The 48909-nt window shown below is 68.8% G+C and carries 41 protein-coding genes and 1 pseudogene; 16 read left to right on the forward strand and 26 right to left on the reverse strand.

Translation table 11 applies throughout. The features are described 5' to 3' along the window. From PO605_RS21360 to PO605_RS21375, 4 genes and pseudogenes are all read right to left on the reverse strand, one after another. Positions 1-224 (reverse strand): annotated as a pseudogene (locus tag PO605_RS21360) (phenylacetate--CoA ligase); the annotation flags it as partial. 12 nt (positions 225-236) lie between these two features. After that, on the reverse strand, positions 237-704 hold the full coding sequence (paaI, locus tag PO605_RS21365) for a hydroxyphenylacetyl-CoA thioesterase PaaI (RefSeq protein ID WP_047472599.1): 468 nt from the start codon (positions 702-704) through the stop codon (positions 237-239). A gap of 10 nt (positions 705-714) precedes the next feature. Further along, entirely contained in the window at positions 715-1497 is a 783-nt protein-coding gene (locus PO605_RS21370) for an enoyl-CoA hydratase-related protein (RefSeq protein ID WP_047472597.1), read from the reverse strand. A 167-nt stretch (positions 1498-1664) separates the two neighbouring features. Continuing rightward, positions 1665-2660, reverse strand: coding sequence for a tripartite tricarboxylate transporter substrate-binding protein (locus PO605_RS21375; RefSeq protein WP_047472596.1), 996 nt, complete (start codon positions 2658-2660; stop codon positions 1665-1667). A 177-nt stretch (positions 2661-2837) separates the two neighbouring features. Here PO605_RS21375 and hemE point away from each other — a divergent pair, with 177 nt between their 5' ends. From hemE to PO605_RS21390, 3 genes are all read left to right on the forward strand, one after another. Beyond that, on the forward strand, positions 2838-3950 hold the full coding sequence (gene hemE / locus PO605_RS21380; protein WP_047472595.1) for a uroporphyrinogen decarboxylase: 1113 nt from the start codon (positions 2838-2840) through the stop codon (positions 3948-3950). A 509-nt stretch (positions 3951-4459) separates the two neighbouring features. Next, positions 4460-6655: a replication restart helicase PriA gene (gene priA / locus PO605_RS21385; RefSeq protein WP_272206858.1), complete on the forward strand. Its 2196-nt coding sequence runs from the start codon at positions 4460-4462 to the stop codon at positions 6653-6655. A 223-nt stretch (positions 6656-6878) separates the two neighbouring features. Further along, on the forward strand, positions 6879-8015 hold the full coding sequence (locus tag PO605_RS21390) for an asparaginase (RefSeq protein WP_016450381.1): 1137 nt from the start codon (positions 6879-6881) through the stop codon (positions 8013-8015). A 198-nt stretch (positions 8016-8213) separates the two neighbouring features. Here PO605_RS21390 and PO605_RS21395 read toward each other — a convergent pair whose 3' ends face one another. The 9 genes from PO605_RS21395 to PO605_RS21435 form a co-directional block, all read right to left on the reverse strand. Further along, positions 8214-9077 (reverse strand): ChbG/HpnK family deacetylase, encoded by an 864-nt coding sequence (locus PO605_RS21395; protein WP_047468919.1) that lies wholly within the window; start codon positions 9075-9077, stop codon positions 8214-8216. Beyond that, positions 9074-9496, reverse strand: a complete 423-nt coding sequence (locus tag PO605_RS21400) for a GtrA family protein (RefSeq protein ID WP_017406517.1) — start codon at positions 9494-9496, stop codon at positions 9074-9076. The genes PO605_RS21395 and PO605_RS21400 overlap by 4 nt, the downstream gene beginning before the upstream one ends. Positions 9497-9498: 2 nt before the next feature. Continuing rightward, positions 9499-10503: a glycosyltransferase family 2 protein gene (locus PO605_RS21405; protein ID WP_016450378.1), complete on the reverse strand. Its 1005-nt coding sequence runs from the start codon at positions 10501-10503 to the stop codon at positions 9499-9501. Further along, on the reverse strand, positions 10500-12119 hold the full coding sequence (locus PO605_RS21410) for a glycosyltransferase family 39 protein (protein ID WP_272206859.1): 1620 nt from the start codon (positions 12117-12119) through the stop codon (positions 10500-10502). The genes PO605_RS21405 and PO605_RS21410 overlap by 4 nt, the downstream gene beginning before the upstream one ends. Positions 12120-12227: 108 nt before the next feature. Then, positions 12228-13178: an AEC family transporter gene (locus PO605_RS21415; protein WP_047468612.1), complete on the reverse strand. Its 951-nt coding sequence runs from the start codon at positions 13176-13178 to the stop codon at positions 12228-12230. A gap of 124 nt (positions 13179-13302) precedes the next feature. After that, positions 13303-13662, reverse strand: a complete 360-nt coding sequence (locus PO605_RS21420; protein ID WP_016450375.1) for a hypothetical protein — start codon at positions 13660-13662, stop codon at positions 13303-13305. 93 nt (positions 13663-13755) lie between these two features. Beyond that, the gene (locus PO605_RS21425) at positions 13756-14157 is read right to left on the reverse strand and encodes a roadblock/LC7 domain-containing protein (RefSeq protein ID WP_016450374.1); all 402 of its coding nucleotides are present in this window, start codon (positions 14155-14157) and stop codon (positions 13756-13758) included. Then, on the reverse strand, positions 14154-14717 hold the full coding sequence (locus PO605_RS21430) for a GTP-binding protein (protein ID WP_016450373.1): 564 nt from the start codon (positions 14715-14717) through the stop codon (positions 14154-14156). The genes PO605_RS21425 and PO605_RS21430 overlap by 4 nt, the downstream gene beginning before the upstream one ends. Next, positions 14714-15472 carry a hypothetical protein gene (locus PO605_RS21435; RefSeq protein ID WP_047468618.1) on the reverse strand — a complete coding sequence of 253 codons (759 nt, stop codon included), beginning with the start codon at positions 15470-15472 and terminating at the stop codon, positions 14714-14716. The genes PO605_RS21430 and PO605_RS21435 overlap by 4 nt, the downstream gene beginning before the upstream one ends. A gap of 281 nt (positions 15473-15753) precedes the next feature. Here PO605_RS21435 and PO605_RS21440 point away from each other — a divergent pair, with 281 nt between their 5' ends. The 4 genes from PO605_RS21440 to PO605_RS21455 all read left to right on the forward strand — a co-directional run bounded on the left by PO605_RS21440 (position 15754) and on the right by PO605_RS21455 (position 20285). Continuing rightward, entirely contained in the window at positions 15754-17823 is a 2070-nt protein-coding gene (locus PO605_RS21440) for an ATP-dependent helicase (protein ID WP_016450371.1), read from the forward strand. An 18-nt stretch (positions 17824-17841) separates the two neighbouring features. Then, positions 17842-18348 (forward strand): hypothetical protein, encoded by a 507-nt coding sequence (locus PO605_RS21445; RefSeq protein ID WP_047327008.1) that lies wholly within the window; start codon positions 17842-17844, stop codon positions 18346-18348. Positions 18349-18436: 88 nt separating this feature from the next. Further along, a complete protein-coding gene (locus tag PO605_RS21450; RefSeq protein WP_016450369.1) occupies positions 18437-19657 on the forward strand; it encodes a phospholipase A in 1221 nt (406 codons plus the stop codon). Between the two features lie 166 nt (positions 19658-19823). Beyond that, the gene (locus PO605_RS21455) at positions 19824-20285 is read left to right on the forward strand and encodes a hypothetical protein (RefSeq protein ID WP_026062676.1); all 462 of its coding nucleotides are present in this window, start codon (positions 19824-19826) and stop codon (positions 20283-20285) included. Between the two features lie 27 nt (positions 20286-20312). Here PO605_RS21455 and PO605_RS21460 read toward each other — a convergent pair whose 3' ends face one another. After that, positions 20313-20783 carry a universal stress protein gene (locus tag PO605_RS21460; protein WP_016450367.1) on the reverse strand — a complete coding sequence of 157 codons (471 nt, stop codon included), beginning with the start codon at positions 20781-20783 and terminating at the stop codon, positions 20313-20315. 135 nt (positions 20784-20918) lie between these two features. Between PO605_RS21460 and tgt the strand changes: the two genes are divergently transcribed. Continuing rightward, complete coding sequence (tgt, locus tag PO605_RS21465) at positions 20919-22091, forward strand: tRNA guanosine(34) transglycosylase Tgt (RefSeq protein WP_016450366.1); 1173 nt, start codon at positions 20919-20921, stop codon at positions 22089-22091. 45 nt (positions 22092-22136) lie between these two features. Here tgt and PO605_RS21470 read toward each other — a convergent pair whose 3' ends face one another. Then, a complete protein-coding gene (locus PO605_RS21470) occupies positions 22137-23087 on the reverse strand; it encodes a LysR family transcriptional regulator (RefSeq protein WP_272206860.1) in 951 nt (316 codons plus the stop codon). A 112-nt stretch (positions 23088-23199) separates the two neighbouring features. On the opposite strand from PO605_RS21470, the gene PO605_RS21475 reads away from it, so the two are divergent. Both PO605_RS21475 and PO605_RS21480 read left to right on the forward strand, forming a co-directional pair. Continuing rightward, positions 23200-24330: an aryl-sulfate sulfotransferase gene (locus tag PO605_RS21475; RefSeq protein WP_047472665.1), complete on the forward strand. Its 1131-nt coding sequence runs from the start codon at positions 23200-23202 to the stop codon at positions 24328-24330. Continuing rightward, positions 24327-25325, forward strand: a complete 999-nt coding sequence (locus PO605_RS21480) for a Bug family tripartite tricarboxylate transporter substrate binding protein (RefSeq protein ID WP_272206861.1) — start codon at positions 24327-24329, stop codon at positions 25323-25325. The genes PO605_RS21475 and PO605_RS21480 overlap by 4 nt, the downstream gene beginning before the upstream one ends. 39 nt (positions 25326-25364) lie before the next feature. On the opposite strand, the gene PO605_RS21485 is transcribed toward PO605_RS21480, so the two are convergent. The 7 genes from PO605_RS21485 to PO605_RS21515 form a co-directional block, all read right to left on the reverse strand. Further along, positions 25365-26141 (reverse strand): hypothetical protein, encoded by a 777-nt coding sequence (locus PO605_RS21485; protein ID WP_231574546.1) that lies wholly within the window; start codon positions 26139-26141, stop codon positions 25365-25367. Between the two features lie 97 nt (positions 26142-26238). After that, the gene (locus PO605_RS21490) at positions 26239-27399 is read right to left on the reverse strand and encodes a GGDEF domain-containing protein (RefSeq protein WP_223275271.1); all 1161 of its coding nucleotides are present in this window, start codon (positions 27397-27399) and stop codon (positions 26239-26241) included. 193 nt (positions 27400-27592) lie between these two features. Then, a complete protein-coding gene (locus PO605_RS21495; RefSeq protein ID WP_047474504.1) occupies positions 27593-28807 on the reverse strand; it encodes a GGDEF domain-containing protein in 1215 nt (404 codons plus the stop codon). A 107-nt stretch (positions 28808-28914) separates the two neighbouring features. Beyond that, positions 28915-30012 (reverse strand): zinc ribbon domain-containing protein, encoded by a 1098-nt coding sequence (locus tag PO605_RS21500; RefSeq protein WP_047474496.1) that lies wholly within the window; start codon positions 30010-30012, stop codon positions 28915-28917. A 67-nt stretch (positions 30013-30079) separates the two neighbouring features. Beyond that, the gene (locus tag PO605_RS21505; RefSeq protein WP_026062678.1) at positions 30080-30898 is read right to left on the reverse strand and encodes a DUF2145 domain-containing protein; all 819 of its coding nucleotides are present in this window, start codon (positions 30896-30898) and stop codon (positions 30080-30082) included. A gap of 8 nt (positions 30899-30906) precedes the next feature. Beyond that, positions 30907-31377: a hypothetical protein gene (locus PO605_RS21510; RefSeq protein ID WP_016454497.1), complete on the reverse strand. Its 471-nt coding sequence runs from the start codon at positions 31375-31377 to the stop codon at positions 30907-30909. A gap of 37 nt (positions 31378-31414) precedes the next feature. Further along, on the reverse strand, positions 31415-31888 hold the full coding sequence (locus PO605_RS21515; protein ID WP_047474500.1) for a YiaA/YiaB family inner membrane protein: 474 nt from the start codon (positions 31886-31888) through the stop codon (positions 31415-31417). 310 nt (positions 31889-32198) lie between these two features. On the opposite strand from PO605_RS21515, the gene PO605_RS21520 reads away from it, so the two are divergent. Then, positions 32199-33383 (forward strand): saccharopine dehydrogenase family protein, encoded by a 1185-nt coding sequence (locus PO605_RS21520; protein WP_017406532.1) that lies wholly within the window; start codon positions 32199-32201, stop codon positions 33381-33383. Here PO605_RS21520 and PO605_RS21525 read toward each other — a convergent pair. Continuing rightward, positions 33380-35344 carry an MFS transporter gene (locus PO605_RS21525; RefSeq protein ID WP_047474506.1) on the reverse strand — a complete coding sequence of 655 codons (1965 nt, stop codon included), beginning with the start codon at positions 35342-35344 and terminating at the stop codon, positions 33380-33382. The two genes, PO605_RS21520 and PO605_RS21525, sit on opposite strands and share 4 nt — an antisense overlap. Before the next feature lie 11 nt (positions 35345-35355). After that, positions 35356-36180 (reverse strand): hypothetical protein, encoded by an 825-nt coding sequence (locus tag PO605_RS21530; protein ID WP_272206862.1) that lies wholly within the window; start codon positions 36178-36180, stop codon positions 35356-35358. 114 nt (positions 36181-36294) lie between these two features. Between PO605_RS21530 and PO605_RS21535 the strand changes: the two genes are divergently transcribed. The 5 genes from PO605_RS21535 (at position 36295) to PO605_RS21555 (ending at position 41492) form a co-directional block, all read left to right on the forward strand. Next, on the forward strand, positions 36295-37035 hold the full coding sequence (locus PO605_RS21535) for a helix-turn-helix domain-containing protein (RefSeq protein WP_012202467.1): 741 nt from the start codon (positions 36295-36297) through the stop codon (positions 37033-37035). A gap of 182 nt (positions 37036-37217) precedes the next feature. Beyond that, positions 37218-37607 (forward strand): YXWGXW repeat-containing protein, encoded by a 390-nt coding sequence (locus PO605_RS21540; protein ID WP_016450353.1) that lies wholly within the window; start codon positions 37218-37220, stop codon positions 37605-37607. Positions 37608-37769: 162 nt separating this feature from the next. Next, the gene (locus PO605_RS21545; protein WP_047474342.1) at positions 37770-38777 is read left to right on the forward strand and encodes a Bug family tripartite tricarboxylate transporter substrate binding protein; all 1008 of its coding nucleotides are present in this window, start codon (positions 37770-37772) and stop codon (positions 38775-38777) included. Between the two features lie 65 nt (positions 38778-38842). Next, on the forward strand, positions 38843-40324 hold the full coding sequence (locus PO605_RS21550; RefSeq protein ID WP_047474341.1) for a SidA/IucD/PvdA family monooxygenase: 1482 nt from the start codon (positions 38843-38845) through the stop codon (positions 40322-40324). Between the two features lie 7 nt (positions 40325-40331). After that, complete coding sequence (locus tag PO605_RS21555; protein WP_082001640.1) at positions 40332-41492, forward strand: CMD domain-containing protein; 1161 nt, start codon at positions 40332-40334, stop codon at positions 41490-41492. A 135-nt stretch (positions 41493-41627) separates the two neighbouring features. On the opposite strand, the gene PO605_RS21560 is transcribed toward PO605_RS21555, so the two are convergent. Both PO605_RS21560 and PO605_RS21565 read right to left on the reverse strand, forming a co-directional pair. After that, complete coding sequence (locus PO605_RS21560; protein ID WP_272206863.1) at positions 41628-44246, reverse strand: sulfite reductase flavoprotein subunit alpha; 2619 nt, start codon at positions 44244-44246, stop codon at positions 41628-41630. 321 nt (positions 44247-44567) lie between these two features. Then, positions 44568-48761: a beta strand repeat-containing protein gene (locus PO605_RS21565; protein WP_272206864.1), complete on the reverse strand. Its 4194-nt coding sequence runs from the start codon at positions 48759-48761 to the stop codon at positions 44568-44570. Between the last annotated feature and the right edge of the window lie 148 nt (positions 48762-48909).

Below are 48909 nucleotides of genomic sequence, written 5' to 3' on the forward strand. Positions count from 1 at the left end.
AGGTCCTTCTTGGTGGTGAAGGGAAAGCGGGCCAGGTCGGACAGCGTGCGCAGATCGGAGGGGTGCACGCCCTTCTCGTCGAACGCGCGGCGGTAATGCGGCACATGGTCGTAGGCATGCTGCAGCGACCAGCGCAGGCGCAGCAGCTGCAGCGAGGCGATCTCGTCGCGGCTGGCGGTTTCGATGGGATCGAGTTCGCCGGGGGCGGGGCGCTGGACAGGCATGGCTGGGTCTTTTCAGACGGGCTGGTTCAGGCCGGGCACGGTAGGCCGGCCCTTGAAGCTGTGCGAGCGGCCACGGAACAGCGCGATCACTTCCTGGCGCTGGTTGGTGACCTGCACGTCATAGACGCCGGTGCGGCCTGCACGCGAGACTTCGCGGGCCTGCGCGGTGAGCACGTCGCCGGGCCGGCCGGGCGCGACGAAGTCCACGCTCAGGCCCGAGGCCACCGTCATCTCGTTGCGCGCATTGCAGGCATAGGCAAAGGCCGTGTCGGCCAGCGCCGTGATGAAGCCGCCGTGGCAGATGTCGAAGCCATTGAGCATGTCGTCGCGCACGGCCATCTCCATGCGCGCCCTGCCGGGCGCGATCTCGGTGGTGCGCAGGCCCAGTCCTTGCGCGGCGCGGTCGCGCGCCAGCATGCCGTCGCGCACCTGCTCGGCCAGTCGCTGGGCGGCCTCGCCCGGGGTGTGGTTGTCTTGCATGGCGGGCTCCTCAGCGGTCCGAGAACACGGCAGCCCGCTTGCCCAGGAAGGCGGCCACGCCCTCCTGGTAGTCGTGGGCTGCGCCCAGCTGGCCCTGCTGGCGCGCCTCGCGCGTGAGCGCATGTTCGTAGTCCAGCAGTTGGGCCGAGTCCATGGCCTCCCGCGTGCGCGCCAGGGCCCGCACCGGCATGGCGGCCAGGCGCTGCGCCAGGGCCTGGGCCTCGCTGCGCAAATCGGCATCTTCCACGCAGCGCCAGATCAGGCCGATGCGTTCGGCCTCGGCCGCAGGCAGCTTGTCGCCCAGCAGCGCAAGGCCCAGGGCGCGCGCACGGCCCACCAGGCGCGGCAGCAGCCAGGTGCCGCCGCAGTCGGGCACCAGGCCGATCTTGGCAAAGGCCTGGATGAAGCTGGCCGAGCGTGCGGCCAGCACCAGGTCGCAGGCCAGCGCGATATTGGCGCCCGCACCGGCAGCCACGCCGTTGACGGCGGCCACCACGGGCACGGGCATGGACTTGAGACGCAGGCACAGCGGCTGGTAGCGGCGCTCGATCAGGTCGCCCAGGTTCTGGTCGGGCGCGGCCTCGGGGTCGGACAGATCCTGGCCCGCGCAAAAGCCGCGCCCCGCGCCCGTGAGCACCACGCAGCGCACCGAGGCATCGCCGGCAGCCTGTTCCAGGGCCGAAAACAGCTGCTCGTGCAGCTGCGCGTTGAAGCTGTTGAGCGCGTCGGGGCGGTTCAGCACCAGGGTGCGGACGGCGTCTTGCTGCTCAACCAGAACCAGCGATGGGGGCATGGAAGTCTCCGTGGCCTGTCTGCCGTCTTTATGCGGCAGATCAAACATAATTTACCGAATGGTCGGTAAATGTTAGTCGCCAGACCCTTTCCACCACAAGCGCCCAGGCACCGAGGAAACCCTAGGCCCCATGAAAAAAGGCCCTCACGGGCCGATTTGTCGAAGGTTCAGGGCTTGAAGCCCGAGCGCTGCACCACCGGCGTCCACTGGGCGCGGTAGGCCTTGAGCATCTCGGCCGTCTGCGCGCTGCTGCTGGAGACCGGGGTCAGCCGGCTGGCCTCGAATTTCTGGCGCGTGTCGGGTTCCTTCATGATCTCCTGCACCATGCGCGACAGGCGCTCGGCAATGTCGGGCGCCATGCTCTGCGGCGCGAACAAGGTGTTCCAGCCCATGCCCGACAGGTTCAGGCCCGATTCCTTGAGCGTGGGAATGTCCGGCGCCATGGTGCTGCGGCGCTCGCCAGACACGGCCAGCACGCGGATCTTGCCGGCCTCGTGCTGGGGCAGCAGCACGTCGAAGGTGTCGATGGCCAGCGGTACCTGGCCGCCCACCAGGTCGGTCAGCAGCGGGGCCGAGCCCTTGTAGCCCACGGTTTCGGTCCGGACCTTGGCGGCCTCGCCCAGCATCAGCGAGAAGAAGTGCGGCAGGCTGCCCGTGGCCGGCACGCCCACGTTGGCCTGCTGCGGATTGGCACGCAGCCAGGCCAGCAGGTGCGACAGCTGCCTGACGGGCACGGCACTGGCCACGGCCACGCCGAATTCGTAGCGATTGACCTCGCTGACCGGGCGGAAGTCCTTGTCGGGGTCGTAGCCCGAGTCGAGGAACACCAGGGGCGCCACCAGCATCACGGCCGGATTGGCCAGCAGCAGCGCAGGCTGGGAGGCCGGCGCGTTCTTCACATACTGGGCCGACAGGCGGCCGCCCGCGCCGGGCTTGTTCTCCACCACCACGGGCGAGCCCACGCGCGCCTGCAGCTTGTCGGCCACGATGCGCGCCACGCGGTCGGTGGCGCCACCGGGCGGGTAGCCCACGACGATGCGCAGCGGCGCCTTGCCCGGAAACAGTGGCTCGGCCGCCGTGGCACTTCCAGCCAGCCCGCTGGCAGCCCAAACGGCCGAGGCCGGTGCCAGGGCCAGGATCTGGGTCAGGGTTCTTCGCTGCATCGCAAACTCTCTCCTTGCATGGACGGATTCCTGTGCGGAACGCACGCAGCACAATGTAGCGGCCTCAAAAAGCCCGTTGCCGCCGATATTGACCAGGGTTAACCCGGGGCAAGACGCCCTGCGCTGCTCGGGCATCGCGGCAACCTGGCGAAGCCGACTCGGCGACAATCGCCCACCATGAGCTTCGCCCCCCTGACCAACGACACCTTCCTGAGCGCCTGCCGGCGCCAGGCCACCGACTACACGCCGCTGTGGCTGATGCGCCAGGCGGGCCGCTATCTCCCCGAATACAAGGCCACGCGCGCCCGGGCCGGCAGCTTCATGGGCCTGGCCACCAACGTGGACTACGCCACCGAGGTCACGCTGCAGCCACTGGAGCGCTTCCCGCTGGATGCGGCCATCCTGTTCTCCGACATCCTGACCGTGCCCGACGCCATGGGCCTGGGCCTGTCCTTTGCCGAAGGCGAAGGCCCGCGCTTTGCCAAGGTGGTGCGCGACGAGGCCGCCGTGGCCGAGCTGGCCGTGCCCGACATGGACAAGCTGCGCTATGTGTTCGACGCCGTGACCAGCATCCGCCGCGCGCTCGATGGCCGCGTGCCGCTGATCGGTTTCTCGGGTAGTCCCTGGACCCTGGCCTGCTACATGGTCGAGGGCAAGGGCAGCGACGACTACCGCCTGGTCAAGAGCCTGATGTATGCGCGCCCCGACCTGATGCACCGCATCCTGGCCATCAACGCCGACAGCGTGGCCGCCTATCTCAACGCCCAGATCGATGCGGGCGCCCAGGCCGTGATGGTGTTCGACAGCTGGGGCGGCGTGCTGGCCGATGGCGCCTTCCAGGAATTCAGCCTGGCCTACACGAAGCGCGTGCTGGCCGGACTCAAGCGCACGGGCGCCGATGGGCAGGACGTGCCGCGCATCGTCTTCACCAAGGGCGGCGGCATCTGGCTGCCCGACATGAAGGACCTGGACTGCGAGGTGCTGGGCCTGGACTGGACGGCCAACCTGGCCCGCGCCCGCGCCATCGTCGGCGGCGAGGTGGGCGGACCCGGCAAGGCGCTGCAGGGCAACATCGACCCCAATGTGCTGTTCGCGCCGCCCGAGCGCGTGGCCGAGCAGGCGCGCGCCGTGCTCGACAGCTTCGGCGCCCCGCACACCGACAGGACCACCACGGGCCCCACGCACATCTTCAACCTGGGCCACGGCATCAGCCAGTTCACGCCGCCCGAGCATGTGGCTGCCCTGGTCGAGGCCGTCCACGGCCATTCGCGCGCCATGCGCCAGCGCTGAGCGCCCGCCCTGCTCCTCATCACCCGCAGGGCCGGATGCCAGCGCAGCGCCGGCCCCCTGCCGTGACAGCCACCGGCCCGGCTGGGCCGCGCTGTCCACAGTCCGCGCGCCCGGCCGGCGCTTGCTGCACAAGATGGCCACAGACCATCTTATGCACAGAAAAATCTGAGCGAGGTCTTAGGACTCACAGTTGTCACCCGCGCCTGCACGCGGGCGACATATCGATATAAGCCGTTGTTTTTGAAGATTTTTTTGATAGCACCGTTTTCAGAATGCACCACTCGGAAAGGTCCAACAAATGGGGGGATGGCCATAGATCCGAATAATCCCCACAAAGTTATCCACAGAAATTGACGATATACCCAGAAACCCGTAGCCACCGCCCGGGATGTCTGGTGTAGAACGCCGCTTCCCACGCCTCGGACGCTGCCCAAGGCTTATGCTTGGCGGCTTTGTTGCCGCTGCTCGTGCCCTGCGGCACCAGCGTTTTCAGGCCCCGCTTTCTTCCCATGCCCCTTCCCACCCATACCGTCCATGTCGCCGTCCAGACGCCGGCGCACAGCGCCGTGGGTGATCTGCTGAGCTACACCTGCGAGCAGCCGCTGGAGCCGGGCACCCTGGTGCGCGTGCCGCTGGGACGCCGGGAACTGCTGGGCGTGGTCTGGGACGCGCCGGCCCAGCCGCCCGCCGTGCCCGAAGGCGTGGAGCTGCGCGCCATCTGCGCCGTGCTGGAGGGCATCGCGCCGCTGCCGGCGGCCTGGCGGCGGCTGGTGGCCTTCGCCGCCTACTACTACCAGCGCAGCGTGGGCGAGATCGCCGTGACGGCCCTGCCGCCGCAGCTGCGCGACATGACGGCCGAGCAACTGGCGCGCCGGCTCAGGCCGACCAAGGCCGCGGCGAAGAGAGCGGCCAAGGCTGCAAAGGCGGAACAGGCGCAACAGGCGCCTGGCGCTGCGCCTGCATCAGCGCTCGCACCGGCCGCCGCAGACATTCCCCCCATCGTCCTCAGCGCCGAGCAGGCCGACGTCTTCACGCAGATCGCCGCCCACCCCGGCCCCTTCCTGCTCTACGGCAGCACGGGCAGCGGCAAGACCGAGGTCTACCTGAGGACCACCCAGGCCGCGCTGGATGCCGACCCCGGCGCCCAGGTGCTGGTGATGGTGCCCGAGATCAACCTCACGCCCCAGCTGGAGCAGCGCTTCCTGGCGCGCTTTGCGCCGCAGTACGGAGCGGCCTGCGTGGTCAGCATGCACAGCGGCATGACCAACCCGCAGCGGCTCAAGAGCTGGCTGGCGGCACACACGGGCACGGCGCGCATCGTGCTGGGCACGCGCATGTCGGTGTTCGCCAGCCTGCCGGGGCTGTCGCTGATCGTGGTGGACGAGGAGCACGACGCCAGCTACAAGCAGCAGGAAGGCGCGCGCTACTCGGCGCGCGACCTGGCCATCTGGCGCGGGCGCGATACCGGCGCCAAGGTCATCCTGGGCAGCGCCACGCCCTCGCTGGAGAGCTGGCACGCCAGCCGCCCGCCCAATGCCGACGAGCCGCAGGGCGGCCGCTACCTGCGCCTGCACATGCCCAGCCGCATCGGCGCGGCCGCCCTGCCGCGCGTGCGCCTGGTGGACATGGGCCAGCAGCCGCACAAGGCCGTGTTCTCGCCGCCGCTGATCGATGCCATCACCGAGCGTGTGCAGCGCGGCGAGCAAAGCCTGGTGCTGCTCAACCGCCGCGGCTTCGCGCCCGTGCTGTTCTGCGCCGACTGCGGCTGGAAAAGCGACTGCCCGCACTGCAGTGCCCACCAGGTCTTCCACAAGGCCGACCGCACGCTGCGCTGCCACCACTGCGGCTACACCCAGCGCGTGCCCATGGCCTGCCCCGGCTGCGGCAATCCCGACATCCTGCCGCTGGGCAAGGGCACGGAGCAGCTGGAGGAAGAACTGGCCCGCCTGCTGCGCAATGTGCAGCGCCCCGACCGCGAGCCCGCCCGCGTGGCGCGCATCGATGCCGACACCACGCGCGCCAAGGGCGCACTGGAGGAGCAACTGGCCCAGGTGCATGCCGGCGACATCGACGTGCTGGTCGGCACCCAGATGGTGGCCAAGGGCCATGACTTCCGGCGCATCACCCTGGTGGCCGCCGTCCAGCCCGACAGCGCTCTTTTCTCCAGCGACTACCGAGCGCCCGAGCGCCTGTTCAGCCTGCTGATGCAGGCCGCCGGCCGCGCAGGACGCGACGCGCACTACGTGGCCGCCCAGGGCAGCCATCCGGAGATGTGGATACAGACGCACGACCCGTCCCATCCCGTCTACACCGCGCTGCGCTCGCACGACTACCCTGCCTTTGCGGCGCGCCAGCTGCGCGAGCGGCGCGATGCGGGCATGCCGCCGTTTGCCTTCCAGGCCATCGTGCGTGCCGATGCGCGCAGCCAGGAGGCCGCCCAGGCCTTTCTGGCCGCCGCCGCCCAAGCCGCGCGCCAGGCCGGCCTGCCCCATGTGGACGATGTGTTTCTCTACCCGCCCATTCCCATGTCCGTCCAGCGCGTGGCCAATGTGGAGCGGGCGCAGATGCTGATCGAGTCGGCCCAGCGGCCCGCCCTGCTGCGCTTTCTCTGGGCCTGGCAGGCGCATCTGCACTGGATCAGGGCACAGCCCGAGCACCGCGCCCTGGTGCGCTGGCTGGTGGACGTGGACCCGCTGGCCATCTGAGCGTGGTACGGCCTTTGGAACGGCCCCAAAAAACCCCAAGCCTTTCAGGCCTTGGGCGCAATCCCGCAAAGCGTTCACCGCTCCTTTTTCGGAAGCGCTTTTAGCGCATTCGCTGCGTGGCTCCCATCGGGATTTGCGCTGATGCAGGCGGGGCATGTTTATTGCATCGTGCCGCATTCAGCCCACAAGGCTGGATCATTCAATGCCTTTCCAGGAGCGATACATGCCGTTCACCCCCTTCCGTATGACCTTGATGGCCGTCGCGCTTGCGCTGGCAGGCTGCGCGTCCCAGCCCGGCGCCAGCCAGGCCCCCGCAGCCGCAGCGCCCGCCACGGCGACCGCCCCTGCACCCGCTCCCGCCGCACAGGCCGGCAAGCCCAACGTGGTCGTCCTGGCCACGGGCGGCACCATTGCCGGCGCGGGCGCCAGCGCCGTCAACAGCGCCACCTACACGGCCGCCAAGGTCCCCGTGGACAAGCTGCTGGCCGGCCTGCCCGAGCTGAGCAACATCGCCAACGTCTCTGGCGAGCAGGTCTTCCAGATCGCCTCCGAAAGCTTCACCAACAAGGAACTGCTGACGCTGGCACGCCGCGTCAACGAGCTGGCCAAGCAGCCCGGCGTGGACGGCATCGTCGTCACCCACGGCACGGACACGCTGGAGGAGACCGGCTACTTCCTGAACCTGGTGGTGCCCACCGACAAGCCCATCGTCATGGTCGGCTCCATGCGCCCCGGCACGGCCATCTCGGCCGACGGCGCGCTGAACCTGCTGGGCGCCGTGGCCACGGCCGCCTCCAAGGACTCGGCGGGCAAGGGCGTGCTGGTCAGCATGAACGACAACATCGACTCCGCGCGCGATGTGGCCAAGCTCACCAACATCAAGACCAATGCCTTCTCCAGCCAGTGGGGTCCGCTGGGCATGGTGGTCGAGGGCAAGACCTACTGGTTCCGCGCCCCCGTCAAGCGCCACACCAGGGGCAGCGAGTTCAACATCGAGCAGATCACCGACCTGCCCGCCGTGGACATCGTCTACGGCTACGGCAACGTGCCGGCCACGGCCATCGACGCGCTGGGCAAGGCCGGCGTCAAGGCCATCGTGCACGCCGGCACGGGCAACGGCTCGGTGGCCGACCGCATCGTGCCCAAGCTCAATGAACTGCGCCAAAAGGGCGTGATCGTGGTGCGCAGCTCGCGCGTGCCGGCCGGCTTCGTGCTGCGCAACGCCGAGCAGCCCGACGACAAGTACGACTGGGTCGTCGCCCATGACCTGAACCCGCAGAAGGCCCGCCTGCTGGCCGCCGTGGCCCTGACCAAGACGCAGGACACGAAGCAGCTGCAGCGCATCTTCTGGGAGTATTGATAGGCACCCCCTGAGGCGCTGGCGCGCCTTCCCCCCGTGGCACGGCGCCTCTCTACCCGCTTCGCGGGGGAGGGGGACGACAGCCTCGCTGCGGGGCGGCCCTTGCTTGCTGTCCCTTGCTTTGGGCCTCGTCGGTTTTTTGCGCTGCGCCCACATGGCCCGGTCCATTTTTGGCCGGGCCTTTTCTATTGCTGCTTCTTAGTTCGTTGTGAACAGCGGGGTGAGGGGGCCTTGGGCGATGTGGCAGTGCGCTTGTTCCAGGGCCTGGGCGAAGGCGTCGGAGCGCAGGTAGGCGTATTCGACGGCGCGCTGGGCGCCTATGGCGTCGCCCTGGACGGGGGCAGTGGCGGGGTGGCACATCATGAGGCTGCCGGGCTGCAGCTGGGCCAGCCATTGGGCCATGTGGCGGCCATAGCCTTCGGGCGTGGGCTGGTCGAAGGCGTAGACGCCGCCGAAGCCGTGGTTGAGCGGCACGCCCTGGCGGCGCAGGCGACGGGTGGTGGTCCAGCCGCCGAGCAGGGCGATGATGGCGGCCTTGGGGTCGCGCCAGAGCTGGCCGGCCGGGGTGGTGGAGCGGACCCAGGGCAGGTCGTCGGCGTTGTCGCCATAGCGCTGGCGCAATTCCTGCACCAGCGCGGCGCGCACGCCGGGCAGCTGGTGCACGTGCTGGTGGCCGTCGATGAAGTCGGGGGCCATGCCCAGCGCGTCCTCGAAGGCGTCGAGCTGGCGGCGCCAGGCGTCGCGCATGGCGGCGCCGCCGAGTGCGCCGGCATAGGCGCGCGCGATCACGGCACCGATTCCGGCGGCAGGCTGCAGGCCGTGGCCTTCGGTCAGGTTGAAGTGCAGGCCCAGCGACAGGCGCGGGCGCAGCGCGGGCAGGCGCCTGGCCGCCTGCCTCCAGTGCGGCGAGGTGGTCATGCAGCTGGTGGCCGACAGCCGGCCCTGCAGTGTGAGCTGCTCCACGGCGTCGTCGACCAGGGGGTGCAGCGCATAGTCGTCGGCGCACAGGACGACGGTTCTGGCCGGGGACTTCTCCCCGTTTATGGCAGGCATGGTGTTCATGGGGATTCCTTGCGTCCGGGGGCCGCAAAGGCCCAGAACTTGGCCAGGACGAAGGTGCCCACCGCCACCAGCACCAGCACCAGGGCCAGGCTCCAGAAATAGTGCCAGTGCAGCCAGTGCAGGGCCGCCCAGTACAGCAGCTCATTGGCCACGAAGGAGACGCAGGCCACGGCGAAGTATTTGGCCACCACGGCCCGGCCACGCGCCTGGGTCTGCACGAAGGTGAACAGCGCATGGCCGTTGTAGCTGACCACGAAGGCCACGAGAAAGGCCAGCACATTCGCATGCAGCGGCGCCATGCCAGCCAGCTGCACCAGCAGGGCGACCACGGCCAGGTGCGTGGCGGCCGCGCAGCCGCCCACCAGCACGAACTGCAGCGCCTGCGGCAGGCGGCGCAGCTGCGCGATCACATCGTGCATGGCTACTCCCGCGGCGCCAGCGGGCTGCGGTCCTCGTCGCGCGCCAGCAGATAGGTGGGGCGGCGCTTGACCTCGTCATAGATCCGGCCGATGTACTCGCCCAGGATGCCGATGGACATCAGCTGCACGCCCGAGAACAGCATGATGCTGGCCGCCAGCGTAGGCCAGCCGTCCAGCGGGTTGCCGAAGATCAGCGTCTCCATGGTGATCCACAGCCCGTAGAGCAGGGCCGCCAGCGAGATCATCCCGCCCACGATGCTCCACACGCGCAGCGGCAAGGTGGTGAACGAGGTCAGCCCCAGCAGGGCCAGCGAGCCCAGGCGCCGGAAATTGAAGCTGGACGCCCCGGCCGTGCGGTCGGCCGGCACGAACGGCAGTGCCGCCGCCTTGAAGCCCACCCAGGCGTACAGGCCCTTCATGAACCGGTGGCTCTCGGGCAGGGCCTTGAGCGCGTCGGCCACGCAGCGGTCCAGCCAGCGGAAGTCGCCGGCATTGGGCGGGATCTTCACCAGGTTGCCGGCATTCATGAGCCGGTAGAACAGGTTGGTGCCCACCCGCTTGGCGCCGCTTTCGGCGCCCCGGTCGGCGATCACGCCATAGACCATGTCGTAGCCGGACTGCCACAGCTCGCACATCTGGGGCAGCATCTGCAGCGGATGCTGGAAGTCGGCGTCGATCAGCACCACGGCATTGCCGCGCGCATGGTCTATGCCGGCCGACAGGGCCGCCTCCTTGCCGAAGTTGCGAGACAGCGCCAGGTAGCGCACGGGCAGCTCCTGCGCCATGCGCAGCGCGATCTCGTGCGTGGCGTCGCGGCTGCCATCGTTGACGACGATCAGCTCGTAGTCGGGCGTCAGCGTGCGCACCATCGCGTCCAGGGCGCGCAGGAACGCCTCCAGGTTGCCCTCTTCATTGTGGGCCGGCACCACGCAGCTCAGCCGCAGCGGCGCGCGCGGCAGCATTCCCTTGGGAGCGGCCGGAGCAATGTCAGCATGCAATTCGGTCATAGGCCAGCATTGTCAGCGGGCTGGCTGCCCGCGCGCGGCAACACATCAAAAACCGCATACGCATAAGGTGTGGGCACAGGAAAACGCCAGCCCGAGCGTTGCAGCGTGAGCACACGCGGCTCCTGCGGCAGGCCCAGCTTCGCCAGCCAGGCCTGCGCCTGCCGCTCGCAATCGCGCGATTTCGCGGTCGGCCCGGGCTCGCCGGCCACGGGGCCGCGCGGGCACAGCAGCAGGCCGGGCTGGCGGCGCCAGTCCGGCAGCGCCAGCACACGCGCATATTCGCTGTCGGGCAGGCCGGGGATGGTGCGCAGATGCGGCTGTGCATAGAAGGAGAGCATGGCGTTTTCCGCCCAGTCGCCGCCCACCCACTGCAGCGGCTGCTCCGGGTGGCGCTGGTTCCAGGACAGCACGATGGCCTGGGCCGCATCGGCCGCGGGCCGGTAGTAGTCGGAGCTGCTCTTGCGCGCATTGCCCCAACCCGCGGCCACGCCAATCACCAGCACCACGGCCAGGCTGGGCCACCAGGCGCGGCGCAGCGCGGCCAGGGCGGCCTGCGTCGCGGCAGGCGCCTCGGCGTCCAGGTTGCGCAGCCACAGCAGCACGAAGGCATAGCCGATGGGAATGGCCCAGGGCGTGGACAGCTCCACCACGCCGGTGGCACCAAAGCCCAGCGTCGTCAGCCAGGGCATGAGGGCCAGCCAGAACAAGGTGTCGCCCCGCCCCTGCCAGGCCCAGCTGCGGCGCAGAAAGCGCGCGCTCCAGCGCAGCCAGCCACCGCCTTGCTGGCGGGCCTGCATGAAGCCATACACCAGGCACACGGCCAGCCAGGCCGGCAGCCAGTAGAAGATGGGCGCCAGCGCAAAGCGCAGCACATAGCCCCACACCACCTGCCCGCCGCCCTGGTCCATGGCATAGCCCAGCGTCACCCACTGGTGGTGGGCAATCCAGGCCACATGCGGTGCCAGCGCCAGGCCAAAGGCTGCCAGCGCCACATAGGGCCTGGGAGTGAGCAGCCACTGGCGACCTTCGCGAACCAGGAGGATGGGCAGCAGAAAGCCGGCCAGGAACACGCCGCTGTAGTACTTGCTGAGCATGCAGGCGGCCGAGACCACGCCCAGGGCCACGCTGAAGGCCAGGCCCCGCACACCCTTTTCCTGCCAGCTGGCCAGCAGCAGGGCCGCCGCCCAGGGCCACAGGGACAGCAGCTGGCTGTTGGCGTTGAACTTGCCGGCCAGCGTCGTATACGGGAAGCACCACAGCAGCAGCAGCGCCCCCAGCGGCGCCAGGCGCGCCAGCCCCAGGCGCCGGCCCAGCACATAGACACCCCACAGGCCCACGCCCACATTGGCATAGGACAGCAGGCGGTAGAAGGCGTCGTTCTGCGGAAACACCATGAACCACAGGCCGACCACCCAGGCGAAGAACGGCGGGTGCTTGTGCGTGCCCAGCTGCAGCGGCTGGGACCAGGCATAGTTCTCCAGCATGTCGTGGTAGCCGTCCAGGTTGCCATTGGCCAGCCAGGACACCAGGGCCCAGAGCAGGCAGGCCAGCGTCACCATCCAGAGCAGGCCCGCGCCCGTGGGGGCGCCGGCCGGGGCAGAGGGGGAGGGTTTCATGCAATCCCGTCGAGGTGGTGAAAAAACATGGGCGCGATTGTAGAGAGCGCCAGCCTGCCGACAGGCCTGGACTGACCGGGCCTGCCCAGTCCTGCCGCTCGGACCTGCTCAGGTCATCAACGCCACGGCACCCGAGAAGCTCAGGAAGGCCAGCACCGTGGACACCAGGATGATGCGGGCCACCCGCCCGCCATGCGCACCGAAGCGCTCGGTCAGCAGCGAGACATTGCTGGCGCTGGGCAGTGCGGCCAGCAGCACCAGGGCCACGAAGGCCTCCTCACCCAGCGGCAGGCCCAGCGCCATGGCCGCGCGGGCCACGGCCCAGACCAGCAGCGGATGGACCAGCAGCTTGGCCAGCGCGATGGGCACGTAGTCGCGCGCGGCCACGCGCTCATGGCTGTTCATCTGCGAGCGCGCCAGCACAGCGCCTATGGTGAACAGCGCCACGGGCGAGGCCGCGCCCGCCAGCATGGCCACGGTGCGGTCGATGGGGCCGGGCAGCGTCCAGCCCGCCGCCGACGCCACTGCGCCCAGCACGATGGACCAGGGCATGGGGTTGGAGGCCATGCCCGCCAGCGCGCGGCGCAATGCCACCGTCACACCGTGCCCGCCCGGCATTCCAAGGCGCGACAGCGCAATGCACAGCGAGGTGGTCACCACCATGTCGATGGCCATGGTGACGATGACCGGGCCCGCCGCACGCTCACCCAGCAGCGCCACCAGCATGGGCACGCCCATGAAGCCGGTATTGGGGAAGGCGGCCACCAGTGCGCCGAAGGCCGCATCGTTCCAGCCCACGCCCCGCAGCGTGAGCGCCACGGTGGCGCCCACCATCAGCAGCGCGCACAGCAGGTAGACCACGGAGACGCCCACATCCAGCAGTTGCGCGATCGGCGTCTGCGCGCCAAAGCGAAACAGCATGCAGGGCAGCGCGAAATACAGCACGAAGGCGTTGAGCCCCGGTATCGCCGCCTGCGGCAGCACGCCACGCCAGGTGGCTGCGAAGCCGCAGGCCACGAGAGCGAAGAAGGGGAAGGTGATCAGCAGGACGGACAGCACGCGGCGATTCTGGCAGCAAGCCGGCGCGTACGCTGCGCGCCCGTGGCGCACCGGTGACGGCGGGCGAAAAAAAACCTGCCGGAATCCGTCTCCGGCAGGTCTGGCGGCAAGAGCGCGGGCGCTCTCAGAGTGCCAGGTCCTTTTCGATCTCCTGCACCTTGCGGCGGGCCAGCGCCAGGTTGGAGCGGCTCTTGTCCAGCACCAGGTAGAAGAACACGCCTTCATGGGCGGCCACGGGCCGGATGACGTGGTACTGGTGGGTCAGGGTGATCAGGATGTCGTCGATGGCATCGTCCAGCTTGAGCATGCGCATGGTCTTGAGCTTGGCGCGCACCACCTCCGTGTTGCCGGCGGCGGCCAGCTCCATGTCGAGGCCGGAGCCCGCGCTGCCCATCAGCATGCCGCTGGTGCTGTCCACCAGGGCTGCGCACAGGGCGCCATCGATGCCCAGCAGGCCGTTCAGAGAATCATGTATCGAAGCCATATGCCACCTCTTTCAAATAGCAAGGGCAGGCGATGCGATGGACTCATCGCGCCCGCTCCTCGGGGGAGAAAACTCTTGAATCGGATACGGGGGTCAGAGACGGGACAGATCGCCGGCCACTTCGCCCGCGGCCCACAGCGCACGTCCCAGCAAGGCGCTTTGATCGACCACCATGCACAGGATGGCCGGGTGGCTGCCGCCGACGGCCTGGAAAAGGACGGTACCCAGTTCGGTCTCGAAGGTCAGGCGGTGGCAGGACTTGTGGCCTATCTCGGCGGCCACGGCCTTTGCCATGGCCATCAGCGAGCCCGCCATGGCAGACAGGCGCTCCGTCGGCAGCTCGCTCTTGACCCGCAGGGCCGTGATCTCGAAACCATCGGGCGTGCACAGCAAGGCGATATGCACGCCCTCAAGAGGCGCCACCACGCGATTGAGTGCAACTTGGCCAGCTTCGATCACGGTGGAGGAAATCTGGGGATGCGTTGGTGTCTTCATGCCTGACTTTGCAAGGAAAGCAAGGAAACGAGCACCCCCAGCGCATCCAGCAACTGCTGCCGGTCACGGGGGTCCGCCTGGATGACAGGCACTATACCGCGACCTCGATCGGCCAAGGCGGTGCTGAACGCCTCCTGCTGTTGTTCGCTGGCGTCACGGCAACTGAGCAGAAGCACCTGGGGTTCGACCTCCAGGGTGGCGATCTCGGACAGGAGCTGCGCGGCATAGTCCGGCGCCGAGGCATCGCCCACATCCACCATCAGCAGCACGCCCACCGAAGCATTGAGCACCCAGCGGCGCACGAAGTCGAAGCGGTCCTGGCCCGGGCTGCCCACCAGCTGCAGCCGCATTCCCTCGCCCAGATCGATCTCGCCGAACTCCGCGCCCACGGTGGTGAACTCCTTGGAATGGGCGGCCCGGTCGAGATTGGGCACATCCGTTGCGGCCATCAGCGCTCCGCACAGGCTGCGCAGCGCCGTGGTCTTGCCGATGCCCATGGGGCCGATCAGGCTCACCCGCACCAGTCCCGCACCGGGCTGGTCGCTCATCCACATGCTCATGCCTGCCCTCCGCGGCGTATCCAGCCGGTCAGCCGCTGCACCCACTGGCGCGACAGGCCTGGCGCCACGGCAGTGGCAGCCCCGTGCGCCTGCGCGCGGTGGCCGCCCAGCGGCGTTGGACCGTCCGCACGGGCCGGCCTCAGGCTGCAATCGAGAGTGCCGCGCAGCCGGGGGTGGCGCAGCAGCTCGGCCACGGCGGCAGGCGCCATGCCGCTGTGCTCGCACAGTGTGGCCACATCCATCGGGCCACGGCACAGCATGGCCAGGGCCCGCAGGGATTCGGCACTGTTCCAGGGCGCGGGCAGCGCCACCCATGCCTTGAGCCGGAATTGGTAGCGGCAGCCCTCAGCCTGCTGCCGAAGGTCATCCAGGGCGCGCACCAGGGTCTGCGAGGACGCCACCTGCTGGCGCACCGTCCAGTCCATGAGAAAGACGGCGGCCCGGTCCAGCATGTCGATCAGGTCGGAGAGCGTGAAATCCAGATCCAGATAGGTGGCCAGGCGCTGGGGCGTGCGTTCCAGGTGCTGCCCCTGGGGCACACCGCCCACATAGACCACGCAAGGCAGCCATCCGGCCGCCTCGGGCACGGGCAGGCTGCCGTCCACCACCAGCACCTGGGCGCTGACCAGGGGCACCTGCCGCCAGCCGCGCAGCGACTTGCGGGACGCCACGGCAAACAATGTCTCAAAACGCTGCTTGAGCAGCGGCGACCACAGCTCGGCAGCCAGGCCAATCTCATCGGTAGTGCGAGCCAACTTCAACGCCTCCCCGGATAGCAGCGGGAAATGAACAGATCGAGGTCGCCTGGAGCAAATATAGGCGAGCACTGATATTTTCGATAGTTTTCGCTCAACGATCACACCCATCAATGTGAACTTTTCTATCGGTGGCTGTACAGCCACAGACAGCTCCCCGCGGGTCGCGAGATTTGTCGCCGAATTCCAAGGGTGCTTACACCTGCCCGGACGGCCCCGACCCCCGAAGCGGTATGCTCCCGCTTCCCTCACTTTCACGCCTTTCCCCGCGCAACGCACCCATGTCCGCAGGACTCAATCTGGCCCAGCTCCAGGCCGTCCACTACACCGAAGGCCCCTGCCTGGTCCTGGCCGGCGCGGGCTCGGGCAAGACACGCGTGATCACGCACAAGATCGGACGCCTGATCGAGACGGGCATGGCGCCACGGCGCATCGCTGCCATCACCTTCACCAACAAGGCAGCGGCCGAAATGCGCGAGCGCGCGGCCGGCCTCATCGGCCGACAGGCCAAGGATGTGCTGGTCTGCACCTTCCACGCCCTGGGCGTGCGCATGGTGCGCGAGGACGGCCATGTGCTGGGCCTCAAGCCCCAGTTCAGCATCCTGGATGCCGACGACGTGACGGGCATCCTCAAGGACTGCTCGGGCGGCACCACCGACCTGGCCACGGCGCGCCAGTGGCAATGGACCATCAGCAACTGGAAGAACGCCGGCTGGGACAGCCGCAAGGCCCTGGCCATGGCCCAGGACGACAACGAACGCAGCACGGCGCTGATCATGCAGCGCTACGAAGAGCGCCTGACCGCCTACCAGAGCGTGGACTTCGACGACCTGATCGGCATGCCCATGCGCCTGCTCAAGAACCACGCCGAGGTGCGCGAGAAATGGCAGCGCCTGCTGGGCCATGTGCTGGTAGACGAATACCAGGACACCAACGCCACGCAGTACGAGCTGCTCAAGCTGCTGGTGGGCAGCCGGGCCCACTTCACGGCCGTGGGCGACGACGACCAGAGCATCTACGGCTGGCGCGGCGCCACGCTGGACAACCTCAAGAAGCTGCCGGTGGAGTTCCCGCAGCTCAAGGTGATCAAGCTGGAGCAGAACTACCGCTCCACCTCGGCCATCCTGCGTGCGGCCAACAACGTGATCCAGCCCAACCCCAAGCTCTATCCGAAGACGCTGTTCTCGGAGCTGGGCGAAGGCGAGCCCGTGCGCATCGTGGACTGCGACACCGAGGAGCACGAGGCCGAGCGCGCCGTGGCCCGCATCCAGAGCCTGCGCGCGGCCAGCAACCCGCCGCCGGACTGGAAGGATTTCGCCATCCTCTACCGCGCCAACCACCAGGCCAAGCCCTTCGAGAAGGCCTTGCGCAAGGCCAACATTCCCTACAAGGTCTCGGGCGGCACCAGCTTCTTCGACCGCGCCGAGATCAAGGACCTGTGCGCCTGGTTCCGGCTGTGGATCAACAACGACGACGACCCCGCCTTCCTGCGCGCCATCGGCACACCCAAGCGCGGCATAGGCCACACCACGCTGGGCAAGCTGGGCGAGTTTTCCTCGCAGCACAAGCTCAGCATGTTCGGCGCCCTGTTCGCGCACATGCTGGAAGCGGCCCTGCCCAAGAAGGCGCATGACAGCCTGCTGGAGTTCGGCCGCTACATCAACGACCTCGAATACCGCGCCCGCCACACGCTGGGCGCCGAGCAGTCGCGCGGCTTCATGCTCGACTGGCTCAAGGAGATCGGCTACGAGCAGTACCTCTACGACAGCGAGGACAGCGAATCGGTGGCCGCCGCGCGATGGAGCAACGTGCTGGAGTTCTGCGACTGGATGGCCCAGCGCGCCGGCGGCCAGATCGAGGATGCGGCGGGAACGACCACGCACACCGAGGTCAAGAGCCTGCTGGAGGTGGCGCGCAACATCGCCCTGCTGTCCACCATCAGCGAGCGCGAGAAGGAGCAGGACATGGTCATCCTGTCCACGCTGCACGCCTCCAAGGGCCTGGAGTGGCCGCATGTGATGCTGGTCGGCGTGACCGAGGGCATGCTGCCCTTCAAGCTCGACGACGACGATGGCCGCCAGCAAAAGGTCAGCGACGAGACCGCCCAGCGCCTGCAGGAAGAGCGCCGCCTCATGTACGTGGGCATCACGCGCGCCCGGCGATCGCTGGCCGTGAGCTGGACCAAGCGCCGCAAGAAGGGCCGCGAGATGGTCTCCACCCTGCCCAGCCGCTTCATCAAGGAAATGGGCCTGGACGCCGCCACCTCGCGCGAGGACCCGCGCGAGAAGCTGCGCCAGCTGCGCGCCGAGTTCGCGCTCAAGGCGCAGCAGTCCACGCCCGCCGACTCCTGATTCCCCGAAAGACACCGCATGCGTTTTTACCGCCCCGTTCTCAGCCTGGCGCTGGTGGCCGTGACCGCCGCCTGCTCCAGCACCGCCTTGCAGCCCACTGCCCAGGCCACCCCACAGTCCACCGCCCAGGCCAAGGCCGCACCCAAGGCCGCCCGCACAACCTCCGCACAGTCCCCTCTCTCATGCCCCGAGGGCGAGGAAATGAAGGACAGCCAGCTGCAGGGCGAGTGGACCGGCACGGTCGAAGGCCAGGCCCGGCCCGTGCGCCTGCAGCTGGGGCCGCACCCCCAGTGGAAGGGCAACGTCAAGGGCACGATCGCGCGCGGCGCAGACACCCGGCCCATGGTCGGCGACGTGGCCGATGACCACATCACGCTGGAAGAAAGCGCCGACGGCAAGCGCATCACCGCCACCTGGCTGGGCGATGTCGTCGAAGGCAGCTGCGCCCGCGAGATCCGCGGCAACTACCTCGAAGGCGAGGATGCCGCGCCCCGGCCCTTCGTGCTGCGCAAGCTCGCGCCCTGACCGGCCCCCGAGCCTGCACACGAGCCCCCTGCTGCCTCTTCACTCATTACCCCTTACTCTTCGCTCCTTCCATCACCGGACCCCTGCCATGACGAATCCTCCACACCTGGATCGCCGCAAGCGCCCAAGCCGCACGCCGACACCCCTGCAGTGGGCCCTGGCCATGGGCCTGGGCGCCACGCCCTGGCTCGGCGCCCAGGCGCAGACCGCGCCCCGCCCCCTGTCCGAGGACGCCTGGCGCCAGTGCGCCGCCACCACGGACAACCAGTCTCGCCTGGCCTGCTTCGACACCTGGGCACAGCAGCAGCAACCGCTGACCGCGCCGCCAGCCACCGGCTGGAGTGCTCCGGCCGCCAGCGCCGCAGCCGATCCTGGCGCCCTGCCCACGCCCGCCCCCGTGGTGACGGCCGACAGCGGCCAGGGCCTGGCGCTGCCCACCACCCCCACCAATGGCGGCTGCCGCGACCCGCGCTACAGCGAGCTGTCGCGCTACTACGAGCTGGAACCGGGCAGCGACTGCGGCACCTTCAGCTTCCGCGGCTACCGGCCCATGTCCGTGTCCGTGGTGACGGCCGACCATGTCAACCGGCAGCCCACCACGCCCGGCAAGGACCCTGCACAGTCGCAGCCCTACAAGACCGAGGAAATGCGCGTGCAGCTGTCCGTGCGCACCAAGGTCGCCCAGGGCCTGCTGACCGGCAGCACCTCGGCGGGCAAGGACTCGCTGTGGGTCGGCTACACCCAGCAGTCGTACTGGCAGCTGTTCAGCCCCGCCATCTCGCGGCCCTTCCGCAACACGGACCACGAGCCCGAGATCTTCTACGTCTACCCCACCGATGCCCGGCTGCCCTTCGGCTGGCGCTGGCGCTACAGCGGCGTGGGACTGGTGCACCAGTCCAACGGCCAGAGCGATCCGCTGTCGCGCAGCTGGAACCGCTGGTATCTGATGACCGGCTTCGAGCTGGACAACCGCTGGCAGCTGCACGCCAAAGCCTGGCAGCGCATCCGCGAAAGCGCCGAGCACGACGACAACCCGCGCATCCAGGACTACATAGGCCGGGGCGAGGTGAAACTGGGCTGGAACGTCAATGCGCAGAACTATCTGGGCTTCACTGCGCGCGGCTCGCTGGGCCAGGGCCGCGGCTCCGGCCGCGTCGAATGGCTGCGCACCCTAGGCGAAGGATGGAACGGTGGCAAGAGCAATTTGCGCCTGCATGTCCAGCTTTTCAGCGGATACGGTGACAGCCTGATCGATTACAACTACAAGCGCACCGTGCTCAGCGTGGGCTTCAGCCTTCTGGACTTCTAGAAGGCCGGCCCTCGCGGGCACGCTTTGCCGCTTGCCCTTCGCGGGGAAGCCCCGCCCCGCTGGCTGCATTGCCAGCGGCCGGGGCCATGCGTCAGAATGCGCCGATGCCCCGGGCCTTTGCAGGCAGGCCCGGAACCCGCCCCAGAACGAACCGCGGAGGTCCGCCATGGATTTGCAATACCAGCTCAAGGCCGGCAGTTACTGCCTGTACGACATGCGCGAGACGCCCAGTGCCATCACGGGCGAGCGCCGCTGCCGGCTCAGGACCGAGCTGGTGGCCATTGCCTTCGACCTGGTCACGGGCCAGGTCCATGAGCATGGCTCGCCCACGCGCATCCATGCCTGGGCGCTGTGCACGCGCCGGCGGCTGCGCGCGGCCGGCGACTGGGACCAGGCCGACAGCATCGTCGTGGTCTCCGGGCCCCTGCCGGTGGATGAGATCAACAAATGCCTGGGCATACGCGGCTACTGCCGCCGCATGTTCCAGCGCCTGGCCAGCCTGCCGCACGGCAAGCTGCAGCCCCACGCGCATTCGCACGCTCATGGTGCCCACGGCGCCTACGGAGCTTACGGCGCCCATGCAGGCCGGCACCAGAGCCATCAGGGCCAGCAGCGGCGGGCTGCCTGAAGGCCCGCGCGCCTGCCCGGCGCGGCCTCACTCGGGACTCAGGTCCTGCTCCTCATCTTCATCGCGCGGCTCGGCATGCTTGACGATGGTCACCGGCAGCCGGCTGTTGCGCGCCACCTCGCGCGAGACCGAGCCGATCAGCACGCGCCGCAGGCCGCCCTGGCCCAGCGCGCCGATGATGATCTGCTCGCAGCCCGTGCTCTCGGCAATGTCGGCCAGCGCGGCGGCGGGCTCGCCCAGGCCGATCTCCACCTCGTAGGAAATGCCGGCAGCCCGCACCAGGGCCACGGCCGGCGCCACCAGGTGCATACCGGCGTCCACGCTGGCGGCGGCGATCATGTCCGAGTCCTGCGTGGCCAGCTCGAACAGCGAGGCCTCCTGCTGCACATGGGCCAGCACGAAATGCGCCTGAAGGCCCTGGCGCACCAGGGAGATGGCGTGGTGCACGGCATCCAGCGAGGGCTCGGACCCGTCGACGGCAATCATGATCTTCAGCATGCAGACCTCCTTTTTTGTAGCTGGCGAATCGCAACCACCCCAGTGTAGACGCGGGCCGGCTAAGCCGGACGGGCTCCGGGGACAGTCGCGGCGCGTCCGACACGCGCATGCGGCCATCTGGGACAATGGAGGGCTATGCTGCAATTCGACCTGCTCAAGACCGATCCCTCCAGCCACGCGCGCCGCGGCCAGCTCACGCTCAACCACGGCGTGGTGCAGACACCCATCTTCATGCCCGTGGGCACCTATGGCACCGTCAAGGGCGTGATGCCGCGCAGCCTGCAGGAGATGGGCGCGCAGATCATCCTGGGCAACACCTTCCACCTGTGGATGCGCCCGGGGCTGGACATCATGCAGAGCTTCGGCGGCCTGCACGGCTTCGAGAAGTGGGACAAGCCCATCCTCACCGACTCGGGGGGCTTTCAGGTCTGGAGCCTGGGCGCCATGCGCAAGATCACCGAGGAAGGCGTGCACTTCGCCAGCCCGGTCAATGGCGACAAGCTGTTCATGTCGCCCGAAGTCAGCATGCAGATCCAGACGATCCTGAACTCGGACATCGTCATGCAGCTGGACGAATGCACGCCCTACGAGACCAACGGCCACAAGACCACCGAGGCCGAGGCACGCAAGAGCATGGAGATGAGCCGCCGCTGGGCCAAGCGCTCCAGCGACGAATTCCAGCGCCTGGGCAACCCCAACGCGCTGTTCGGTATCGTGCAGGGCGGCATGTACGAGAACCTGCGCGAGGAATCGCTGCAGGCCCTGGTCGAGATGGACTTCCCCGGCTACGCCGTGGGCGGCGTCTCGGTGGGCGAGCCCAAGGACGAGATGCTGGCCATCATGGCCCACACGCCGCACCGCCTGCCGGCCCACAAGCCGCGCTACCTGATGGGCGTGGGCACGCCCGAGGACCTGGTGCAGGGCGTGGCCGACGGCGTGGACATGTTCGACTGCGTCATGCCCACGCGCAATGCGCGCAACGGCACCATCTTCACGCGCTATGGCGACCTGAAGATCCGCAATGCCCGCCACAAGACCGACCACCAGCCGCTGGACCCCAGCTGCACCTGCCACGCCTGCGCCGGTGCCAGCGGCGTGAGCTGGGAGCAAGGCGGACGCGACGGCTTCTCGCGCGCCTACCTGCACCATCTGGACCGCTGCGGCGAGATGCTGGGCCCCATGCTCACCACCATCCACAACCTGCACTACTACCTGAACCTGATGCAGGAAGTGCGCAATGCGCTGGAGGCGGGCAACTTCACTGAAATGCGCGCACGCTTCAAGGCCGAGCGCGCCCGGGGCGTCTGACGCCCCGCAGCCGATCGTTCAGGTCACTCAGGTGGTCAGGGTCGCTCAGGTCGCCATATCCTTGAGCGACCAGGACACGCCGGTCTCGAAGCCGGCGCGCATCTCGTCGGCCACGCGCTCCAGCTCGTCCAGAAACAGGCGCATGGCGGCCGCCCTGGTGTAGCCGATGCGCTGGTACAGACAGCTTGGCAGCTGTGCTCCTGCATCGTGCAGGGGCCGCCAGAGCAGGCGGCCGGCCGCCACATCCTCGGCCACGTTGTCGGGCACCAGAAATCCCAGGGCCGTGCTGCCGGCCACCAGGCGCCGCACCATGGGCACGGAGCTGGTCTCCACCAGCGGCCGCTGCTGGTGCAGGGCTGCGCTGTCCATCTGCTCCAGCATGCTGCGCAGCTCCATGCCCGGCGCCATCAGGATCAGCGGATGGGCCACGCAATCGCGCAGGCGCAGCAGGCGCGGCTCGGTGGCCAGCGGATGGCCGGGGGCCATCACCGCGCCCAGCGGCTGGGGCCAGGCCCGCACCTCCTGCACGCCGGGCGGCGGCGGGCGGCGCAGGCAATAGGCCACATCGATCTCGCCCTGCGCAACGCCGCGCAGCAGCTCCTCGCCCGTGCCCGAACGCACGCTGAAGGTGATGCCCGGATAGCGTGCATGCAGGCTGGAGATCACCAGCGGCAGCAGGTACTCGGCCGTGGCATGCGACACGCCCACGCGCACATGGCCCCGGCGCAGGGCGCGCAGGTCCTCCACCTGGGCCAGCGCGTTGTCGAAGTCACGCTGGCTGCGCCGCACGGCCGCCAGCATCAGCTCCCCGGCGGTTGTCAGCTGCATGCCGCGCGGCAGGCGGTCGAACAGAGGCACGCCGACCTGGGCCTCCAGGTTGAGGATCTGCTGGTTCACGGCCGCCGCCGTCAGGTGCAGCGTGACGGCGGCCTTGCGCACCGAGCCACGGCGCGCCACCTCGTCAAAACAGCGAAAGGCCTGGGAGATTGCGGGCATGGCGCAGAGTGTAAATTTTTATCTGACACCTCATCCAAAACAAACAGCTATTCCTGACGCTTGCGACTGCCTACAGTGGCGCTCATTCCCCGCCCTCCTTTGAAAGCAGCCCATGGCAAGCACCGTAGACCAAGTCACCCAGCGCCGCCGCGGCGTCGGACTCATCGCCCACGACCCCGCCCTCTCGGCCGGCGGCTACACCCTGATCGCGCCGCAGACGGCCGACGGCCATGTCTACCTGGTGGACATCGAGGGCCGCGTGGCCCATGAATGGAAACTGCCCGTGCGCGCGGGCCGCCATGCCGTGATCCTGCCCAACGGCAACCTGGGCTACAACGGCAACCATCCCCGCTCGCCCGACCGCTATGCGCCGTGGTCCATGTGGCACGGTGGCGATTTCTACGAGGCCACGCCGCAGGGCGAGATCGTCTGGCGCCACGAGGACCCGGACCACCACCATGACGCGCAATGGCTGCCCAACGGCCACCTGCTCTATGCCGCCTGCGCGCCCGTGCCTGCGGGCTTTGCCGAACGCGTGCCCGGCGGCACCGCGCACGGAACCGGCGAGGTGATGTACGGCGACGTGATCCGCGAGGTGGACCGCAGCGGCCGCCTGGTCTGGGAGTGGAAGGCCTGGGAGCACCTGGAGCCCGAGGATTTCCCCATCCACCCGGGCTTTGGCCGATACCACTGGCCGCTGGTCAACGGCCTGGGCGTGAGGGCCGACGGCAGCGTGCTCATGAGCCTGCGCACCACCTCCGGCATCATCGCCGTGGACAAGGCCAGCGGCGCGGTGACGCTGCACATTCCGCCTTCCGTGGTCTCGCACCAGCATGCGCCCGTGGCGCTGGCCAACGGCCACATCCTGGCCTTCGACAACGGCAACTTCCGCGAAGGCGCCCACGTGGCCTTCTCGCGCGTGGTGGAGATCGATCCGGCCGACCACCGCTTGGTCTGGAGCTACCAGGACGAGATGGTCAACGCCTTCTACACCGCCTTCATGGGCAATGCCCAGCGCCTGTGGAACGGCAACACCCACATCACCGAATCGGCCACGGGCCGGCTCTTCGAGGTCACGCCTGCGGGGGAAGTGGTCTGGGAATACATCCTGCCCTGGTTCGCCGAGTATCCCGATGCCGCAGCGCGCCGCACCGGCCCCGGCCGGCTCAACAGCGTGTTCCAGACCTGGCGCTACCACGCAGACCAGCTGCCCTGGCTGGGCGCTGCCGGGAGGCTGGCATGAGCCTCAACCGCAGGCAACTGGCGGCCTGGATGCTGGGCGCGCCCTGGCTTTCGCCGGCAGCCCGCGCCTCCACGGCTGGGGCCGACGCCTGGCCCAGCCAGCCGCTGACCGTGGTGGTGCCCTTCTCGCCAGGCGGCAGCGTGGACGTGGCCGCACGCCTGGTCATGCCGAGGCTGGCCGAGCGGCTGCACCAGCCCGTGATCATAGAGAACACGGTGGGCGCCTCGGGCACCATCGCCACCCAGCGTGTCATCAAGGCCCGGCCCGACGGGCACACCGTGCTGTTTGGCGTGGCCAGCTGCGTGCTGATCGCGCCGCTGGTCTCGCCAGAACGCTTTCGCTATGACGGCCTCAGGGAGCTGCTGCCCGTGGCGCCCGTGGCCTCTTCGGCCTTCGTGCTGGCAGGCCGCCCCGACCTGCCGGCCGCCACGGCGGCCGAGCTGGTGCAGCTGTCACGCCAGCAACCGGGCCGGTTGACCGTGGGCACCGACGGCGTGGGCACCAGCCTGCACCTGACGGCCGAAATGCTCCAGCAGCAGGCCGGCCTGTCATGGACGCATGTGCCCTACAAATCCGGCCCGCCGGCGCTGACCGAGCTGGCAGGCGGGCAGATCGACCTGGCCGTGCTGCCCGTGGCCCTGGTCCAGTCCTTCGTGCGCGAGGGCAAGCTGCGCGGCCTGGGGGTGACATCGCGCCAGCGGGCCGCCACCTTGCCGCAGACACCCAGCCTGTCGGACACGGCGGTCTGGCAGGCGTTCGATGTCGAAGCCTGGCAAGGCCTGCTGCTGCCAGCCCGCACCGATGCCCGCATTGCAGAGCGCCTGGCCCGGGAGACCGCCGCCGTGCTGGCCGAGCCGGACTTGGTGCGCAAGCTGGCCGAGGCCGGCTTCAAGCCCATGGTCATGGAGCAAGCCCAGTTCACCGCCCACCTGCAAAGGGAGAGAAAGCTGCTGGAGGCCACCGTGCAGGCCGCCCGCCTGCAAGGCACAGGCTGACCCGGCCAGGCCAGGCCAGGCCCGGCGCTGCTTGCGGTGCTACTGCAGGGCGCCGGGCGAGACAAACGAGAGGCCGGCCATCTGCACCAGGGTCCGGCCCCGGGTCAACGGGTAGGAGGGCGAAGGAGACAACGCGCGCGGCTGCAGCCGGAAAAAAGCCTTGCCGCCACAGCGCTGGCCCAGCATCTCGAACTCGGCGCCTTCCAGGCGGCAATCCACCTGCAGGCCCGGTGCAGGCTCATGGGCGATGCCAGACAGCTGCGACAGGCGCTGCAGCGCATCGGGCTCGGGCAGCACGGTGGTTTCGGCGCTGCCATCGACATGCTGGACATGCACGGGCCGGCCAGCCAGGACCTTGAGCGGATACACCAGTTCCAGGCCCGCCCGCCCGGCGCGCAGGCCTCGCTGCAGGCCGCCGTCGACATCCCCCTGGGCACGCGCCCAGCACGTGAAGCTCAGTCCGCGCGCCGAACCCACGATGCGCACGCGCCAGGCCAGGCTCAGCTCCTCGCAGTCCACCACCGTTTCGTAGAAGGCCTCGAAGCGGCCGGCCCGCTCGCGCAGGCTCAGTTCGCCCGCGCCATGCACACAGCGGTCACCTTGTCCGTCGCGCGCCACAAAGGCCATGGAGCGCAGGATGTCGACGCCGCCATAGCGGACATTGCGCAGGCCGCCGTCGGCCAGTTCGGCGCGGAGTGGGCCGGCCTGCAACTGGCGGGGGCCGGACTGCAGACGCCTATCCCAGCCTTGCGCAGACACCACGATGCCAGCGCCCTCGGGCCCGTTGCCGGCGATTTCAGCGAACCATTGGTTCATATTTGCACCCTTGTCCATTCCGAGCATGGATGCCGATGCTATGGACGATCGGTGCGCATGAATAACGATGTTTTCTGTCACTCGTCGTGAGCTGCACTCACAAGCGGTCAGGCATTCCGGCATCAGTCCGGGGGGCCGGGGCGCCGCTCAAGGCCTGCGGGGCCTGTTGCGGCTCCAGCACCGTGCAGTTGCGGCCCTGGGCCTTGCCTCGGTACAGCGCCGCATCGGCGCGCGCGATGGTGGCCTCCACCGATTCGCCCGTGCGGTACTGCGCTGCGCCCAGCGTGCAGGTGACGCGGGCGCCCTCGCCCAGGGTGTGCGTCCACGGAGCCTCGGCAATGCGCAGGCGCAGGCGCTCCAGCAATTCGCCGGCCTGGGCAAGGCCGGTGTCCGGCAGCACCAGCAGGAATTCCTCGCCGCCATAGCGGCCCACGCCATCTGTACTGCGCAGCTGCGACTTCAGCAGCGCGCCGAAAGCGCGCAACACGCGATCGCCGCCTTCATGGCCAAAGCTGTCGTTGATGCGCTTGAAGTGATCTATGTCCAGCAACGCCACGCACAGCACCTCGCCACGCTCCTGGGCGGCGGTGCGCACTTCGTGCAGCCGCTCCATCACGCCGCGCCGATTGCTGACGCCGGTCAGGTCGTCATGGCGCAGCAAGGCCTCGATCTGCGCCAGCGCAGCGGCCAGCTTGTCATTGGCGATGCCCAGCCGGTACTGCATGCTGCGAAAGAAGGTCGCCTGCACGCTGCAGCGCACCACGGCTCCCAGCACCACGCCGAAGGCCAGCAGCTGGCCCGCAGCCGTGTCCGTGGTCATGCGCATCAGCGGACCCCGCCAGCAGATGATGGCGGCCACGGCAACGAGGGTGCCTATCCACGTCAGCCAGAAGCTGGTGCGGCTGCGCGCGAGAAAACCGTCGGCGCTGAAGGCGATCAGCATCACCATCGACTGGAACGCCAGCGCGGGTGCCGCCATGACCATGCCCAGCACGCCGATGATGGACACCAGCTGGTGCGTGAGGAACATGCCCGGATCGCGCAGCTTGTGGCACCAGTCGCTGGCATAGGCCCAGGTGATGAAGCCCATGCCGGCCGCCACCCACAGTCCATAGCCCAGCACCACGGGCCAGGGCGCGTAGCCGGCCCATGCATGGCCCAGGAACAGCAGCAGCGCATAGAGATGGCTGAGCAGCACGGAGATGTGCAGCTGCCAGGTGCGGCGTTTCCAGCGCTCCAGGTGCAGCGCCTCGTCCACCAGCGGTGACGCCGGCTTCGGCCCCCAAAGGAGGCGGTCGGGAAGATTCCGGGAAATGGAGGAAAGCACGGGCATGCAATGAAGCGCGGCGGGCCGGCGGCCCCGATGGGCGCCCATTGTGACCGCATCCGGGAAATCCCGAGGAGCGCGCTCCCCCGCAGGGGATGAACAGGCCCTATCGCAGGCTGTGCGTCTAGGACGCGCGCGGCGGCCGCACATCCTCGGCCACCACGATCTGGTTGCGCCCGCAGGCGCGGCCATGCAACAGGGCTGCCTCGGCCCGCTGCACCAGCCGCTCCGAGGTCTCGCCCGCCTGGAACTCCGCCACGGCCAGGGTCAGGGTCAGCGGGTCCTTGTCGGGATCGGGGATGGGCGTTTCGCTCCAGCGCTGCTGGCGCACACCCTCGCGCACGCGCTGCAGTGCCCAGACGGCCTGGACCGAGGCGGTATCGGGCATCACCAGCATGAAGGTGTCGTCGCGGTAGCGGCCTATGCCGTCCACGGTGCGCAGATGCGTGACCAGCAGGCCGCTGAGCATGAGCAGCACGCGGTCCTGCAGCGAGGGGCCCTTGTAGGCCTGGTGAACACCCACGCGCTCCACCCACGGGTCCAGCTCCAGCAGCACCACGCAAAACGGCTCGGGCTTGCGGGCATGGCGTTCGCGCAGGCCATCGACGACATCCATCAATCGCGCGTAATTGGCCACGCCGGTGAGTGTGTCGCGCCCCGTGGGCAATTGCAGCGAGCCCACGCGTTTTTGCAACTGCTGCACATCGTCGGCCAGTTGGCCGCAATAGCTCGACAGCTGCGCCAGCTCCTCGGTGTACTGGCGCTGCATGCGGCTCAGCGCCTGCCACAGCGCCAGCGCATGCACGGCCAGCGGCAGCAGCACGCTGGCCAGCCACAGGATGCGCACGGCGACCGGGCCCGGCGCCATCTGCGGCATGGGCCTGGCCACCACCACGGCGCAGAGCATGGCCAGCATGGCGCACAGCACCACCACCTGGCCCGTGGGCAGATGCAGCGCCTGCTCGCGCTCGCCATCCCAGGGCAGCCAGGCGACGGCCGCCAGCCACAGCAGGGCACAAGCCCAGGCCAGGGTCGGCTGCCATGCCGCCAGCAGCAAGGCCATCGTGGCCTGTATCCAGCCATGGCCGCGCAGCGTCCGGGTCAGCGGCAAGCCGGCTGCATGGCAGCGCCAGATCCAGGCCATGCCGGCCAATGACGACAGCGCGGCGTAGGCCGCCCATGCTTTCCATGAAGAAGGGCCCGCCAGCACATGACCTGCCAGAAGGGCCGCCCCCACGGCCCAGGCCGCAAGGGGAAGGACATGGGCGGACCCGCCGGCCGGTGGGTGGGCGGGTTGCGCTGGCGTGTGTTGTGGGGGATACGGCAGCTGGCGTGACATGGCATCCTCGCTGAAGACATCTGCGCCCCGGCCGAGCGCGCAAGCCATGGTGTACCACAACCCCGTGCAGCTTCAAGGGGCTTGGAGCCCCTGACGGCCAGGCCGGCTCAGCCTGGCGCCGGCCCGGGCTCCTGCGCCCGGGGCAGCACCGCGCCCGCCTTTCTGCTGTGGCCATCGGCCTGGGCGCCGCAGCTGTGGCAAAAGCGTACAAAGGCGCTCTTGCGGGTGCTGCAGCTGCCGCAGCGGTCGAACAGGCCGATGCCGCAGTGGGGACAGAAGTCGATGGCGCCGTCCTTCAGATCCACGGGGCGCTCGCAGCCCGGGCACACGCCCTTGGCCAGGCGGGCCAGGGCCACGTCGTAGCCCAGTTCCTGGCGCCGCTGCGTCTCCGGCAGCGATTCCTGCTGCTTTTGCCTTTCAAGATAGCGGTTCAGGCCCAGGATGGCCGCGCGCCCCAGCAGCACCGTCACCACGATACCGACCACATAGCGCACGTAGCCGCCGTAGTCGGGCAGGTACGGCACAAGTTCAACGAAGAAAGCGAACAGCGCAAAGAAGATGAATCCCCAGACGAAGGGCCACCAGGTGCTCTTGCGCTGTTTGGCGAACAGCCAGCCGGCCGCCAGCAGCAGCGGCAGGGTCAGCGCCAGGCGGTAGAGAAAGACACGCAGCTCGACGGCGCGCATCTCCGTGCGCCAGGATTCCATGGCACCGTCGCGCAGATCGTCCCATTGGCGGTTGGCCGCGTCCAGGCGCTGGCGTGCCTGCAGGCTAGCGTCCTGCAGCCGCTCCACGGAGGCGCGCGCCGTGTTCTCTTCCTGCTTGATGGCATCCAGCGCCTGGGTGCGTGACAGCAGCTCGCTGTCCTGCTCGGGCCGGGCCGTGGCGCGGCGCGTGGCCACCCAGTTGTCGAAGGTCTCGCGCGCCGAGCGGTAGCGCGCCTGCGTGGCCTGGTACTTGAGGCGCGCATTCTCCAGCGCCGTCTCCGCCTTGTCGTGATCGGCATCGGCGGCCTTGATCTCGGCCTTGACGGGCTCGGCCGCAGCGGGCGCGATGAAATCCTCCACCGTGCGCGGCGACTCGACCTGGGGCAGATCCCCCACCACCAGCCCGCCCAGGCCGATGAGGAAGGACGCGAACACCACCGCCACCAGCCACAGGCCTCGGCGGAACCATTTCTCGGGCAGACGCAAGGCCTTGCTCATGGGGAAACTCCTGTTTCAGTGGCCTGCGGCCGAGGAAGACCGCAGGCGGAGGAAGAGCCGGTCCGGCTCAGGGCAGCACGCGCACCGGACCCGCCAGCTGGCTGCGCTGCAGCCACTGCGTCACCGACTCCACGGTCACGGTCTCTATGCGGCTGGCATAGCGCTTGTCGTTGGGATGGTCGTCGAAGGCGATGTTGGCGGCCGTCACGCGCCCGCCCAGCCGCGACAGCGCGCGGATGACCAGCACGCCCGGCTCGTAGCCCTTGAACTGCAGCCAGGCCTGGGCCTGCTGGCGCCGCTGCACGGTGGCCGGCTCCATGGCGGCGGCCAGGGTTTCGGTGGCCCACTGGTTGGACTGCTGGTAGCGCTGGCCCCAGGCATAGCTGACCATGCTGTAGGGCTCGTGCTGCAGGCGCAGCACGGTCTGGGGCTGGGTCAGAAAGGTCCACAGCGCCTGCTGCACGGCGGGCGTGGGCACCTGAACGCCGGCCTCGTAGCGCCACAGGTCGTCCAGAAAGAACTCGCCCAGGCCCTGGCGGTAGACATGGCCGCCGGCCGTGCCGCATTCGTTGAGCTTGTGCGCCACGCGCCAGGGGCCTTCGGGGGTCCTGTAGGCCCAGCCGTAGTGCGAGTAGTGCAGGTCGTACTTGCTCAGGTCCTGGCCCACGCGCGCCAGCAGCACGACACGGGTGCCGTTCTTCGCGTACTCGGCATCCAGCGCCTGCGAGGTGCGCTGGGCAAGGTCCAGCCCCTTTTGCAGGGACTGGGGCGTGAGGGGCTTGTCCTCGCAGCTGCGCCCTGCATGGGCCGTGCCCAGCGCGGCGGCCAGCAGCAGACCCAGGCAGGCGGCACGGGCTGCAGGGGAAGGAGAAAGCGGCGGTTTCATGGCGGGCATCACAGGCGTTCGTTGTGCAGCAGGGCCTTGCCCATCTCGTTGGGGATGAAGGCCAGCACCTTGCCGGCCGCCGAGATGATGACGCCCGTGCCGATCACGCTGCAGGTCAGCACCGTGCCCACGGCGTAAGCCGAGGCGGAGGCGCCCCGCCCCACCACTTCCACGCTGGCCTGGGCGCCGTCGGAGGCACGCTCCAGCAGGTAGACCGTGCCCGTGGCCGAGGCCTGCACTGCCTTCACGGTCAGCACCGCGCCGCCCACCGACAAAGCGGCAGGCACGGCCACCACGGCGCCAGCGGCCGCCGAAGCCACCGAAGCCGTGCCCACCACGGAGGCCACGGGCAGCATGGACAGCGCCACCGAGGCCTCGCTTTGCGCATGGGCTGGCGCCATGGCCAGGGCTGCGCACAGCGCACCAGCGGCCAGCAGGGCACGCGGCAGGCGCGCGAAAACGGATTGGTTGACCATCATTGCTTGGACTCCTGGAAATGCGGGGAAGGGGTGGACATCACTCGGCGTCGGCCGGTTGCGCGGCCTCGCGGCGGCCATGCATGCGGGCCTGCGCCAGGTCGGCCTCGTGGCGGTCACGCAGCATCTTGGCCAGCGTGAAGGCGGTGGTGATGAGATAGAGCCAGCTCACGCCCAGGAAGGCCTTGTAGGTCACGTTGATGTCCATGCTCACCAGCCCCCAGCCGGTCAGCGCCATGGACACGGCAAAGCCGCCCCAGACCACCAGCCTCCACATGGGCGTGTCGCCTGCGCCGCTGCGGCCGCCCTCGTTGTCCCGCACGAACTTGGCCAGCACGAAGGCGGCCGAGAGGCAGAACACATAGCCCATCACCATGAAGGCCTGCTCCAGCTGCTCGCCGGGCAGCCATGCCAGGCCGATGGCGCACAGCGAGACCGCAATGCCGAACGACACCCACACCTGCAGTTGCCAGGCCCGGGTATCACGCTGAACGACGATGGGAGAAGAGGACATTTGCCGAGGTGCCCCTCAAGGGCATTGGTTGAACACGGGACGCATGGTGCCCAGACGTAACTTGCGTGTCTGCATTCAACCGTAACAGTGGCCAGACACAGGCCATCGAGTATCTTCAAACGGTACTTTTCAAGTTTTTGACTGTTGTTTACACCCCAAAAAGTTCCTGCATGTGACACCAGCACACAGGACATCGGGCACGGCACCTGGGCGACAGGAACCCTGCGGCGCGCCACAGACAATGCGCCCACCCCGGCTGCAGTGCAGCGGGCAATCGCACGTTCGCCACGCTGATTGATGGAGATCTCCCATGACCAAACCCTTTGACCTCGTCGTCCACGGCGCCACCGGCTTCACGGGCCGGCTGGTGGTGGAGTACCTGCTCAGGCGCTACCCCGCAGGCAGCGGCCTGCGCTGGGCCATGGGCGGGCGCAATGCCGCCAAGCTCGCGGCCGTGCGCGACGAGCTGGGCGCGCCCGCCGATACCCCGCTGGTGGTGACCGACACCGGCAATCCCGCAAGCCTGCAGGCGCTGATGGAGCAGGCCCGCCTGGTGCTGACCACGGTGGGCCCCTACCAGCTCTACGGCAACGAACTCGTGGCCGCCTGCGCCCGCGCCGGCGTGGACTATGTGGACCTGTGCGGCGAGCCAGCGTGGATGCGCCAGATGATCGATGCCCACGAGGCCGCAGCCCGGGCCAGCGGCGCGCGCATCGTGTTCTCCTGCGGCTTCGATTCCATTCCCTTCGACCTGGGCGTGTTCATGCTGCAGCGAGAGATGCAGGCCCGCTTCGGCCAGCCCGCCCAGCGCGTGCGGGGCCGGGTGCGCAAGATGAAGGGCACCTTCTCGGGCGGCACGGCCGCCAGCCTCAAGGCCACCATGGCGGCGGCCGCCGCCCAGCCGGGCGTGCTGGATCTGCTGCGCAATCCGTTCTCGCTCACGCCGGGCTTCGAGGGCCCGCGCCAGCCCTCGGGCAGCAAACCCATGGTGGACGAGGTGCTGGGCCTGTGGGTGGCGCCCTTCGTGATGGCGGCCATCAACACGCGCAACGTGCACCGCTCCAACTTTCTGCTGGGCCATGCCTATGGCGCCGACTTTGTCTACGACGAGATGATGGTCACAGGCGCGGGCGAAAAGGGCGAGGCCCTGGCCAACGCCGTGGCGGCCGACAAGTCGCTGGGCGCGGACGACGGCCCCAAGCCTGGCGAGGGGCCATCGCGCGAAGAGCGTGAATCGGGCTTCTACGACGTGCTGTTCATCGGCACCGACACGGCCGGCCACAGCCTGCGCGTGGGCGTCAAGGGCGACCGCGATCCGGGCTACGGCTCCACGTCCAAGATGATTACCGAGGCCGCCGTCTGCCTGCTGCAGGACGCCCCGGACACGCCCGGCGGCATCTGGACCACGGCGCCTGCCATGGGCGACGCGCTCATCGCCAGGCTCAAGGCCAATGCCGGCCTGAGCTTCACGGTGGAGGAACAGAACCCCTCTTAGGCCGCCAGCAGCCGCTGCACGCGCTCGCGCAGCAGCGCGGGCTGCACCTCGGTCTGGGCCATGGGCTGGCCCACGTTCAGGCCCACACGGTTGAACAGGCCACGGCGGAAGGGCCGCACCATGGCGCCGCCCTGCTCGATGCGGCTGAAGTACGAGCCCCAGAGATTGGTCAGCGCCATGGGGACCACGGGCACCTGCAGGGCATCGGCCTGGGCGCGCTCGACGATCTTCATGATGCCGCCACGGAACTCCTGCAGCTGCCCGTCGCGCGTGATGCCGCCCTCGGGGAAGATGGCCAGCAGGTCGCCCTCGCGCAGCACCTGGGCGGCGCGCTCGAACGCAGCCTCGTAGGTGGCGGGATCTTCCTTCTGGGGCGCGACGGGGATGGCCTTGGCCAGGCGGAACAGCCAGCCCAGCAGGGGCACGCGGAAGATGCGGTGGTCCATCAGGAAGTAGATGGGCCGGGGGCTGGCGGCCATGAGCAGCACGGCATCGACAAAGCTCACATGGTTGCAGGCCAGGATGGCCGCGCCGGTGGCCGGGATGTGCTCGTCGCCCTGCACCTTGAAGCGGTACACGAAGCGCGAGACCACCCAGGCCACGAAGCGCAGCAGGTACTCGGGCACCAGCAAGAAGATGTAGGCCGCCACCACGGCATTGGCAATGCCCGTGATCAGGAACACCTGGGGAATGCTGAAACCTGCGGCCAGCAGCGCGCCGGCCAGCACGCTGGAGGCGATCATGAACAGCGCGTTGAGGATGTTGTTGGCCGCGATGATGCGCGCGCGGTGCGTGGGCTGGCTGCGCATCTGGATCAGCGCGTACATGGGCACGCTGTAGATGCCGGCCGACAGGGCCAGCATGCCCAGGTCGGCCATCACGCGCCAGTGCGCGGGCTGGGCAAAGAAGGCACCCACGCCCATCAGCTCGGAGGCCGGCAGTGCGCGCGAGGCAAAGAACAGGTCCACGGCGAACACGCTCATGCCGATGGCGCCCAGCGGCACCAGGCCGATCTCCACATGGCGGCGGCTGAACACCTCGCACAGCAGCGATCCCGTGCCGATGCCCACCGAGAACACCACCAGCAGCAGCGAGGCCACATGCTCGTCGCCATGGAGCACCTCCTTGGCAAAGCTGGGGAACTGGGCGAGGAACACGGCGCCGAAGAACCACATCCAGCTGATGCCCAGCAGCGAGCGGAACACGGCGGGCTGCTCGCGGGCCAGCTGCAGGTTGCGCCAGGTTTCGGTGAAGGGGTTCCAGTTGATGACCAGGTGCGGATCGGTGGCCGGCGCATTGGGGATGAACTGCGCAAAGATCCGCCCGATCACCGCCAGCGCCAGGCAGGCCACGGCCACCTGCAGATGGCCCACCTCGGGCACGGCCACCAGCAGGCCGCCGGCCACGTTGCCCAGCAAGATGGCCACGAAGGTGCCCATCTCCACCATGCCGTTGCCGCCCGTCAGCTCGCGCTCGCTGAGCACCTGGGGCAGGTAGGCGAACTTCACGGGGCCGAACAGCGTGGAGTGCAGGCCCATCAGGAAGACGCAGCCCAGCAGCAAGGGCACATTGGCCTGGATGAAGCCCCAGGCGGCCAGCGCCATGATGGCGATCTCCAGGTTCTTGACCAGGCGGAACATGCGCGTCTTGTCCCACTTGTCCGTCAGCTGGCCTGAGGTGGCCGAGAACAGCAGGAACGGCAGGATGAACAGCGCCCCGATCACCAGCCCCGCCATGGCCGAAGGCAGCCAGGAGACGCTGAGCTGGTAGGTCACCATCACGGTGAGCGCGAACTTGAACAGGTTGTCGTTGGCCGCCCCGGAAAACTGCGTCCAGAAGAACGGCGCAAAGCGCCGCTGGCCCAGCAGGGCGAACTGGTTGGGGTGCTCGTGCGCGGCCGATGGCACGGCGCCGGCCGTTGCGGTGGGGGCAGACGGGCTGCCGGTCTCTTGCTGGAACATCTTGTCTTCCCTCAACGGTTGGTGGCGCCGCCGTGGCCGCACGCATCGGCGCACATTGTGCCCGTACTGGCCATGCGCGCCGTGCCGGCCGCACGCAGCGCGGTGATCACGGGCAGGGCGGCGGCGGCCGCCACCACATGCTTGAGGCTGTGGCCGGACACCAGCCCGGCTGTGGCCTCGAAGACGGCCGCATCGCCCCACTCCAGCAGCTTGGCCGCGCCATACCAGGCGATCACCACGCCCAGGCGCAGCGCCAGCGCGCCATGGCGCGGCGCCACGCAGGCCAGGCCCAGCACCGCCAGCATGCCGCCGCCCTGCACCAGCGCCCAGGGCAGCAGGTTGCCGCCATGCAGCCAGACCAGCACCGAGGCCACGGCGGCGACCAGCATGGACACCGCGGCGCGCACGGCCACGCGGTCGGCAATGCGCGATTGCAGCGCCAGCCCCAGCATGCCGGCAAAGGCCATGGACATGCCCAGCCGGTCGCCGGCCAGGGTGGCATCGTGGGGGGCCCAGTGGTAGACGGACGAACCTATGGCCGAACACGCCAGCCCCGTGAAGAACAGCGCGGCCAGCCAGCGCAGGGCCGGCGCCAGCGCCTGGCTACGCCGGTCCAGCAGCAGGCGCGCCCCCGTCACGGCAGCCCAGGCAAAGCCCAGGTTGCTGAGCACATCCAGCGCATGGGGCAGCGGCCCCCAGGCGCGCTGGTCGGCAAACGCGTGAAAGTCCTGGGGCTGCGGCACTGCAGGGCCAATCAAGGCGGCCAGCAGCAGCAAGGCGGCGCCCCAGTACAGCGCGCGCAGGGCGGCGGCCGGTGAAATCAATGTGGATGGCATGTGTTGCTCCTCGTGGAAAGTGTCGCGGAGTGTGGCGAGCCATCGGCCCTTCCAGCATCGTTTTTCTGCACCCGCCGCGCAAACCAGCACCTCGGGTATCGATAATCGCTACCCATGAGCACCACTGCCGACCTCGTCATCGCCCTCAAGAAGGAACTCAAGGCCGCCCAGATGACCTATGCCGACCTGGCGCGCGCCCTGGGCATGGCCGAGTCCAGCGTCAAGCGCATGCTGGCCAAGGGCGACATGCCGCTGTCGCGCATCGATGCCATCTGCCGCGCGCTGAGCCTGGACTTCGCCGACCTGGCACGCCGCGTGGCCGACAGCCAGCCGCTGCTGCAGGAGATGACGCCCGAGCAGGAGAACGCCGTGGTCGCCGACCGCAAGCTGCTGCTGATGGCCATCTGCGTGCTCAGCCAGTGGACGCTGGAGCAGATCGTGGCCACCTACCGCATGACCGAGGCCGAAGGCATCCGCTACCTGGCCCAGCTGGACCGCATCGGCATCATCGAGCTGCGCCCCGGCAACCGCTACCGGCTGCGCCTGGCCAAGACCTTCCGCTGGCGCGCGCGCGGGCCGGTGATGGAGTACTTCCGCGAGAACGCCGTGCTCGACTATTTCGGCGGCGGCTTCGACCAGCCGGGCGAGGGCATGCTGATGGTGCACGGCTCCATCGGCCGGCATCTGGCGCCCAGCTTCGTGGAACGCATACAGCGGCTGGCCCATGATTTTTCCCAGCAGCACCTGCAGGACCAGCGCCTGCCGCCGGGCCAGCGCGAGGGCTACACCCTGGTGCTGGCCATGCGCAGCTGGGAATTCACGGCGTTCACGGCCCTGAGAAGAGGCACTGTCTGACGGCGGCTGCAGGACGGCAGCCTGCGCTGCAGCGCCTGGCAACAAGGCTTCACCAAGGCGATACACAAGATTGCAAGACTTCGCGTCGCGGCAACCCGGGCTTGACGCAGCACTCGCACCATGCAGTCATGGATTCCCGTCACAGGGACTCCAGCCCGATGAACCAAGGACAAGGAGCCGCCATGATTTCCCTTCGCACACCGCTGATCGCCGCGACCGTGGCCCTGGCCGGATGGGCCGGGACCGCGCAGGCCCAGGCCAACGTGACCTACGCGGCGCCGGGTGCCGCCATCTCTGTGCAGTTCGGCGCGCCGCCCCCCATGCGCTACGAGGCCGTTCCGGCACCGCGCCGCGGCTATGTGTGGGCGCCGGGCTACTGGCGCCCGCAGGGCCACCGCCATGCCTGGGTGGCCGGCCACTGGGTCAAGGCGCGCCCCGGCTATGTGTACCGCCAGCCCGTGTGGTCGCAGCACGGTGGCCGCTGGGGCTACGCACCCGGCCGCTGGGACCGTGACCGCGACGGCGTGCCGGACCGCCATGACCGCCGCCCCAACAACCCCTACCGCCATTGAGGGGCGCTTGCGCCCGGCATGAAGCCCGCCCCATCGGCGGGCTTTTTGCTGAGCGCTGCGGCCATGCCCACACTGGCTTCATACCAACATATGCATATAAAAGTGGCTCATTAAGTTCTCAGGAAAATATGGGAATTGATTCACCGGATTTCCCTGCACACCATGCGCCCCTCGCTTTTCCGCTCCTGGATTCCCGCCGCCGCCGCGGCCCTGGCCGTCCTCGGCTCCACCGCAGCGGTGGCAGCCGATTCGGCGGCTTCGTGGCCGCACCAGCCCGTGACCATGATCCTGGGCTTCCCGGCAGGCTCGGGCGTGGACGTGATCGCGCGCGGCGTGCAGGAGCCGCTGTCCCAGCGCCTGGGCCAGCCCCTGATCATTGACTACAAGTCGGGTGCGGCCGGCAACATCGCCAGCGAGATCGTGGCGCGCGCCAAGCCGGACGGCTACACGCTGGCCTTCGGCACGGCGGCTACGCACGGCAGCAATGCGGCGCTTTACAAGAAGCTGCCGTTTGACGTGGAAACCGACTTCGTGCCGGTGGCGCCGCTGATCGATGTGTCCAACGTGCTGACCATCAATCCCAACGTGATCAACGTCAAGAACCTCAAGGAGTTCGTGGACGAGATCAAGGCCAACCCCGGCAAGTACAACTACGCCTCCACGGGCAACGGCGCGGGCACGCACATGGCCTTTGCCGAGTTCAATGCGCGCCTGGGCCTGAACATGGTCCACGTGCCCTACAAGGGCGGCCCCGAGGCCATCACCTCGGTGCTGCGCGGCGAGACCTGCTGCATCATGAACCAGGTCCAGACCGTGCTGCCGCACTACAAGAGCGGCAAGGTGCGCCTGCTGGGCGTGACCACGGCCAAGCCCGTGGAAGTGATCAAGGAAGTGCCCACCATCGCCTCCAGCGGCCTGACGGGCACCAAGGGCTTCGACAGCTCGATCTGGTTCGGCATCTTCGCGCCCAAGGGCACGGACCCGGCCATCGTGGCCAAGCTCGGCCAGGCCGTGCGCGAGGTGCTGGAGCTGCCCGAGGTGCGTGCGCGCTTCGAGTCCCAGGGCAACGCCATCCGCATCGAGACGCCCGAGCAGTTCAAGAAAACCGTGCACAACGACCGCCTGAAGTGGGCACAGGTGGTCAAAGACGCGAAAATCAGCATCGATTGATGCCGCGCGCGCCCGCAGGCCCTGCCCCGCTGGCGCGCCTTTCCTCGTGAGTTCCTGGTGAGTCTATGTCCCTGACCGAACCGGCAGCCCCGGCCCCTGCGGGCCTGGCTGCCCTTGAAGAACGCCTGCGCGACGACCTCGTCGCCCTGGGCTGGCCTGCCAAGGCCTGGATTCCTCCCTCCACCCGCGACGGCCAGCCCGTGCACGATGTCCTGGTCATCGGCGCCGGCCAGGCCGGCCTGGCCCTGTCGGCCGCGCTGTCCCAGCTGGGCATCGCGGCCGTTTTGCTGGACAAGGCCCCGCTGGACTTCGAAGGCCCCTGGGCCACGACGGCGCGCATGGAAACCCTGCGCTCGCCCAAGGAGCTGACCGGCCCTGCGCTGGGCCTGCCCTCGCTGACCTTCCGCGCCTGGTTCATCGCCCAATGGGGCCGCGAAGCCTGGGTCGCGCTGGACAAGATCCCGCGCCTGCAGTGGATGGACTACCTGCGCTGGTACCGCCGCGTGATGCGCTGCGACGTGCGCAACGGCCACCAGGTCACGGCCATCCGCCCGCAGGCCGACGGCACGGTCGAGGTCGATGTGACGGCCGATGGCGCCTCGCGCACCTGGCTGGCACGCCGCGTGGTGCTGGCCACGGGCCGCGACGGCCTGGGCGGCCCGCAGATCCCCGCCTTCATGCAGGGTGTGGACCGCAGCCGCTGGGCGCACTCCTCCGACGTGCTCGACTACAGCCGCCTGGCAGGCCTGCACGTGGGCGTGGTGGGCGCGGGCTCGTCGGCCATGGACAGCGCGGCCACCGCGCTGGAGAACGGCGCCGCCAGCGTGGACCTGCTGGTGCGCCGCAGCGACCTGCCGCGCATCAACAAATCCAAGGGCTCGGGCACGCCCGGCCTCACGCACGGCCAGTTCCTGCTGCCCGACGCCTGGAAATGGCGCATACGCCACTACATCAACGTGCAGCAGGTGCCACCGCCGCACGGCAGCACGCTGCGCGTCTCGCGCCACGCCAACGCCCACTTCAACCTGGGCTGCGCCGTGCAGAAGGTGGAGCAGGCAGGCGACAAGCTGCGCGTGAGCACGCCGCGCGGCGTGTTTACGCTGGACTTCCTGATCGTCTCCACCGGCTTTGCCATCGACTGGCGCCAGCGCCCCGAGTTCGCCGACCTGGCGCCCCATGTGCGCATCTGGAGCGACCGCTTCGTGCCCGAGACGGGTGCCGAGGACCAGGAACTGTCGGACTCGCCCGACCTGGGCCCGCTGTTCGAGTTCCAGGAAAAGACGCCCGGCGCCCTGCCCGGCCTGGACCATGTGCACTGCTTTTGCTATCCGGCCGCGCTGTCGCACGGCACGGTGTCGGGTGATATCCCCGCCATCAGCGACGGCGCGCGCAAGCTGGCCCAGGGCCTGGCCTCGCTGTTCTACCGCGAGGACCTGGAACACCACTACGCCCAGCTGCAGTCCTATTCCGAGCCCGAGCTCGACGGCGGCGAATGGACGCCCGCCGACCCCGAAGCCCGTGTGCGGGCCCTGGCAGACAAGACCTGAGATACCCATGACCACCGCCAACGACACCATCGACCGCCTGGCCGGCCTGACCGCCCAGTCCCCCGTTTTCGCCACGCGCCGCCAGCGCGACAAGGTGGCCATTGCCACCCAGGCCTGCGAGGACCTGCTGCTGGGCGACGGCCTGGCCGACAGCCTGTCGCGTGCCGAGCGCCTGGTGCTGGCCAGCGAGCAATGCCGCGTCAGCGGCGTCCAGGCCCTGGCCGATGAATACCGCCAGCGTGCCGAGTCCCTGGGCGACGCCCTGACGCCCGCGCTGCGCACCGTGCTGGCCCAGCCCGGCGCCCAGACCGGCAACGCCCGCCTGGATGCGGCCCTGCACTTCGTGCGCACCCTGGCCCTGCACCCGGCCGAAAGCGACCGCGCGGCCCTGCTGGCCATGCCCGAGTCCGGCCTGTCCATCGACGACACCGTGCTGGTGGCCCAGCTGGTGGGTTTCATCGCCTACCAGTTGCGCCTGTTCGCGGGCGTGCAGGCCATGGTCGCGCTGGGAGGCCAGGCCAGCGCACCGGCTGCCGAAGCCGCCGCCGCACCCTTCGTGCACCCCGCCAACCTGCCGCCACCGGGCGAGCCGCTGCGCCGCAACGGCTACACCAGCGAGACGCTGGACTGGACGTCCTGGCTGCCCGTGCTCGACCCTGCCACGGCCACGGCCGAGCAGCAGGCCGTGCTGGACCTGAGCCACCCCAAGGCGCGCACGTCGGACTTCTACCTGCTGCTGGCCCGCCAGCCGCGCGTGCTGTCGGAGCGCTCGCAGGCCTTCAACGCCATCATGTACGCGCCCGGTGGCCTGTCGCGCGCCGAGCGCGAGGTGGCGGCCACGGCCGTCTCGCGCTCCAACGGTTGCGTGTACTGCGCATCGGTCCACGCCCAGCGCTTCGAGCAGCTGGCCAAGCGCAACGATGTCATGGCCCAGATGTTCGACGACCCGGACACGGCCGGCACCAATGCGCGCGAACGCGCCATCATCCAGTCCTCGCTGGCCCTGACGCGCTCACCGGGCAGCTTTGGCGCTGCCCAGCTGCAGCCGCTGCGCGATGCCGGCCTCACCGACCAGGAAATCCTGGACATGCTGCATTCGGCCGCGCTGTTCGGCTGGGCGAACCGGTTGATGCTCAATCTCGGGAAAGAGAAGTACATCACCCCCTGAGGCGCTTGCGCGCCTTCCCCCTCTCTCGCACGCGGGAGGGGGACGACAGCCTCGCTGCGGGGCGGCCCTTGCTTGCTGTCCCCTGCTTTGGGGCCGCGCCGGTTTTATCCGCTGCGTCCAGCATGCGCACCACGTTCAGTACACGTCTCTTCTGTAACGGCCTTCGACGATCAGGTCTTCGACGGCCGTAGCGCCCAGGATGTCGGCCAGCGCGGCATCGACGCCTGCGGCCATGCCGTCGGCGCTGCCGCAGACGTAGAGCACGGCGCCGTCGGCGATCCAGCCGCGCAGGGGTTCGGCGGCTTCGCGCAGGGCGTCCTGCACGTAGCGGCGCCGGGCCTGGTCGCGGGAATAGATGAAGTCGGCACGCTCCAGCTTGCCGGCAGCCAGCCAGTTGGAGACCTCGGCCTCGCAGTACCCGTCATGGGCCCGCTGGCGTTCGCCGAACAGCAGCCAGTTGCGGTGGCGGCCTGCGTGCATGCGCGCCAGCAGGTGGCCGCGCAGGCCGGCATAGCCGGAGCCGTTGCCGATGAAGATGGCCGGAGCGTCGGGCTCGGCACCTGCCTCTTCACGCGGCTCGAAGGCGCGGTTTTCCACCAGTCTCATGGCCACGGACGTGCCCCGGGCCGCATGCGCCGTCAGCCAGCCCGACGCCACGCCCAGGCCGCCGTCATGGCGTGCCTGGCGCACCAGCAGCCGCACATGGCCGTCCTGCGGCAGCGAGGCGACCGAGTAGCTGCGCGGCAGCAGGGGCCGCAGCGCATCGGCCACGGCCTGGGGCGCGGTGCCGGGGGCGATGTCGCCCGGGGCCGGCAGCACGCTGGCGGCCAGCGCCTCGGCCAGCGTGCAGGTCTGCTGGCGCCATTGCACGGGGGCCGAACCATCACATTCCTGGGCGGCCAGCCAGGCCTGCACGGTGGCTGTGCCATGGCGTGGCAGCACCTCGGCCAGCGCACCAGCCCGCCACAGCGGGGCCACGCCTTCGGGCGGTGCCAAGTCCAGTACATAAAGCCCTGCGCCCTGGCTGCCCGCGTTGCACAGGCTGCGCGCCTGCAGCGGCCATGCGGCAAAGGCCGTGGCATCGGCAAGCGGTTCCGCCGAAGACGCAGGCAGGGCATCGCACACGGGCAGCACGGCGCCGAAATGCCCTGCCAGCGCCTGCTGCCAGGCATGCCAGGCCTGGGCGTCCTCGCCATCCATCTCGATCAGCGGAAACACGGGCTGTGCGCCCAGGCGGCGCAGTTGGTGGTCCAGTGCATGGCCAAAGCCGCAGAAGGCCGCGTACTGCCGATCGCCCAGCGCCAGCAGGCCGTATTGCAGGTGCGGCAGGGCCGAGCCCGAGGCCGCGCCCAGCAGGCGGGCAAAGCGGCGCGCGGCATCCGGCGGGTCGCCTTCGCCAAAGGTGCTGGCCACGAAGAGCACGCGCCGATGGTGGCGCAGTTGCTCGGCATCCAGCGCCGCCACGGATTGCAGGCTGGCCGCCATTCCCGCCCCCCGCAGCACGGCCACGGTGGCCACGGCCAGGCGCTCGGCGCGGCCGGCCTGGCTGGCGAAGGCGACCAGCACGGTGTCCTGGCCTGCAGGCGCGGACGGTGGCGGGTCCGCCATCAGCGCCTGGCGCTCCTTGGCCAGGGCGCGCGCCTTGCGCCGGCGGTCCAGGTAGAGCATCCAGCCCGTGATGGCGAACAGGGGCATGATCAGCGAGGCCAGCGTCATGAAGATGCGCCCCGGCATGCCGAAATAGGTGCCCATGTGCAGCGGGTAGATGGCGCCTACGGCGCGGCGGCCCGTGGGCAGGTCGGCATAGCGCTCGTCGCGCTGCACGGCGCCGTCGGGCAGCAGGGCCATCTGGTTGCGCGCGCGCTCATGGGTGGCATCGGCATCCAGCCAGCTGATCTGCAGGGGCTGGCCCGCGCGCTCGGGCAGGCGCAGCTGGGCGAACTGCCAGCCATGGGCGATGCGCTCGAAGGCGGCCCAGCCAGGCGCGATGTCGATGGGCTGCTGCGCGCCAGCCGGCTCAGGCCGGCCGCCACCTGGTTTCGAGGACGGCGCCGCGGGAGCGGCCACACGCGGCGGCACGCCGGCCCAGCCGTCCACCGTGCTGCGCACCACGCCAAAGGCCCAGTACATGCCGGTGCAGGTGAACACCACATAGGCCACCAGGGCCCAGGTGCCCGCCACCGAGTGCAGGCCCCAGAGAAAGGAGCGGCCCTTGAGCGCCGGGTCGAAGGTCAGCCAGGTGCGCCATGACAGCGGCCGGCGCGGCCAGCGCAGGTACAGGCCCGACAGCGACAGCATCAGCAACAGGCCGGCCAGCGTGCCCGTGATGGGCTTGCCGTCATCGCGCGACAGCAGCAGCCAGCGGTGCAGGCGCTCCACCCATTCGAAGAACTCCGTGCCGTGCTGCTCAGGCAGCTGCGCGCCCGTGTAGGGATCGACAAAGACCGTCTGGCCCCGGCGCTGGCCGGCCGGCGGCTTGAAGGCCACCTGGGCCGAGCGGCCGGGCTCGGCAAAGATGGTGATGCGCTGGACCACGCGCTGCTCGCCGGCCTCGCGCAGCGCCTGCGCAATCTGCGGCGGCCCCAGCGGCGCGGCATCGCGCGCGGGCACGGAGGCAGTGCCGGGATTCATCCATCCCAGGATTTCCTCATGGAACGAGAACACCGCGCCCGACAGCCCGATGACGATGAGCACCGTGCCGGCCGTAATGCCGACGAACCAGTGCAACTGGAACCAGATTTTCTTGAAAGTCATGGGGAGCAGGCGGCGGCGTTCAGCGGTCCATCACGGTGCGCAACGGAACATCAGGACAGAACGGTGCATGGAAGGCAGGCGTGCAGGAATGAAGGGGCCAGGCGCCTGTGCGTCGGCCGGGACCCAGGGATGCAAGGCACCCATCAGCGCGAAATTCTAAATTGTTCTCATTTACGGCGTGTTGCACGCGCGATAGGCCCACAAGGCGGCCTGGGGTTTCGTGCAGGCTTGAGCCGCCGGGATGCAGCGCCTCTACCCAATGGAAATCGCCTGCCGAAACAGGTTCGGCAGGCGATGGTTCAGCGCCTCTTCAACCGTGTGTCAACCGCGTCTGCGGCGCAGATTCCACAGGCCTGCGGCCAGCATCAGCAGCATGGCCATGGCGAGCATGCGCGGTTCGAGCGCAGGGATCGGCCGGGCACCCGGCGCCGCACCCACACGCGCCGGACCGCTGGGATCCACGATCACGCCATTGGCTGCGCGATCGTCATCACCCTGGCCGCCATCGGTGACCACCACCGAGGTCGTATTGCCCGACACCACCGCACCCGCAGGCTGATACCAGGAGTCCGCCGCCCCTGCGGACGCTGGACCGAACTTCCAGTACGCCATGCCGGTCACCGGCCCCGGCCAGGTGACGCTGACCGTGATCGAGCTGCTGGCCGTACAGCCCCGGGCCACGAAGTGCACATTGCCGTACGGGAAGCTCAACTGGCCCGGCGCACCCGGCGCAGCCGCGACGAAGGACGACTGCGACACATCGAACCCGCAGCCCGCGCCACCACCGCTCAAGGTCGCCGTGGCATTGCCTGCCCCGGTGGCTGTCGGACCCGTGAAGGTCTTTCCGAGCACGTTGAGCGAAGTCGTTGTGGCAGGTCCGGTATTGCCATTGCCGGGGTTGGTCTGGGTCGCGCTGATCGTGTGCAGACCCGGCGTCGGCAAGCCGCCGCCTGGCGTGCAGCTCCACGTCTGATCGGCCGCGACGATTGCCGTACACAGTGTCGTCGAGCCATCCTTCACCGTGATCGTGTAGCCCGGCGTGCCGGTGCCGGATATCTGCGGATAGCCTCCCACCGTGGTCGGCGAAACCGTCAACGTCGGAGCCACCGGCACCTGCGTGCTGGGAGTGACCGGCGTTGCTGGTGTCGATGCACAGTTCACCGTGCAACCGGCCGTCGGATTGACAGGGCTGATGCCGCCCGCCGGATCGTAGGAGGCCGTGTTGGTGCTCGAACCCACCGCCGTCGGCACAGCCGGCAGATTGAAGCTGCTGTTGCTGCCAGCCGCCACCGGCGTGGTGAAGCTCACCGTGCAAGACAGGATCGCCGTGCCATTGCCCACGAACGGGAAGGTGTTGGGCGTGCAGGTCGCACTGGCCACGTTCGCACCGGTCGGCACGCCTGTGATGCTGATACCCGCAGGCACCAGGTCCTTGATGGTCACGCTGGTGGCGGGGCCGAAGGCACTGGCAGCGTTGGACACGGAGAACGCGTAGTTGAACGCAGTCCCCACAGCCAAGCTACCGGGGTTGGCTTTGGTGACCGTCAGCGCAGGCGTACCAGGCGTGACCGGTGTGGTGGGTGTCGACGCGCAGTCTGTTGTGCACCCTGCCGTCGGATTGACAGGGCTGATGCCACCCGACGGATCGTAGGAAGCCGTGTTCGTGCTCGAACCCACAGCCGTCGGAACAGCCGGCAGATTGAAGCTGCTGTTGCTGCCAGCCGCCACCGGCGTGGTTAAGCTCACCGTGCAAGACAGGATCGCCGTGCCATTGCCCACGAAGGGGAAGGTATTGGGCGTGCAGGTCGCACTGGCCACGTTCGCACCGGTCGGCACGCCCGTGATGCTGATGCCTGCAGGCACCAGATCCTTGATGGTCACGCTGGTGGCGGGACCGAAGGCACTGGCGGCATTGGACACGGAGAACGCGTAGTTGAACGCAGTCCCCACAGCCAGGCTACCCGGGTTGGCCTTGGTAACCGTCAGCGCAGGCGTGCCAGGAGTGACTGGAGTCACCGGTGTGGAAGCGCAGTCTGTCGTGCAACCGGCTGTCGGATTGACGGGGCTGATGCCACCCGACGGATCGTAGGAAGCCGTGTTCGTGCTCGAACCCACAGCCGTCGGCACTGCCGGCAGGTTGAAGCTGGTGTTGCCACCCGCTGCCACTGCCGCCGTGAAGTTCACCGTACACGTCAGCACGGAGCTGCCATTGCCCGCAAACGGGAAGGTATTGGGCGTGCAGGTCGCACTGGCCACGTTTGCACCAGTCGGCACGCCCGTGATGCTGATGCCTGCCGGCACCAGGTCCTTGATGGTCACGCTGGTGGCGGGACCAAAGGCACTGGCCGCATTCGCTACCGTGAAGGCGTAGTTGAACGCAGTCCCCACAGCCAAGCTGCCGGGGTTGGCTTTGGTGACCGTCAGCGCAGGAGTACCAGGCGTCACCGGCGTGGAAGGCGTGGAAGCGCAGTCTGTCGTACACCCTGCCGTCGGATTGACCGGGCTGATGCCACCCGACGGATCGTAGGAAGCCGTGTTCGTGCTCGAACCCACAGCCGTCGGCACAGCCGGCAGGTTGAAGCTGCTGTTGCCACCGGCTGCGACCGAGGTCGTGAAGTTCACCGTGCACGTCAGGACAGTGCTGCCATTGCCCGTAAACGGGAAGGTGTTGGGCTTGGGCGAGCAGTCCACACTGGCCACGTTCGCACCTGTCGGCGCACCCGTGATGCGGATACCTGCAGGCACCAAGTCCTTGATGGTCACGCTGTTGGCAGGACCGAAGGCACCGGCCGCATTCGCTACCGTGAAGGTGTAGTTGAAGGGCGAACCTACGGCCAGGCTACCCGGATTGGCTTTGCTGACCGTCAGCGCAGGCGTACCAGGCGTGACCGGTGTGGTGGGAGTCGAAGCACAGTCCGTCGTGCAACCAGCCGTCGGATTGACAGGGCTGATGCCACCCGACGGATCGTAGGAGGCCGTGTTGGTGCTCGAACCCACAGCCGTCGGCACAGCCGGCAGGTTGAAGCTGGTGCTGGCACCGGCTGCGACCGAGGTCGTGAAGTTCACCGTACACGTCAGCACGGAGCTGCCGTTACCCGCAAACGGGAAGGTGTTGGGCGTGCAGGTCGCACTGGCCACGTTCGCGCCGGTCGGCACGCCCGTGATGCTGATGCCTGCGGGCACCAGATCCTTGATGGTCACGCTGGTGGCGGGACCAAAGGCACTGGCCGCATTCGCTACCGTGAAGGCGTAGTTGAAAGGCGTGCCCACAGCCAAGCTACCGGGGTTGGCCTTGGTAACCGTCAGCGCAGGCGTACCAGGGGTTACCGGCGTGGAAGGCGTCGATGCGCAATCCGTCGTGCAACCGGCCGTCGGATTGACCGGGCTGATGCCACCCGACGGATCGTAGGAGGCCGTGTTGGTGCTCGAACCCACCGCCGTCGGCACAGCCGGCAGGTTGAAGCTGGTGTTGCCACCGGCCGCCACTGCCGCAGTGAAGTTCACGGTGCAAGACAGGATCGCCGTGCCATTGCCCACGAAGGGGAAGGTGTTGGGCGTGCAGGTCGCACTGGCCACGTTCGCACCGCTCGGCACGCCCGTGATGCTGATGCCTGCCGGCACCAAGTCCTTGATGGTCACGCTGGTGGCGGGACCGAAGGCACTGGCAGCGTTGGACACGGAGAACGCGTAGTTGAACGCAGCCCCCACAGCCAGGCTACCCGGGTTGGCCTTGGTGACCGTCAGCGCTGGCGTACCAGGCGTGACCGGCGTGGAAGGCGTCGATGCGCAATCCGTCGTGCAACCGGCCGTCGGATTGACCGGGCTGATGCCACCCGACGGATCGTAGGAGGCCGTGTTGGTGCTCGAACCCACCGCCGTCGGCACAGCCGGCAGGTTGAAGCTGGTGTTGCCACCGGCCGCCACTGCCGCAGTGAAGTTCACGGTGCAAGACAGGATCGCCGTGCCATTGCCCACGAAGGGGAAGGTGTTGGGCGTGCAGGTCGCACTGGCCACGTTCGCACCGCTCGGCACGCCCGTGATGCTGATGCCTGCCGGCACCAAGTCCTTGATGGTCACGCTGGTGGCGGGACCGAAGGCACTGGCAGCGTTGGACACGGAGAACGCGTAGTTGAACGCAGCCCCCACAGCCAGGCTACCCGGGTTGGCCTTGGTGACCGTCAGCGCTGGCGTACCAGGCGTGACCGGCGTGGAAGGCGTCGATGCGCAATCGGTCGTGCAACCGGCCGTCGGATTGACGGGGCTGATGCCGCCCGACGGATCGTAGGAGGCCGTGTTGGTGCTCGAACCCACCGCCGTCGGAACAGCCGGCAGGTTGAAGCTGGTGTTGCCACCCGCCGCCACTGCCGCAGTGAAGTTCACCGTACACGTCAGCACGGAGCTGCCGTTACCCGCAAACGGGAAGGTGTTGGGCGTGCAGGTCGCACTGGACACGTTCGCACCGCTCGGCACGCCCGTGATGCTGATGCCTGCAGGCACCAGGTCCTTGATGGTCACGCTGGTGGCAGGACCAAACGCTCCAGCGGCGTTGGACACGGAGAACGCGTAGTTGAACGCAGTCCCCACAGCCAGGCTGCCCGGGTTGGCCTTGGTGACCGTCAGCGCTGGCGTACCAGGCGTGACTGGAGTCACCGGTGTGGAAGCG

Source organism: Delftia sp. DT-2 (assembly GCF_028401915.1).
Classification (GTDB): domain Bacteria; phylum Pseudomonadota; class Gammaproteobacteria; order Burkholderiales; family Burkholderiaceae_C; genus Comamonas; species Comamonas tsuruhatensis.

Bases quoted from the DNA above. Each gene is read 5' to 3' on its own strand.
- PO605_RS21425 (WP_016450374.1), bottom strand. From the start codon at position 14,157: ATGAAGACACCAACGCATCCCCAGATTTCCTCCACCGTGATCGAAGCT.
- PO605_RS21430 (WP_016450373.1), bottom strand. From the start codon at position 14,717: ATGAGCATGTGGATGAGCGACCAGCCCGGTGCGGGACTGGTGCGGGTG.
- priA (WP_272206858.1), top strand. From the start codon at position 4,460: ATGCCCCTTCCCACCCATACCGTCCATGTCGCCGTCCAGACGCCGGCG.
- PO605_RS21445 (WP_047327008.1), top strand. From the start codon at position 17,842: ATGCGTTTTTACCGCCCCGTTCTCAGCCTGGCGCTGGTGGCCGTGACC.
- hemE (WP_047472595.1), top strand. From the start codon at position 2,838: ATGAGCTTCGCCCCCCTGACCAACGACACCTTCCTGAGCGCCTGCCGG.
- PO605_RS21390 (WP_016450381.1), top strand. From the start codon at position 6,879: ATGCCGTTCACCCCCTTCCGTATGACCTTGATGGCCGTCGCGCTTGCG.
- PO605_RS21525 (WP_047474506.1), bottom strand. From the start codon at position 35,344: ATGTTCCAGCAAGAGACCGGCAGCCCGTCTGCCCCCACCGCAACGGCC.
- PO605_RS21440 (WP_016450371.1), top strand. From the start codon at position 15,754: ATGTCCGCAGGACTCAATCTGGCCCAGCTCCAGGCCGTCCACTACACC.
- PO605_RS21530 (WP_272206862.1), bottom strand. From the start codon at position 36,180: ATGCCATCCACATTGATTTCACCGGCCGCCGCCCTGCGCGCGCTGTAC.
- PO605_RS21405 (WP_016450378.1), bottom strand. From the start codon at position 10,503: ATGACCGAATTGCATGCTGACATTGCTCCGGCCGCTCCCAAGGGAATG.
- PO605_RS21495 (WP_047474504.1), bottom strand. From the start codon at position 28,807: ATGTCACGCCAGCTGCCGTATCCCCCACAACACACGCCAGCGCAACCC.
- PO605_RS21460 (WP_016450367.1), bottom strand. From the start codon at position 20,783: ATGCTGAAGATCATGATTGCCGTCGACGGGTCCGAGCCCTCGCTGGAT.
- PO605_RS21470 (WP_272206860.1), bottom strand. From the start codon at position 23,087: ATGCCCGCAATCTCCCAGGCCTTTCGCTGTTTTGACGAGGTGGCGCGC.
- PO605_RS21475 (WP_047472665.1), top strand. From the start codon at position 23,200: ATGGCAAGCACCGTAGACCAAGTCACCCAGCGCCGCCGCGGCGTCGGA.
- PO605_RS21560 (WP_272206863.1), bottom strand. From the start codon at position 44,246: ATGACTTTCAAGAAAATCTGGTTCCAGTTGCACTGGTTCGTCGGCATT.
- tgt (WP_016450366.1), top strand. From the start codon at position 20,919: ATGCTGCAATTCGACCTGCTCAAGACCGATCCCTCCAGCCACGCGCGC.
- PO605_RS21455 (WP_026062676.1), top strand. From the start codon at position 19,824: ATGGATTTGCAATACCAGCTCAAGGCCGGCAGTTACTGCCTGTACGAC.
- PO605_RS21370 (WP_047472597.1), bottom strand. From the start codon at position 1,497: ATGCCCCCATCGCTGGTTCTGGTTGAGCAGCAAGACGCCGTCCGCACC.
- PO605_RS21545 (WP_047474342.1), top strand. From the start codon at position 37,770: ATGCGCCCCTCGCTTTTCCGCTCCTGGATTCCCGCCGCCGCCGCGGCC.
- PO605_RS21555 (WP_082001640.1), top strand. From the start codon at position 40,332: ATGACCACCGCCAACGACACCATCGACCGCCTGGCCGGCCTGACCGCC.
- PO605_RS21395 (WP_047468919.1), bottom strand. From the start codon at position 9,077: ATGAACACCATGCCTGCCATAAACGGGGAGAAGTCCCCGGCCAGAACC.
- PO605_RS21515 (WP_047474500.1), bottom strand. From the start codon at position 31,888: ATGTCCTCTTCTCCCATCGTCGTTCAGCGTGATACCCGGGCCTGGCAA.
- PO605_RS21410 (WP_272206859.1), bottom strand. From the start codon at position 12,119: ATGAAACCCTCCCCCTCTGCCCCGGCCGGCGCCCCCACGGGCGCGGGC.
- PO605_RS21420 (WP_016450375.1), bottom strand. From the start codon at position 13,662: ATGGCTTCGATACATGATTCTCTGAACGGCCTGCTGGGCATCGATGGC.
- paaI (WP_047472599.1), bottom strand. From the start codon at position 704: ATGCAAGACAACCACACCCCGGGCGAGGCCGCCCAGCGACTGGCCGAG.
- PO605_RS21550 (WP_047474341.1), top strand. From the start codon at position 38,843: ATGTCCCTGACCGAACCGGCAGCCCCGGCCCCTGCGGGCCTGGCTGCC.
- PO605_RS21485 (WP_231574546.1), bottom strand. From the start codon at position 26,141: ATGAACCAATGGTTCGCTGAAATCGCCGGCAACGGGCCCGAGGGCGCT.
- PO605_RS21540 (WP_016450353.1), top strand. From the start codon at position 37,218: ATGATTTCCCTTCGCACACCGCTGATCGCCGCGACCGTGGCCCTGGCC.
- PO605_RS21480 (WP_272206861.1), top strand. From the start codon at position 24,327: ATGAGCCTCAACCGCAGGCAACTGGCGGCCTGGATGCTGGGCGCGCCC.
- PO605_RS21510 (WP_016454497.1), bottom strand. From the start codon at position 31,377: ATGATGGTCAACCAATCCGTTTTCGCGCGCCTGCCGCGTGCCCTGCTG.
- PO605_RS21375 (WP_047472596.1), bottom strand. From the start codon at position 2,660: ATGCAGCGAAGAACCCTGACCCAGATCCTGGCCCTGGCACCGGCCTCG.
- PO605_RS21500 (WP_047474496.1), bottom strand. From the start codon at position 30,012: ATGAGCAAGGCCTTGCGTCTGCCCGAGAAATGGTTCCGCCGAGGCCTG.
- PO605_RS21505 (WP_026062678.1), bottom strand. From the start codon at position 30,898: ATGAAACCGCCGCTTTCTCCTTCCCCTGCAGCCCGTGCCGCCTGCCTG.
- PO605_RS21450 (WP_016450369.1), top strand. From the start codon at position 18,437: ATGACGAATCCTCCACACCTGGATCGCCGCAAGCGCCCAAGCCGCACG.
- PO605_RS21400 (WP_017406517.1), bottom strand. From the start codon at position 9,496: ATGCACGATGTGATCGCGCAGCTGCGCCGCCTGCCGCAGGCGCTGCAG.
- PO605_RS21520 (WP_017406532.1), top strand. From the start codon at position 32,199: ATGACCAAACCCTTTGACCTCGTCGTCCACGGCGCCACCGGCTTCACG.
- PO605_RS21535 (WP_012202467.1), top strand. From the start codon at position 36,295: ATGAGCACCACTGCCGACCTCGTCATCGCCCTCAAGAAGGAACTCAAG.